Origin of the sequence: Lachnoanaerobaculum orale, assembly GCF_003862485.1 — a bacterium.
GTDB lineage: Bacteria > Bacillota > Clostridia > Lachnospirales > Lachnospiraceae > Lachnoanaerobaculum > Lachnoanaerobaculum orale.
In genome coordinates, this window is sequence record NZ_RRCM01000001.1 from 1621995 (window position 1) to 1679665 (window position 57671).

At 37.1% G+C, this 57671-nt stretch carries 56 protein-coding genes, 1 pseudogene and 1 riboswitch (1 of these 58 only partly in view); of the genes and pseudogenes, 7 read left to right on the forward strand and 50 right to left on the reverse strand.

The window, feature by feature from the left end; genetic code table 11:
• On the forward strand, nt 1–1554 hold a 1554-nt coding region (locus tag EHW90_RS07660; protein ID WP_124952659.1), incomplete at its 5' end, for an IS1634 family transposase.
• A 167-nt stretch (nt 1555–1721) separates the two neighbouring features.
• On the opposite strand, the gene EHW90_RS07665 is transcribed toward EHW90_RS07660, so the two are convergent.
• The 10 genes and pseudogenes from EHW90_RS07665 to EHW90_RS07710 all read right to left on the reverse strand — a co-directional run bounded on the left by EHW90_RS07665 (nt 1722) and on the right by EHW90_RS07710 (nt 7380).
• On the reverse strand, nt 1722–2138 hold the full coding sequence (locus tag EHW90_RS07665) for a DUF523 domain-containing protein (protein WP_124952244.1): 417 nt from the start codon (nt 2136–2138) through the stop codon (nt 1722–1724).
• A 34-nt stretch (nt 2139–2172) separates the two neighbouring features.
• The gene (locus EHW90_RS07670) at nt 2173–2487 is read right to left on the reverse strand and encodes a hypothetical protein (RefSeq protein WP_124952245.1); all 315 of its coding nucleotides are present in this window, start codon (nt 2485–2487) and stop codon (nt 2173–2175) included.
• 34 nt (nt 2488–2521) lie between these two features.
• Nucleotides 2522–3028 (reverse strand): GNAT family N-acetyltransferase, encoded by a 507-nt coding sequence (locus EHW90_RS07675; RefSeq protein ID WP_124952246.1) that lies wholly within the window; start codon nt 3026–3028, stop codon nt 2522–2524.
• Nucleotides 3029–3040: 12 nt separating this feature from the next.
• Nucleotides 3041–3130: pseudogene (locus EHW90_RS13500) on the reverse strand (DUF523 domain-containing protein); the annotation flags it as partial.
• Between the two features lie 31 nt (nt 3131–3161).
• A complete protein-coding gene (locus tag EHW90_RS07685; RefSeq protein WP_060931878.1) occupies nt 3162–3476 on the reverse strand; it encodes a hypothetical protein in 315 nt (104 codons plus the stop codon).
• 143 nt (nt 3477–3619) lie between these two features.
• Entirely contained in the window at nt 3620–4165 is a 546-nt protein-coding gene (locus EHW90_RS07690) for a DUF1697 domain-containing protein (protein ID WP_124952248.1), read from the reverse strand.
• A gap of 25 nt (nt 4166–4190) precedes the next feature.
• The gene (locus tag EHW90_RS07695; RefSeq protein ID WP_124952249.1) at nt 4191–4736 is read right to left on the reverse strand and encodes a DUF6609 family protein; all 546 of its coding nucleotides are present in this window, start codon (nt 4734–4736) and stop codon (nt 4191–4193) included.
• Between the two features lie 38 nt (nt 4737–4774).
• On the reverse strand, nt 4775–5803 hold the full coding sequence (locus EHW90_RS07700) for a S66 family peptidase (RefSeq protein WP_124952250.1): 1029 nt from the start codon (nt 5801–5803) through the stop codon (nt 4775–4777).
• Nucleotides 5804–5872: 69 nt separating this feature from the next.
• Nucleotides 5873–6844 (reverse strand): ComEC/Rec2 family competence protein, encoded by a 972-nt coding sequence (locus tag EHW90_RS07705; protein WP_124952251.1) that lies wholly within the window; start codon nt 6842–6844, stop codon nt 5873–5875.
• Nucleotides 6841–7380, reverse strand: coding sequence for a hypothetical protein (locus EHW90_RS07710; RefSeq protein ID WP_243113940.1), 540 nt, complete (start codon nt 7378–7380; stop codon nt 6841–6843). Before EHW90_RS07710 ends, EHW90_RS07705 begins: the two co-directional genes overlap by 4 nt.
• A gap of 188 nt (nt 7381–7568) precedes the next feature.
• On the opposite strand from EHW90_RS07710, the gene EHW90_RS07715 reads away from it, so the two are divergent.
• Nucleotides 7569–9062: a BCCT family transporter gene (locus EHW90_RS07715; RefSeq protein WP_124952253.1), complete on the forward strand. Its 1494-nt coding sequence runs from the start codon at nt 7569–7571 to the stop codon at nt 9060–9062.
• On the opposite strand, the gene EHW90_RS07720 is transcribed toward EHW90_RS07715, so the two are convergent.
• The 8 genes from EHW90_RS07720 to EHW90_RS07755 all read right to left on the reverse strand — a co-directional run bounded on the left by EHW90_RS07720 (nt 9031) and on the right by EHW90_RS07755 (nt 18805).
• Nucleotides 9031–9276, reverse strand: coding sequence for a helix-turn-helix domain-containing protein (locus tag EHW90_RS07720; protein WP_124952254.1), 246 nt, complete (start codon nt 9274–9276; stop codon nt 9031–9033). The two genes, EHW90_RS07715 and EHW90_RS07720, sit on opposite strands and share 32 nt — an antisense overlap.
• Nucleotides 9277–9359: 83 nt before the next feature.
• The gene (locus EHW90_RS07725) at nt 9360–10298 is read right to left on the reverse strand and encodes a glycosyltransferase family 2 protein (RefSeq protein WP_124952255.1); all 939 of its coding nucleotides are present in this window, start codon (nt 10296–10298) and stop codon (nt 9360–9362) included.
• Nucleotides 10291–11136 carry a LicD family protein gene (locus tag EHW90_RS07730; RefSeq protein ID WP_124952256.1) on the reverse strand — a complete coding sequence of 282 codons (846 nt, stop codon included), beginning with the start codon at nt 11134–11136 and terminating at the stop codon, nt 10291–10293. The genes EHW90_RS07725 and EHW90_RS07730 overlap by 8 nt, the downstream gene beginning before the upstream one ends.
• A gap of 71 nt (nt 11137–11207) precedes the next feature.
• Nucleotides 11208–12572 carry a hypothetical protein gene (locus tag EHW90_RS07735; protein WP_124952257.1) on the reverse strand — a complete coding sequence of 455 codons (1365 nt, stop codon included), beginning with the start codon at nt 12570–12572 and terminating at the stop codon, nt 11208–11210.
• A gap of 10 nt (nt 12573–12582) precedes the next feature.
• Nucleotides 12583–14433 (reverse strand): beta-carotene 15,15'-monooxygenase, encoded by a 1851-nt coding sequence (locus tag EHW90_RS07740; RefSeq protein WP_124952258.1) that lies wholly within the window; start codon nt 14431–14433, stop codon nt 12583–12585.
• Nucleotides 14434–14441: 8 nt separating this feature from the next.
• Complete coding sequence (locus EHW90_RS07745) at nt 14442–15233, reverse strand: glycosyltransferase family A protein (protein ID WP_124952259.1); 792 nt, start codon at nt 15231–15233, stop codon at nt 14442–14444.
• Nucleotides 15234–15368: 135 nt separating this feature from the next.
• The gene (locus EHW90_RS07750) at nt 15369–17033 is read right to left on the reverse strand and encodes a DUF5722 domain-containing protein (RefSeq protein ID WP_124952260.1); all 1665 of its coding nucleotides are present in this window, start codon (nt 17031–17033) and stop codon (nt 15369–15371) included.
• 89 nt (nt 17034–17122) lie between these two features.
• The gene (locus EHW90_RS07755) at nt 17123–18805 is read right to left on the reverse strand and encodes a DUF2142 domain-containing protein (RefSeq protein ID WP_124952261.1); all 1683 of its coding nucleotides are present in this window, start codon (nt 18803–18805) and stop codon (nt 17123–17125) included.
• Nucleotides 18806–18882: 77 nt separating this feature from the next.
• Here EHW90_RS07755 and EHW90_RS07760 point away from each other — a divergent pair, with 77 nt between their 5' ends.
• On the forward strand, nt 18883–19383 hold the full coding sequence (locus EHW90_RS07760) for a hypothetical protein (RefSeq protein ID WP_124952262.1): 501 nt from the start codon (nt 18883–18885) through the stop codon (nt 19381–19383).
• A gap of 32 nt (nt 19384–19415) precedes the next feature.
• Here the strand turns inward: EHW90_RS07760 and EHW90_RS07765 are convergent, their stop codons facing one another.
• The 6 genes from EHW90_RS07765 to EHW90_RS07790 all read right to left on the reverse strand — a co-directional run bounded on the left by EHW90_RS07765 (nt 19416) and on the right by EHW90_RS07790 (nt 25194).
• Nucleotides 19416–20762: a citrate synthase gene (locus EHW90_RS07765; RefSeq protein ID WP_060931753.1), complete on the reverse strand. Its 1347-nt coding sequence runs from the start codon at nt 20760–20762 to the stop codon at nt 19416–19418.
• Nucleotides 20763–21395, reverse strand: coding sequence for a cytidylate kinase-like family protein (locus EHW90_RS07770; RefSeq protein WP_124952263.1), 633 nt, complete (start codon nt 21393–21395; stop codon nt 20763–20765).
• Nucleotides 21396–21413: 18 nt separating this feature from the next.
• Nucleotides 21414–22211 carry an ABC transporter ATP-binding protein gene (locus EHW90_RS07775; RefSeq protein ID WP_060931755.1) on the reverse strand — a complete coding sequence of 266 codons (798 nt, stop codon included), beginning with the start codon at nt 22209–22211 and terminating at the stop codon, nt 21414–21416.
• 1 nt (nt 22212) lies between these two features.
• Nucleotides 22213–23115 carry an ABC transporter permease gene (locus EHW90_RS07780; RefSeq protein ID WP_124952264.1) on the reverse strand — a complete coding sequence of 301 codons (903 nt, stop codon included), beginning with the start codon at nt 23113–23115 and terminating at the stop codon, nt 22213–22215.
• 63 nt (nt 23116–23178) lie between these two features.
• Entirely contained in the window at nt 23179–24186 is a 1008-nt protein-coding gene (locus tag EHW90_RS07785) for an ABC transporter substrate-binding protein (RefSeq protein WP_124952265.1), read from the reverse strand.
• A gap of 141 nt (nt 24187–24327) precedes the next feature.
• Nucleotides 24328–25194 (reverse strand): patatin-like phospholipase family protein, encoded by an 867-nt coding sequence (locus EHW90_RS07790; RefSeq protein WP_124952660.1) that lies wholly within the window; start codon nt 25192–25194, stop codon nt 24328–24330.
• 90 nt (nt 25195–25284) lie between these two features.
• On the opposite strand from EHW90_RS07790, the gene EHW90_RS07795 reads away from it, so the two are divergent.
• Complete coding sequence (locus tag EHW90_RS07795) at nt 25285–25803, forward strand: COG2426 family protein (protein WP_124952266.1); 519 nt, start codon at nt 25285–25287, stop codon at nt 25801–25803.
• A 30-nt stretch (nt 25804–25833) separates the two neighbouring features.
• On the opposite strand, the gene EHW90_RS07800 is transcribed toward EHW90_RS07795, so the two are convergent.
• From EHW90_RS07800 to EHW90_RS07875, 16 genes are all read right to left on the reverse strand, one after another.
• On the reverse strand, nt 25834–27435 hold the full coding sequence (locus EHW90_RS07800) for a potassium/proton antiporter (protein ID WP_124952267.1): 1602 nt from the start codon (nt 27433–27435) through the stop codon (nt 25834–25836).
• Between the two features lie 2 nt (nt 27436–27437).
• Nucleotides 27438–27803, reverse strand: coding sequence for a phosphoribosyl-AMP cyclohydrolase (locus tag EHW90_RS07805; RefSeq protein ID WP_009446293.1), 366 nt, complete (start codon nt 27801–27803; stop codon nt 27438–27440).
• An 11-nt stretch (nt 27804–27814) separates the two neighbouring features.
• A complete protein-coding gene (locus tag EHW90_RS07810; RefSeq protein ID WP_009446292.1) occupies nt 27815–28345 on the reverse strand; it encodes a Holliday junction resolvase RecU in 531 nt (176 codons plus the stop codon).
• Nucleotides 28317–29330 (reverse strand): RluA family pseudouridine synthase, encoded by a 1014-nt coding sequence (locus EHW90_RS07815; protein ID WP_124952268.1) that lies wholly within the window; start codon nt 29328–29330, stop codon nt 28317–28319. Before EHW90_RS07815 ends, EHW90_RS07810 begins: the two co-directional genes overlap by 29 nt.
• Complete coding sequence (locus EHW90_RS07820; protein WP_124952269.1) at nt 29330–29869, reverse strand: hypothetical protein; 540 nt, start codon at nt 29867–29869, stop codon at nt 29330–29332. Before EHW90_RS07820 ends, EHW90_RS07815 begins: the two co-directional genes overlap by 1 nt.
• The gene (locus EHW90_RS07825) at nt 29866–30510 is read right to left on the reverse strand and encodes an HAD family hydrolase (RefSeq protein ID WP_124952270.1); all 645 of its coding nucleotides are present in this window, start codon (nt 30508–30510) and stop codon (nt 29866–29868) included. The genes EHW90_RS07820 and EHW90_RS07825 overlap by 4 nt, the downstream gene beginning before the upstream one ends.
• A gap of 7 nt (nt 30511–30517) precedes the next feature.
• Nucleotides 30518–33631, reverse strand: a complete 3114-nt coding sequence (locus tag EHW90_RS07830; RefSeq protein WP_124952271.1) for a DEAD/DEAH box helicase — start codon at nt 33629–33631, stop codon at nt 30518–30520.
• Entirely contained in the window at nt 33628–34326 is a 699-nt protein-coding gene (locus tag EHW90_RS07835) for a pseudouridine synthase (RefSeq protein ID WP_124952272.1), read from the reverse strand. Before EHW90_RS07835 ends, EHW90_RS07830 begins: the two co-directional genes overlap by 4 nt.
• The gene (locus tag EHW90_RS07840) at nt 34326–35738 is read right to left on the reverse strand and encodes an RsmB/NOP family class I SAM-dependent RNA methyltransferase (RefSeq protein ID WP_124952273.1); all 1413 of its coding nucleotides are present in this window, start codon (nt 35736–35738) and stop codon (nt 34326–34328) included. Before EHW90_RS07840 ends, EHW90_RS07835 begins: the two co-directional genes overlap by 1 nt.
• A gap of 49 nt (nt 35739–35787) precedes the next feature.
• A complete protein-coding gene (locus EHW90_RS07845; RefSeq protein WP_009446284.1) occupies nt 35788–36456 on the reverse strand; it encodes a hypothetical protein in 669 nt (222 codons plus the stop codon).
• Nucleotides 36449–36952: a pantetheine-phosphate adenylyltransferase gene (coaD, locus tag EHW90_RS07850; protein ID WP_009446283.1), complete on the reverse strand. Its 504-nt coding sequence runs from the start codon at nt 36950–36952 to the stop codon at nt 36449–36451. Before coaD ends, EHW90_RS07845 begins: the two co-directional genes overlap by 8 nt.
• A gap of 2 nt (nt 36953–36954) precedes the next feature.
• Nucleotides 36955–37509, reverse strand: a complete 555-nt coding sequence (gene rsmD, locus EHW90_RS07855; RefSeq protein ID WP_124952274.1) for a 16S rRNA (guanine(966)-N(2))-methyltransferase RsmD — start codon at nt 37507–37509, stop codon at nt 36955–36957.
• Nucleotide 37510: 1 nt separating this feature from the next.
• On the reverse strand, nt 37511–39088 hold the full coding sequence (locus EHW90_RS07860; RefSeq protein ID WP_124952275.1) for a L,D-transpeptidase family protein: 1578 nt from the start codon (nt 39086–39088) through the stop codon (nt 37511–37513).
• A 10-nt stretch (nt 39089–39098) separates the two neighbouring features.
• Complete coding sequence (recG, locus tag EHW90_RS07865; RefSeq protein ID WP_124952276.1) at nt 39099–41150, reverse strand: ATP-dependent DNA helicase RecG; 2052 nt, start codon at nt 41148–41150, stop codon at nt 39099–39101.
• A 67-nt stretch (nt 41151–41217) separates the two neighbouring features.
• Nucleotides 41218–42870: a DAK2 domain-containing protein gene (locus EHW90_RS07870; protein ID WP_124952277.1), complete on the reverse strand. Its 1653-nt coding sequence runs from the start codon at nt 42868–42870 to the stop codon at nt 41218–41220.
• Between the two features lie 12 nt (nt 42871–42882).
• A complete protein-coding gene (locus tag EHW90_RS07875; protein WP_060931771.1) occupies nt 42883–43242 on the reverse strand; it encodes an Asp23/Gls24 family envelope stress response protein in 360 nt (119 codons plus the stop codon).
• A gap of 271 nt (nt 43243–43513) precedes the next feature.
• Between EHW90_RS07875 and EHW90_RS07880 the strand changes: the two genes are divergently transcribed.
• Both EHW90_RS07880 and EHW90_RS07885 read left to right on the forward strand, forming a co-directional pair.
• On the forward strand, nt 43514–44236 hold the full coding sequence (locus tag EHW90_RS07880; RefSeq protein WP_124952278.1) for an AzlC family ABC transporter permease: 723 nt from the start codon (nt 43514–43516) through the stop codon (nt 44234–44236).
• A complete protein-coding gene (locus tag EHW90_RS07885; RefSeq protein ID WP_124952279.1) occupies nt 44229–44531 on the forward strand; it encodes an AzlD domain-containing protein in 303 nt (100 codons plus the stop codon). Before EHW90_RS07880 ends, EHW90_RS07885 begins: the two co-directional genes overlap by 8 nt.
• An 18-nt stretch (nt 44532–44549) precedes the next feature.
• Here EHW90_RS07885 and EHW90_RS07890 read toward each other — a convergent pair whose 3' ends face one another.
• From EHW90_RS07890 to EHW90_RS07905, 4 genes are all read right to left on the reverse strand, one after another.
• Nucleotides 44550–45239 (reverse strand): response regulator transcription factor, encoded by a 690-nt coding sequence (locus EHW90_RS07890; RefSeq protein ID WP_124952280.1) that lies wholly within the window; start codon nt 45237–45239, stop codon nt 44550–44552.
• Nucleotides 45240–45249: 10 nt separating this feature from the next.
• Nucleotides 45250–46281 carry a sensor histidine kinase gene (locus tag EHW90_RS07895; protein ID WP_124952281.1) on the reverse strand — a complete coding sequence of 344 codons (1032 nt, stop codon included), beginning with the start codon at nt 46279–46281 and terminating at the stop codon, nt 45250–45252.
• Nucleotides 46281–47465, reverse strand: a complete 1185-nt coding sequence (metK, locus tag EHW90_RS07900; protein ID WP_060931775.1) for a methionine adenosyltransferase — start codon at nt 47463–47465, stop codon at nt 46281–46283. Before metK ends, EHW90_RS07895 begins: the two co-directional genes overlap by 1 nt.
• A gap of 103 nt (nt 47466–47568) precedes the next feature.
• Nucleotides 47569–47664: riboswitch (SAM riboswitch) on the reverse strand.
• Between the two features lie 93 nt (nt 47665–47757).
• Nucleotides 47758–50907, reverse strand: a complete 3150-nt coding sequence (locus EHW90_RS07905) for a type I restriction endonuclease subunit R (protein WP_124952282.1) — start codon at nt 50905–50907, stop codon at nt 47758–47760.
• Nucleotides 50908–51063: 156 nt separating this feature from the next.
• On the opposite strand from EHW90_RS07905, the gene EHW90_RS07910 reads away from it, so the two are divergent.
• Nucleotides 51064–51657, forward strand: coding sequence for a restriction endonuclease subunit S (locus tag EHW90_RS07910; protein ID WP_124952283.1), 594 nt, complete (start codon nt 51064–51066; stop codon nt 51655–51657).
• On the opposite strand, the gene EHW90_RS07915 is transcribed toward EHW90_RS07910, so the two are convergent.
• The 6 genes from EHW90_RS07915 to EHW90_RS07940 form a co-directional block, all read right to left on the reverse strand.
• Complete coding sequence (locus EHW90_RS07915; protein ID WP_124952284.1) at nt 51654–52334, reverse strand: restriction endonuclease subunit S; 681 nt, start codon at nt 52332–52334, stop codon at nt 51654–51656. The two genes, EHW90_RS07910 and EHW90_RS07915, sit on opposite strands and share 4 nt — an antisense overlap.
• A gap of 13 nt (nt 52335–52347) precedes the next feature.
• On the reverse strand, nt 52348–53331 hold the full coding sequence (gene xerA, locus EHW90_RS07920; protein ID WP_124952285.1) for a site-specific tyrosine recombinase/integron integrase: 984 nt from the start codon (nt 53329–53331) through the stop codon (nt 52348–52350).
• Between the two features lie 82 nt (nt 53332–53413).
• On the reverse strand, nt 53414–54019 hold the full coding sequence (fic, locus tag EHW90_RS07925; protein WP_124952286.1) for a protein adenylyltransferase Fic: 606 nt from the start codon (nt 54017–54019) through the stop codon (nt 53414–53416).
• Between the two features lie 138 nt (nt 54020–54157).
• Nucleotides 54158–55279, reverse strand: coding sequence for a restriction endonuclease subunit S (locus EHW90_RS07930; RefSeq protein ID WP_124952287.1), 1122 nt, complete (start codon nt 55277–55279; stop codon nt 54158–54160).
• Complete coding sequence (locus tag EHW90_RS07935) at nt 55269–56801, reverse strand: type I restriction-modification system subunit M (protein ID WP_124952288.1); 1533 nt, start codon at nt 56799–56801, stop codon at nt 55269–55271. Before EHW90_RS07935 ends, EHW90_RS07930 begins: the two co-directional genes overlap by 11 nt.
• 119 nt (nt 56802–56920) lie before the next feature.
• On the reverse strand, nt 56921–57671 hold the 3' portion of the coding sequence (locus tag EHW90_RS07940; RefSeq protein WP_124952289.1) for a DUF4846 domain-containing protein. The gene runs 209 nt beyond the window's last position; 751 of the gene's 960 nt are visible here — the last part of the coding sequence; its start codon lies off the right edge, out of view — the gene reads right to left on this strand; it ends in the stop codon at nt 56921–56923.

The window sequence follows — 57671 nt, forward strand, 5'->3', positions numbered from 1 at the left end:
TGGGCTCGTGCTGAGGCAAGACTTGAAACACAAAAATATAAAGAAGAAAAAACAGTAAATATTTCTTTTAACTCCAATAAAAGACTTCAACCTCAACAACAAGTCTTCTATCGTGGGGGATATCTGTTTTTGCAATACTTTTATTATAAACTTGGCTTGGATAAAGTTTGCAGAAAAATAAGGGATAAATATAGCTTCAAGTTTGATATCAACTCGATATTATCAGATTTGATTTACTCAAGAATACTTGAACCTTCCAGTAAACGCTCAAGTTATAAATGTGCACTGGACTTTTTGGAGCCGCCGTCTTACCAACTACATGACGTGTACCGTTCTTTAAATGTACTTGCTAAAGAATGTGACCTTATACAATCTGAAACTTATAAAAACAGCCACTTATTAGGAAAACGCAATGATAAGATTCTTTTTTATGATTGCACCAATTATTATTTTGAGATTGAAGATGAAGACGGAATTAAGAAATATGGCAAAAGTAAGGAACACAGACCAAACCCTATAGTACAAATGGGGATGTTTATGGATGGTGACAGCATTCCTCTTGCTTTTTCTCTATTTCCGGGTAATGCTAATGAGCAAACTTCTATTAAACCTCTTGAAGAAAAGATTTTAAACGAGTTTGACTGTCAAAAGTTTATTTACTGTAGCGATGCAGGACTCGGTTCGGAAAAAATAAGAAAATACAATCATATGGGCGAAAGAGCCTTTGTCGTTACACAATCTATAAAAAAGCTTAATGCACAAGATAGACAATGGGCTTTAGACACTAAAGGATTTAAACGTTTGTCTGATGATAAAGTAGTAGATTTATCAGAAATATCAAGGGATGATGAGGCTATATATTACAAAGATGCTCCGTATACGCCTAAAGATTTATCTCAGAGACTTATCATCACATATTCACCTAAATATGCCAAATACCAAAAAACTATTAGAGAAAAACAAGTTGACAGAGCTAAGCTAATGCTTGAAAAAGGTAGCATCAAAAAAGAAAGGCGAAATCCTAATGACCCTGCCAGGTTTATTAGCAGCCTTGCAGTGACTGATGATGGAGAAAAGGCAAATGTACATAACTTTCTTAATACAGACAAAATAGATGAAGAAACTAAGTATGACGGTATGTATGCTATCTCAACAGACCTACTTGACGATAATGTAAGTGAAATACTAAGTATAAGTGAAAAGCGATGGCAAATCGAAGAGTGCTTTAGAATTATGAAAACTGAGTTTGATGCAAGGCCTGTGTACTTACAAAGAGTTGACAGAATTACGTCTCACTTCTTAACTTGTTTTTTAGCATTGATTATTTACAGATATCTTGAGAAAGCATTAGAACACAAATATACATGTGAAGAGATTCTAAAAACCTTAAAGGATTTTAATTTTGCATATGTAAAAGAGCAAGGTTTTATACCGCTATATAAAAGAACGGAGCTTACAGATAAGCTACATGAGATTTGTCATTTTAATACAGATTTTGAATTTATAACAAAGAGTCAAATGAGAACAATTAAAAAACAAAGTAAGGGAAAATAAAATACTATTTTTTTAGTTTCAAAACGAAATGGAAATACCCTCCAAAGCCGCTAAAACACAGGGCTTGAAGGGTATTTTATATTTCAAAACTGTCAAAGACAGGATTATACACCATAAGTCAACTTTTGTCAAAATAAACCAAAAAAAATTATTTACCTAAAGCTGTCCTATAAATCCTCAACATCTATCGCCTTTATTCCGTTTTTCCTTAATAAATCGGCGAACACACCCTGCCCTGATATAATTTTCCCTGAAAATGAACCGTCGTATATTGCATTAACTCCACATGACGGACTTCTTGACTGTAAAATAACGATATCGGCATTTTTCTCTTTTACTGTCTCAAGTGCTCTCCTTGCTCCTTCACGAAATTCTTTATCAACAGATGTGCCGTCCTTGAGACTTACTATACCGTTTACTATTTCCGCAGGTTCTCTTGGAATGGGCAGCCCGCCAAGGACTTCCGGACAAACAGGTATTACCTCATGTCCTTTAGTATAAGTTCTTACTTTTTTGCTGTAGTTATTTCCGCCGTTATATTTACAATTTTCTCCAAGTAAACAGGCACTTACCGCTATTTTCATCACAAAGCCTCCCTGACATTTCTCAAATATACTGCTAACCCTGTCTTCTTTTAACATTATTATAAAATAAATGTAGCTGCTCTTTTGTAAGTAAATCTTCTTTTACAAGTTGATCAATGAAGTTTTCTTCATATCTCTCAATATCCTCGGCACAGCCCACATTCTCCGCAAGAAGTATCAGTGCTTTGCCAATAGTATCCGAGTTTTTATTTATTCTAAGTTCTGTCTTAATATATTCGCATAGGCTGTCTAAAACCTCATAATTTTCTTTATCCGCTTTTTCAAAGTCCCCGTCCCAATCTATTGTATACAGTCTATCTTTAAAAAAGTTCAAATCTTTATTGGTCATATTTCTCTATACTATCCTTTTAAATCTGCATTTTTTATCTCAAATCCAAATACATTATATCAAAATCTATATATGAATCTCCGATTTTAAAATATGCCGGAGAGGTCCCGATTTTTCTAAATCCATATTTTTCATAGACATGGATTGCCCTAAAATTATCACTTCTGACTTCAAGATTTATTATCTCAATACCATGTGACTTGGCATACTCTATCGCCATTTCAAGCAGTCTGCTTCCAAGACCTTTATTCCATTCTGATTTCAAAACTGTAATACCAAGTTCTGCCCTGTGATTCATTCGCCTTGGCATTCCGCTTAAGCTTACATCTCCAATGATTTCTCCATCTCTCCATGCAAAAAATGAGCAGGATCTTTCATCTTTCAAAAGAGATTTGATATATTCCGCCTCTCCTTCAACTGAAATCGGAAAGCCCTCCTCTCCAAATGATAAATTATCTGTTTCCGATCCTATCTTTTTTGAATATTCTATTCTTGCTAAAGCATCCTCAGGAGATGCTTCTTTTATAATTATATTATCCACTTATCTTCCCTTCTCAATAATCTTAGCTATCTTTTCAAATAAATTCCCACCATTATATTTACAATTTTCTCCAAGTAAACAGGCACTGACTACTATCTTCATCCTCAATCCCTTCTTCATAAATTATATATCACTATCCTTGTCTTCTGTTCGTATTATTGTAAAATAACTCTGCCAACTCTTTTGTAAGTTTACCTTCTTTTTCAAGTCTACTCACAAAATTTTCTTCGTATCTTTCAAAATCCTCTGCACATCCGACATTCCCTGCAAGGAGTAATAGGGCTTTTGATATCATTTGTGGGCTCTTATTTTCTCTAAGTTCAGATTCTATAAATTCACATAAGCTGTCCAAAACTTCATAATTTTCTTTATCAGCCTTTTCAAAGTTCCCATTCCAATCTATTGAATCAAGCTTTTCTTTAAAATATCTTAAATCTTTACTATCCATACTTCTATAATAAATATACTTCATCTAAAACTATCTTATGTCTTATATGTTAAATCCTAAATTAGTGAAGGGATTTATCCATCATTTCAGCTCTCTTTAATAAAAAAACAATAATATTATCCAAATACTCATCCATCTCTTTTTTAGTTTCCGTTTTCAAATATCTCAGCTATCTTTTCAAATGTATTTCCATTCCTTATTGTTATCTGCTTGTAAAAATCCTGCTTTATCAGCTTTTTGTGATAGGTAGTTTTCAGATATTCCGATTCATCATACTTTCCCCAAAATACAGCATTTTTCCCAATATACACTATCTCATTATGAAATGTGGATTTATCTATAAAGTCTAAGATTTTACTTCTATCCGAATCACAGGAAAAGAATAAAACATCTCTTCTTGCCATTTCTTGATACCACCATTCAGGAAGATTTTCCTTTTCTTTTAAATAATCCTCTTTATTTATTAAAGTAAGAGGGATTGAAAAGTCAAAGTTCGTTTCCAATAAATGTTTTATCTTGGGGATACAACTTTCATAGCTTTCCCCACTGCTAAAGAATAAATTCCCGCTATTAATATAAGAATCAACATCCTCAAATCCCAATTCACTTAACAAAACTTTCAAGTCACTCATAGAGACTTTATTCTTTCCACCAACATTTATACTACGCAATAAAAGTATATATCTCAACTGACTTACCTCTATACACTAAAATTCATTTCTGTTTTGACGGCTTTGAGAAAACCAGCAGGTAAATTCCAAATACTAGTTTAATTGCCGCATCAATATATGCAATTATGGTTATGGGAATCTCAGGAAAAATATACCCTACTGCAACATTCACAGTACAAATAATCCCTAAATAGATCATTGAATTTCCATGTACAAAATAATACATAAAGAAGTGTATTGCAGTCGCCATCAATGCTCCCAACCAAATCAATCTCCAATTCTCATCGGCAAAAAACGGTCCACCAAGTAATGACATTAAAACAAGCAATAAAATGATTGCATATAATGATACTTTTCTTTGAAATTCAGAAGAGCTTCCGTCAGACAGCTTATTTAACACTTTTTTATTCATATTGACTGTAAAAAAGCTGACAATATATCCGATGCAAAATATCTGCATATTTATGATTTGTTTTCCACCTGCAAAAGTAGCCACTAAAATAACTGATGCTACCAAAATTAACCATAAGCCACATGCCCTCTTATAATTGAATTCCAACTTCTCATTTTTATTATATTTTAAAAACATATAACCTCCTTAAGTTATTTTAGCAACGAGCATCCGATTTAGTTATCAAAAGTAATCACCTGCTTATCCACATCTACCTTGGCTTCAACTCCAAAAGGAATAATGCACCTCGGTGTTGCATGGCCCACATTTATATTATAAACAACAGATAAGTCTTTATCTCCGATTTCCTCAAGTAAAATTTGCTTATACTCCTCATAATATACCTCATCTTGAGGTTTTCCGACTAAAACACCTGATAGCACATCAAATATTCCATAATCCTTTAAAGCTCCGATCATTTTTCTATATAGTTTAGGTTCCGGTTTATTCTCACTTGTCTCCAATAATAAAATTTTATTCTTCCACTCCTTAAGACTTGGGAATAGATCATATTTTTTACAAAGAGATACTGTATCCTCAAATCTTGAATTATCAAATATATCATAGATCGTATTAATACAGCCTCCTAAAATCTTCCCTCTAAATACCGGCTTACCACAAAGTAACTCAAATCCGGTATTTTTATATTTTTCCATATCAACTCCGATAGAATTCTCACTGAAGTCTTCTCTTTCCTTATACCAAAACTCACTTGGACGTATTTCTTTAATTTTTCCTGTTGTTATAAGCTCTTCAAAGTATTTTTTTGTATATGGCAACATTTCATTTGAGAGCTCACATATATCAGGTAAAAATGCCTGACCGTAGAATGTTTTGATTCCCACTTTACCTAGCATAAAATGATTTTTAGTGGTATCTGAAAAGCCTAAGAATATTTTTTGTTTGACGTGCCTTTTCAGCTCATTGTTTTCAAACAGATATGGCAAAAGTTTATAGGTATCTACTCCTCCTATTGCACATAAAATCATATCAATGGAGTCATCCTTAAAAGCTTCTATCAAATCTTTAGCTCTACTTTCGGGATGTTCTTTTATAAAGTCCATACCCTTAAGTGCATTAGGCAAAAATTCAACCTCTATACCGTATTTATTTAATCTGTCCACACCTATTTTAAGTTCATGCTTAATAAAGCTCTCTCCTAAAACACCGCTTGATAAACTTACTATTCCTATTTTCTTTACCATAAATATCTCCTTATCAAAAACCCGATACCTCAATTGAATCATCAATTTTGATATCGGGTTAATTTAAAATTATTTCACTGTCTGGTCACCGTCTTTGATAACATAATTGGTCTTTGTACCGATTTCATCCATCCAAGATCTTACCTCAAGCGTTTTATAGTTGCCTGTATTGTAGCCTGAACCGCCGTCATTGTCCCAAAGCCACTCAGGAGCGTTCCACATAGCCACCTTCGGAGCTATTATCTCATATACATCCTTGTTTACACCGTACTGACCGTGGTGAGCCATCTGTACGATATCAGCCTTTAACTCTGAAGCAGGTACATCCGCCTTAAGTCTCTCACCTGCTGCAGGTCCCATATCTCCTAAGAACAACACTCTTGTACCGTTGTCAAAGTCTAATCTGAAAACTACGGATGAATTGTTGATAGAGTTTGACTCTATCCAATAAGGATCATTGAGTACATGTATGGCTACACCGTCTACATAATAAACTTCACCCTTGCTTGTAATATGTGATACACCTGCCGGAAGCTTTGCTATTGAGTTTCTTATAGTATTTACCATATCGGCTCTATACTTTTCGTACTTGTCATACCAAGCCTGCTCTCTGATATTGTAGTAGAAATTGTCGATTTTGATACCTTCAAAGCCGTTTTCTGCAAGCTTTGTAAAAGCACCGCCGTGGTCACTGTGAGGATGTGATAAAATCCATGCGCTTACCTCACCGCCATAGCTCTTTATAGTCTCTACAAGATGAGGCTCATCCTGTGGAAGTCCTCCGTCCACGACTATCAGCTTGCCGTTTTTGGTCTTTATTACATAGCTCATCATCTGGCTTTTTGTTGCCGAATTTAATATATGAATCTCGGCGCCGTTTAAATAAGTTCCGTCATTAGCCTTGGTTGCAGTCTCGCCCATCACTACCTTAGGATAGTTGTTTGAGCTTTTACCTATAACACCTGCAAAAGATGTCATACCGGTATTTACGATCATTGCCGAACAAAGTGAAGTTAACAAAATTTTCTTTAGAAGTTTCATTTATCCCCCTTTTTATTGTTTTGTAGTTGTAAGTTAGTATCAGTCCCTGCCTTTATAACCTGATTCACAATATATTTTGAATCTTCCATTATATCATCCGCTCTGAAAAGCTGGATTTCAAGGTCATACTTATCAAAAAGTCCTCCGTAGGAAGTTTCACTTGACTTCTTTATTGAGAAATCCTGAGTGGCCGCGTAGTCATTTATTGCTCTGATATATTCATTGCCGTATGCAAGCGCCTCATCATCACTTATATCGTCTGACAGTGACCATATAAGCAACACTTTATTCTCATTTTCCTTAAATGCCATATCAATATAGTCACTCATAGGATACAAAGTCTTATCGTTGAACTGTTCTTCCGCATCACTTCTTATCTGAGACCAGTCCAATACTATATTTTTTTGTGTCTCAAATACAGGTTTGTCCGAATCCATGCTTTTATTGACAACTATATCCGAATTCGCACAGGCTCCTGCAGATAAGGCAAATACTATAGAGAGTACCCCTACAATATGCTTTTTAATTTTTATCATAATATAAATACCTTCCATTAGACATTTACTAACTTCACTATTATACCAAAGGGTTTTATTTTTTGTAGTGTTTTTTTGATTATTCCATAATTTTTAAGATTTTTTTATATCTTGTAAAATAAGTTTAAAAGTGTTATTATGTTCAATATCAATATTTTTTATCTTATTTTGAACATAAGGAGGGCATGATGAAAAAATCAGGTATTGATTATTTTGTTACTATAGTACCTTTTTTGCTTGTACTGGCTTTGGTGCTGCTGTTTTTTGTATTTCCTGTACAGGCAACCGATATCCTCGGTGATATCAGGGGGCTTTTAAATAACAGCCTTGGAATTTTTTATCTTATATTCGGACTTTTTATCTTTTTACTGTCACTGTATATGGCATTTTCAAAATACGGCAATATAAAGCTTGGCAGCGGCAAAAAGGAACATTCCGACTTTGCATGGGGAACTATGATGTTTACCGCAGGACTCGCCGCAGATATATTATTTTACTCACTATGTGAATGGATGCTTTATGCCAATCAGGACAGAATACAATCCCTCGGTGATACCACACTTTGGTCCGCCACCTATCCGCTTTTTCACTGGGGACCTATACCTTGGGCATTCTATGTTGTACTTGCATCATGCTTCGGCTTTATGCTCCATGTAAGAAAGAGGACAAAGGCAAAATACTCTGAAGGCCTCAGAGTGCTGCTCGGCTCGCATGTGGACGGAGTAATAGGAAAAATTGTAGATTTGACTGCAGTATTTGCACTTATTGCAGGTACAGCCACCACTTTTTCACTAGCAACACCTTTACTTTCTCAGACTGTAGCAAAACTTTTCGGCATCGGCAACAATAATATACTTACCATAGCTATTTTACTTGTAGTCTGCATCATATATTCAGTCTGTGCTTATTTGGGTATTGACGGAGTGTCAAAGCTTGCATCATGCTGTACATATCTGTTTTTTGCACTTTTACTGTATGTATTCTTCGGCGGAGGACATGGCAAGTTCATACTTGAACTGGGCTTTAAATCCCTTGGAAATCTGACAAACAACTTTTTATCTCTTGCCACCTATATAGACCCTACAGGCAAATCAAGCTTTGCCGAGGACTGGACGGTATTTTACTGGGCATACTGGATGGTATGGTGTGTTGCCACTCCTTTCTTTATAGGCAGTATCTCAAGGGGCAGGACAATAAGAGAAGTTATACTCGGAGGATATATATTCGGTCTTTCAGGTACATTTATATCCTTTATCGTCCTCGGCAATTACGGTATTGCACTGAATGTATTCGGTCAGGTGGATTTGCTTAAGCTATACACAGACAGCAATAATCTCTACACCACTATAGGTGAGATAATATCAAGTTTGCCGCTTCCTTATATAGCTATGATACTTTTGATACTTACAATGATTACATTTTATGCTACAACCTTTGACTCCATTACGCTTGTAGCCGCATCATACTCATATAAGGACCTTGAGGACAAGGAACCTTCAAAGCAGATAAAACTGTACTGGTCAATACTTTTGATTTTACTGCCTATAGGCCTTATCTTTTCAGACAATTCCATGTCAAACCTACAGACAGTATCCATCATTGCCGCTTTTCCTATAGGTATTATAATGATTTTACTGATTATATCGTTTTTTAAGGATGCAAATATGTATCTAAATGAGTAAAAAGCTCATGATTCCAAAACTCGCCTACGGACATTGAAAATCCTGTGGCGAGTTTTTCTATACTTATTACACCGGGATTTTTACTTCGACCTGAGATAATATCTTTTATAGTGGTTTTGGGAACTCCGGACTTTTTTGAAAGCTCATACACCGTCATATCTTTTTCGTAACATAATAACATTACTCTTTTTGAAATCGCTTGTGAAATATTCATACTTACTCCATAGATTATTAGAAATTCAGATATCTTTTATGTAATATTATAGCAAAAAAAGAGCCGTTTTCACAGCTCTTTTATTATTTATCTTCAAAATTTATCTTCTCTTCAACTATATATATAGGTCTGTCCTTTATCTCGGAAAGAATAAGTCCCAGATACTCTCCTATGATACCGACTATAAAGAAAAGCACAGAAAACATAAAGCATATAAGACATATCGTGGTGGCATATCCGCTTGGTGTACCTACCCTTATAAACGACACTATGGTATATATCATCATTATTATTGCCAAAAATGCAGCCATACTGCCTGCATATATACCGAGCTTCAGCGGCAGATTTGAAAAAGTCATTATAGTATTCATGGAGAATCTGAAAAGCTTCTTTATAGAATACTTGCTCTCTCCCGCATATCTCTTTCTTGCTTCATACTCTATATTTACAGTGTTAAAGCCTACATTTTGTACATAGCCTCTTAAAAATCTGGTCTTTTCTCTGTAATTGTTTCTCAATACATCAGCAACTCTCTTTGATATTCCGAAAAAATCAGAGGCATTGCTTACCAAATGTATATCGCTTAATCTGTTGATAACCTTATAAAACATTGATGAGGTTATATTCTTTATAATTCCTGCCGACTTGTTTACGGTTCTGACCATATTTATTATGTCATATCCCGATTCAAACTTTCTCAACATCTCGGGAAGCAATGTAGGAGGATGCTGAAGGTCCGCATCCATGCATACAAGATAATCTCCGCTTGCATTGTCAATACCTGCAATCATCGCGGCCTCATGTCCGAAATTTCTTGAAAAATGTACAACCTTTACATTTTCATCATCTTTTGCAATCTTAAATAAAATACCTCTTGAACCGTCCATACTTCCGTCATTTACAAAAATGATTTCATATGGATTATCTATCAAAAGAAGAACCTTTATTGTCTCTCTATAAAACTCAAATAAAACTTCCTCTTCATTATATACAGATACAATAATTGAAATCTTCTTACTCATAAATCTCTATCTCCGTACTGCCGTGGGTCGGGACTCTGTCAGCCTTTGGAGGAGGCGTCATATAGTCACCGTACACCAGATGCAAAACACTGTCATACTCATCTATTATAGAAAGTGTGGCATCCTCAAACTTTATATTCAAATACTTTTCATACCAATCCTTATTCACCTTTATATCAATATAATCAGGCTGATAATTGCTGTAATACCATGTGGTACTCTTTCTTGACTTATAGAAAAGCTTTGAAAGCCCGTCCTGCAGTTTAAACAATCTCCTCATAGGTATTATTTTACCTAAAATCGAAAAGAACAATACCGCAAGTTTCATGGATCCTTTATATTTTTTCAACTCAAGTTTTTTCCTGTGTCCCATTGAAAACAGGTATATCAGCTTTTGGTTAAATAATACGAATTTTTGCAACAACTTTGATTTCGGCAGCTTATCCAAAATGAATATATCCACCCAAAGGTGATTTAACTTACCCTCATAAGGATCCCTTTTGTCATTATCTTTATGCCTTGCACTTGGCTTATAAATTATCCTCGGAGTAAAATCATAAAATACTTTACCGTTTTTGAACTCATTCGGCATGATGAACTCCAGCTTATCACTCAACTCTCTCTTTACAATCCTTCTAAACGCCTCAAAATTCGCCCTTGTCATCGCAATATCGGCATCATCATCCCAAGGAATAAAACCTCCATGCCTTATCGCACCAAGTAGCGTACCTGAATCCAGAGTATAATTTATTTTATACTTTTTACATATCCTGTCTATTTCCTGCAAAATATATAAGTTTGCCTTTTGCAGGGCAAGCATTCCGTAAGAGTTATCCATTGCTAAGCCTTCCCATCAAAATAATTTAACGACATCATTTTACACTCTTTACAGTGTACAAATCAACAGTATTATTCACTAAAAATGTTCAATTTCTTAGATTTTATCAATCTTAGTGCCTCTCTTGTTTTCTTAGGACTGTGGTATTGTAAAACCGTCTTTAATGTCTCATCACTCTCATACTCAAAATTCTTTGCAACCTTTACCTTTTTTTCAAAACTTTCCATACGATATTTCGCCATTCTCAGCTCATTGCCTGCAGTAAGTAAATTGCCTGCAAACACAAGTATTACAAAAACAAAAACGCCTATATTTGATATAAGAGGAATCTTTATAGGTGCAGGCTTCTTTCTTCCGGGCCCTTTTACCTTTCTCTTAATATAAGCAAATGTCAATATAACTCCTATAAGCCCCGCTCCGAACTGAAGTGAATACCTTGAGCTCATTGCGTACATAGGATCCAAGAAAATCCACCTTGTAAGTATTACCATAGTATGACTGAAAAGTCCCGATACAACCAGCAAAAGCGGAAATATCGTATCCTCATATATCTTATATCTGAAGTTCATATACAGTGCATCCAGATAAAATAATATAATCACGGCACCGAGTATTCCTGTTCCTATTACATTTATCTCAAAGTATTTTACAAGTTCCACACTGACTACATCCGATGCAAATGTATTCAGCCCGAAGTACAAAAAGTAAAGCGGGTCTCTGCCAAATACTGTCACAATACTCTCGCTTGTCGCTCCTGCATTCACATTGTCCGCATTCATATAAGAATACATAAATAAAGCCAATGCCATAACTACAGGTATACACATAAGTACTCCTCTTTTTTTCTTTCTTAAAAAAGCATAGAAAATATAGGCACAAATAAGTGTTGCACCGTAAGCAAGTGAATACGAACCAGCCGCCATTATTATTGTAAATACCGGCAGTAAAATATTTAGCGCAAGTTTAAAACCGCTCTCTTTTTGAATGTATGAATCCAGTATATAAAAATGCAGCGCAAACAAAAAGAATGTAAAAAAATGTACCCAGCCTGTACCGTTTGTGAGCATCTCCCACTGTGAAAGTGAAAACACCACCATCATCACAAGAATGATATATCCTATTTTTAAATTCTTCTTTGCCATAAACAGTCCTATAACAATTCCCATCATCGCTAGGAATATTATTCCAAGGCTCATATCAAACATTGTGGAATAGTTAAAAAACTTTACATTTATCGCTCTTTCAAAAAATGTTATAGGCAATCTTGTCAGTGCATCTTTTCCAAAATAAGGTGCAGGTGAAAACGGATTGCGTAAATAAGTATTTATAATCCTTATATAGTCGGTATAGACCACATCAAGCACCGCACTTCTTATATATGCACTTAAATATATTGCACCTACTATCGGTAGGAAAAATGCTAAAAACTTCTTCATTATACTCCTACTATTCTATCTTTATATTCAAAATAAAGCTAAGTTTCTTATCACCTCTTTGCTCCTTAGCATCAGGCATATAGAAATTGCTCTTCATTTGTATCGGTATCAGAGTATTCGGAGTTGTATCTATCTCATAGTATGTTATATTTGATACCAAATCCAAGGTTTCTTTCTCTCCGTTTGCATCTACCTCGATACTTTCGTTTCCGGTAAGCTCTCCCGGATACATTATTTCAAAATGAATCTGTCCGTGCTCTCCGGACATTACATTAAACTTGGCCTCTTCATCGGTCCAACCGTCCTCATAATGTCCGTAGATATTTTCAACTTTTATATTCCTTAAAAAATCAGTAACATTGACATATTCGTTGTTCTTTTTATCTTCAGTCAGCACTATCATATCTTCATTAACCACTCCTATATCTCTGTAGTTGTCAATAAATGTCACTATATCCTCTCTGATATCAGGATTATATGCTCTGAAGAATTCAAGTGCATCAAAATCACTTAGTTTAAAATCGTTTTTTATAATATAAATCCTTTTATTGCTTAAGTCCTTATCATATTTGTAGTAAGTCTCATTTGCCAGTGAATTGGCCCTGTTTTGCCCCTCAAAGAGATATATTTTATTATAGTAGCCTCTATAATACATATCCCCTATAAGCATACAAAATCCCCAGACCATCACAAGTATTGCGGAAACAAATGAAACATGAAATATTCTGCTGAGTGAAGTCCCTATGACTTTATTCTTTGACTTTCTTACAGTTATCTTTTTATCCACACCGTAGATATATGCTGTAAGCATGAGCAAAAATAAAAAAGGTGCATACAGCCATCTCATCTCCACTCTTATTGTTACGGCGGATGACACTATACTTCCTATAATAAATCCGAGAAACAGTAAGATGTTTTTTATCCAGTCAAATTCAATTTTTTTACTTCTCATCAAAATGGAATATACGGACTTGCAAATAAACATAATAAATGCAAATATTCCAATAATTATCAGAATTTTGACTGCAATATTTACATCCTTGAAGTCAATTCCGTTCAGATGTGTAGGTCCTGTATTTATTCCGCAAAGATATAATATCTCAGTTTTTACAGATGCAAAAAAACTTGACAGTTTGAATGTTTCACTTACCTTTGAGTTACCCGTACCCTCAGGTATAAACGACTTCAAAGCCGCAAATCTTATATAATTTGCCGCAATAAAAGTAATTATTGCTACCGATGCATTTATTATTCTGTATCCCTTTTTCACAATTACTGCAAAGATAAGCATCGGGAAGAGTACTACAAATCTCTCATGTGTAAAACAGTCCAAAAAATAAAATATACAGGCATAATAAAAGTATCTGTTTGCCTGTCCGTTGATATATTTGTAAAGGCATACACAAAGTGCAAATGCAAATATCATCGCCATGGCTTCCATAAGTCCGAGATACTGCCCTATATCATAGTATGAAAATCTTGAGACCAAAAACATGGCGGCAAATAAAAACGCCATCGTCTTTGAACGCGCAAGTCCCTTTGCAAAAAAATAAATTGCAATTGCTATACCTGCACCTATAAGTATATTTATAGGCACAATAAAATCAAGATTGTTTTTTATAATCCCTTGATATATCCAAGTAACTGCCCAGTATACCGGCCTGAACTTTCTCATCTCATGCGGAAATACATATCTGAAAAATCCCGTTCCTCTTCTGGTAGACCACATAAGCAGGTCGTCCATATATAAGCCTTTTATACTGATTCCGGTATTTATAATAAATGCAATACCTATAAGAAGTAATGAAAGCAATATATCCTTCAGATATTCGTATTTTTCTTCAACTTTTACCAGTACCATATCTCCCCCTAAAAATATGCATTATACGAAGTTTGATAGAACTTCTTTATGACAAGTGCCACGGGCCTTGGCAACAGTCTGTCAAACATAATACTTTCTTCTTTTTGCCTTGAGTGATCAAGTATACTCTTTTTTGTGGTCGCACCGTCATGTACTCTATAGCAAATCCCCGGATTTTCACAGAGTACAAACCTGCCCTCCAATTTTGCAAGCTTAAGAAGGCACTCCCAATCCAGCGCAAACTGAAAACTTGATAAAAACAAATCTTTCGGACAGAGTCTCTTATCATAGGCGCAGCTTGGTGCTATTATAGGATTGCCGAAAGTTATAGCAAGTCTTTTTACAAACTCTATATTGTTTAGAGCATTGAAAGTAAGCGGCAGTCTAAGAATTTTCTTTACAAGCTCCACTTTCCCGAACTTCATCTTTCCGTTTTTTATAGTAATGGACGATGTGGTAAAAAGAGTCATATCGGGATATTTATTTTTATACTTTAATAAATCCCTTGTATAGTGTTTAAGATAAATATCATCCTGATGCGCTATCGTTACCAGCTCAGTGGTAGCTATATTGTAGGCAAACTGCCAGTCATTTCCTATATTTGAAATATTATCGGCTTTTTTAATATTGTTGACAAATACATCAATTCCGTATTTGTTTGCAATACTGTAAATATATTCATTAGGTGTAGAGGTTGCAATCTTTATATCAGACTTTACTTCCTGAGCTTTCAAAGATTTTATACAGTCCTCCAAATATTTTGATTCCTTATATGCACAAATAACAAATGTATGTTTCATAACGGCTCCGTCTTTGCTACTTTATTTTGCTTATATACAATGTCTCACATTATACCACGAAAAGCTTATTATTGCATTACCCGCAGCATATGAAAAAATCTATGGAAAGGAACGCCTTCCCATAGATTATAGATATTATCTTCTGTTTTCCTGTGCCGTCCACTTAAAGTTCGGAACTTTTTCCTGCCACTTGCTGATACCTAAGACGCTCTTTGCGAAGTCTGTATTGTCAAGTGTGTACTTTGCCTTGTCAATGTACTTGAATACATTCCAAATCTTTCTCTTTGAAACAGCCTTAATCTCATCGCCCACATTCATATTGCAGGTCCAAAGTCCGAATGAAAGCCCGGATCTTACTTCAAGCGGTGCATCCACCTGACGACTGAGTATATATGCTTCAATATACGGGTTTGAATCTACAAGGTAATACGAGTATGCAAACGCTGCCGCCTGCTCATTTTCTATATTGCCCCTTGTAGGATTTGTGGCTGTAAAGCCCTCCTCTGTAAGCATTATATGTCTTACCACACCGTTTTTCTTGAGTGCATCCTGTGCAAAGTAGTCTGTAAGCTTATTAAGGTTTGCAAAGTTGATTACAGGAGAATCAAAACTGTCCTTGATAAGTCCTGTCTTCTCTGCATCATCCCAGAACTCAGGCTCCGTCATAGGTGCCGGATACGGGTGATATGCAAGACCCCAGTCTATATCTCCGTGCTCCAATACTAAAGAGTTGAAGTTGTCAACCACCTGCTTGCCGCCATACTTGTTCTTGTTGTTGATTTCATTGTTCCAGTTGTAATCAAGTGAGTAAAATACTCTGTCTGTTGATGAATTTGACTTGATTGCATTATAAAAAATTCTGAATGCCTTCTCATATCTTCTTGTATAACTTCTTACATCCATATCTCCGACATAGTTCCACTGCTGGTTGTTTATCTCATTTCCGATAATCCAGTTGGATACTTTACCGTACTTAGGAGTCTTTCCGTTGTATCTTTCCGCAAGGAAGGACGCTATAGCCTCTGTAGTCTCGGCTCCCTCTTTTGAGGATGCATTGAACATATAGTAGAATATACTGTCTCTTCTGGGCATATTCGGGTACATAAGCTCAGGATGTGCTTCGTTGTAACCGTTTAGAATAATGGCCGTAACGGTCATATCCTTTCCTGAGAATGCACTGATAGTCTTGTCATAGTCCTCAACTAAGGCCTTGTTGAAATGGTATGTCTTACCGTTGTAATTGTAGTCGATACCATTACCGAGGATCTGATTGAAGGCAATATTGGTTGATGCGTGCTTTACTCCAAGGTCAAAAGCATCGTCAAGCATCTTTAACTCAATCTGTAATCCCTTCTTTGAGGCCTGTGTCTTATAAGCGGCTGTATTTGCGGCAACCGCCTCAGGATTTGTAATATACTTTTGTGAACTTACAGGAACATACTTGCTTCCGTCATATACAGCCACAACATAGCTGTTATAAAGTCTGCTGTTATCACTTCCCTTATTCAGCTGATATGATTTTGTTACACTTCCGGCACTTAATTTTTCAAGATAGTCGGTTCTGTTTCCGATACCGTCCTCATACGGCTGTAACTCAAAAAGATAGAAGTTACCGTCAGTCCCCGACATATCACCTGAGTTGTTCATAGTAATGTCCACTGTAGTCTTATTTGAACCTATTGTAACGGAATCGATACTTGATGTCGCACCAAGCGCATATGCCTTACTGTGTATGCCAAGTCCCAGCATAGTCACAACCGCAAATGCGGATGCAAGTTTTATTAAATTTCTTCTCTTCATTTCGCCTCCTTATAAAAACTATTATAGCGTATTTCACAAATACTTTTGTTAATTTTTTTTTACAGTTTTGTTATTTACTGAGTAAGGCGTCAGAGTCTTATACATACTGTAGCGAATATCTGCAATAGAGAAAGTCCGTTCACAAAAATAAACAGGAATATCAAAGTTCTTTTCATCTCATTTTTTACAGAAATCTTGTTGTTTTGAAGCACCGAAAGTATAGGAAGCATCACCGGTATAAAGTATCTGCCGCTGACTCCCTCTATAAACTGTGAACTTATAGGAGTCCACGCAATAAGCATTGACAAAAGTATAAGAAATATTATAAAGCCTACACTGACAGTAACAAGAATTTTATCCTTTAAAAGCAGAAGCTTTTCCTTGCCCTCCCCGAATACGGAAAGTATTAAGGCTATATTTAATACCAAAAATCCTATATAAGGTATTCCGATCACAGTGTCGGCATGACCCAAATAAGTTCCCATCATAGTGCCGTGATAGTACTCAAGCTGTAATATGATTGTATTGTAAAACAGCTTTATCGCCTTGGCCTTGTTGTGAATCAAATAACCTATTGTATAGCTTTGCTCACCTGCCCACTCAAGGCTGTCTGTATTGCTTGTGGAATATCCTACCACCGTAGCCCTGTTTACCAGATACATTGCAATTACAAATGACAAAAGTACAGTCACCGCACTTGCAAGGAAAAATGTTATATTTTCTTTTTTTATCTCCCCGTTTACCTTGCCTCTTACACTGAATTTTTGCATAGGTATTAAAAAAAGTATAAGCAGTATAGGGAAATACACCATCTTACAAGGCAAAACAAGTCCTGAAAATAAAGTTACCATTATCAAATCCTTTATATTAAATGAAGTCTTTTCATATGCAAGATAAAATACATATGAAACAAAGAAAATCAAACTTGCAATCATAATCGCATCATATGAATATGAAGCCGCAAGTTCAACAGTGGTGGGAAACAGACCTATAAGGAATATAAATTCTTTAAACTTCGGTAAAATCTTTATTGCAAAAGAAGTAAGCAATACAAAAACAGCCAGATTTGCAAGTCTGCCGAAAATTACAAGATATACACTGCCAAGCCCCAATATCCTTGCTATGCTTATGCCGAGTGCAGCAAAAAAATATACACTCGGTATTGTATTTACAGGTGAATGTAGCGACTGCGCTTTGTCATAAGTCTTTCCATTAAAACTAATCCCGCTATTGCGACTGCGAAGATTCCCCTCTCCATAAAAAACTTTATAAGATGCTTCCTCCAGCTTGCTTGAAACAATTTTACCATGACTCCCTCCTTCCGGTATCAAAACACCCTCTTTTACACTTTTATTTGCATCAAATTTATATTCATTATCAGTATCTTCCAGCCACAAATCTCCGGCTCTGATTATCACATGCCCGTCGGTAACAGTCGCCCTCTCACCAAGCATTATATTTGATATTTTATAAGCCGAGATAAAATGTGCAATCTCATCAGGAGCCGACATTGCCGGAAATACATACATATACGCAAGTCCGAATAATGTCAGCACTATCGGATATATCTTTACAATACTGAATTTTGTCAACTTCAGATATATAAGTGAGGCTAAAACCGTAACAAAAACAGCTGTAGCCAAAACAAAATATCCCTTTTTTAAGAATATATCATTTGTATGTGAAATTCCCATTTTCACATAAGTGTAGCTGATATATACAATTATAATAAATCCTATGATATATCCCAAAAAATATATTGTTTTTTTCATATTCTCTCCAAATAACACTTGTACTTTTTACAAATAGATATTACACTGTAATCACCACAATTGTAAAGGAGGTTATTATGGCAAGTTTCAAAAAGTTATTGTTTTTAGCATCTCTTGCAGGTGCCGCAGCAGCAGGTGTGTCATATGTACTGAAGTATAAAGGATATCAAAAGGAATTGGAGGGTGAGTTCAAAGATTTTGATGATGAACTTGATGAAAATACAGACAATAACCCTTCCGACAGAAAATATACCGAACTGAAGTCATCTACAGATGAGTTCGTTACTGCCGCCAAGGATACCGCAAACAGTGCCAAAGGAATGGCAAGTGCCGCCAAGGAAGTACTTAAAGGCGTTGCAAATATTGTAAGCGACAATGTAGCAGCTGCAACCGATGTTGCAAAGGACAGTGCAAAACCTATATTTGACAAAGCAAAAGATAAGCTTGATAAGGTAACAAAAAAGTCTGAGGATGATGATTCTGAAGTGGAAGTTGACTTTTATGAGATGAATCCTGACGAGGACAAAAAAGACCTTGCTCAGAAAATAGACGATGTCCTTGAAGACGACAAAAAATAACAAACTTAAAGAAGAGGCCTAAGGCCTCTTTTTTATCTGTCTTTAAATGCTGTATATTCGTGTAACTCACCCACATACTTTGTGGCAGGTCTCATTATTCTGCCGTCATAAAGCTTGTTCTCCACATTATGTGCAACCCAACCTATATTTCTTGCCACAACAAACAGCGGTGTATATAAGTCTTCAGGTATTCCAAGCATATTGTAGGCAAATCCTGAATAAAGGTCTACATTTGAAGAAATTGTAGTGCCCTTTCTTTCAAATACAACCTTCTTTACAGTCTTTTCAAACACCTCATAGAAGTGATACTCGTCAAGTCTGTCCTTATCCTTTGCCACAACCTCACAGTACTCTCTTAAAAGCTCGGCTCTAGGGTCTGTAATTGTATAAACCGCATGTCCGAATCCGTATATAAGTCCGCTACAGTCATAGAAATCTTTATCAAGCAATCTGTTTACAACAGTTCTTATCTTCTTTTCATCTGTGGTTATACCTATTTCATCCTTTACAGCCTTCATCATCTGCACAACGGATATATTCGCACCGCCGTGCTTAGGTCCTTTCAGTGAACCGATAGATGCCGCAATTGTAGAGTATATATCTGTACCTGTGGATGAAACCACTACATTTGTAAATGTTGAGTTGTTACCGCCGCCGTGGTCAGCATGAAGTACAAGTATTGTATCAAGCAGTGCCGCCTCGTTCTTTGAAAATTTCTGGTCGACTCTTAACATCTGCAAAATATTCTCAGCCATTGACAGCTTCTCATCAGGATAATGTATTATAAGACTGTCATTGTTGAAATAATGTCTCTTTGCCTGATATGCATAGCACATTATTACAGGTAAAAATGCCGATATTCTGAGTCCTTTTAACAAAGTGGAAAATACATCCACATTGTCAGGCTCGTCATCGTAGTTGTAAAGTGTAAGTACAGCATTTTGAAGCACATTCATCAGATTCTTTCCCGGATTTCTAAGAAGCACACTCTCAAAGAAGCCGTTCGGTAAAGCGTACATACTTCTGAAGACCTTTGAAAAGTTGTCAAGCTCCACCTTATTCGGCAAGAATCCGAAAAGCAGTAAGAACATAACTTCTTCATAACCTCTGACAGATTTGGCACTTCCGTTTACAAGGTCGTTAAGGCTGTAACCTCTGTAGTAGAGCTTACCGTCCACATTTGTCTTCACACCGTCCACTATATCATAGCCGACTACATCCGATACCTTTGTAAGTCCTACTCTTACTCCTGTGCCGTCTTCATTTCTAAGTCCCTTTTTTACATTGAACTCACTGAAAAGCACATTTCTTATCTCATTATAATTTTGGCTCTTACCGAACTCCTGTGCCAAAAAACTGTCAATACAATTATCTCTCATTTATAACTTTCCTCTAATCTTTAAATACTCAAGTATCAATTCCACGCCTTGATCAAGTGTAATCTTTGATGTGTTCAGCGGCAGATCATAATGTGTCATATCATCCCACTCTTCACCTGTGTAGTACTTATAGTACTCTTTTCTGATCCTGTTGTTTCTTTGTACTCGTCTAAGAGCCTCCTTGGCATCCACTCCGTCTACATCCATTACTCTGTCCACTTTTGTAGAGAGGTCCGCATATACAAAGAGTGAAATAAAATCCTCATCTCCTGCTGAACCAAGTACAAAGTCGGAACATCTTCCTATAAGTATACAGGCTTCATTTGCAGCCAACTCTCTTATCACTTCACTTTCAAATCTGAAAAGATTGTCAGGTGAAACAATATCGTCACCTATTGACGGCTTATTATTTGCATTCTTTATTCCGCCTATGATTCTTTGCAAAATATGGTTACCCGGTCTCTCATCATTCATTCTGAAATACTGCTCTCCCACAGCCGAATGTTCGGATGCACGCCTTATTATTTCATCGTCATAATAAGGTATTCCAAGTTTCTCTGAAAGCTTCTGTCCTATTATCCTTCCGCCGCTTCCATATTCTCTGTTTATGGTGATAATAAGTTTCTTATCCATAGTCCCCTCCGTTTTTATCTAGTTTGCCAACATCATTCTGTCATTTGCAAACTCTCCGCCGCTTGCCTCTTCAAACTTTCTTAAAAGATCCTCGACTTTAAGTTTCTTTTTCTCTTCTCCGCTTACATCATAAATCACTCTTCCCGAGTGCATCATAATAAGCCTGTTTCCGATATTCAGCGCATCCTTCATATTGTGAGTAACCATCATTGCGGTAAGATTTTGCTCCGCAACCACCTGCTCCGTAAGGTCAAGTACTCTCTTTGCAGTCTTCGGGTCAAGTGCCGCCGTATGCTCGTCAAGAAGCAAAAGCTTAGGCTTTTTGAGTGTTGCCATCAAAAGTGTAAGCGCCTGTCTTTGACCTCCCGACAGCAGTCCCACCTTTGAAGTCATTCTGGTCTGAAGTCCGAGGTCAAGTTTTGAAAGTATCTCTTTGTACTTTTCCTTCTCGGATTTTTTGATGCCCCAAGCCAGTCCTCTCGACTCACCTCTTCTGAAAGCAAGTGCAAGATTCTCATCTATTTGCATACCTGCACTGGTTCCCATCATAGGGTCCTGAAATACTCTTCCTATATACTTTGCTCTCTTGTACTCAGGCATCCTTGATATGTCTACTCCGTCTATTATAATCCTGCCTCCGTCTATAGGATACACGCCTGCAATCATATTCAACATTGTAGATTTACCTGCACCGTTTCCGCCGATGATTGTCACAAAGTCACCGGGATTAAGATGCAGTGACAGTTTGTTTAAAGCTTTCTTTTCGTTTATTGTACCTTTGTTGAAGGTCTTGCTTACATTTAAAATCTCTAACATCTTACTCTCCCTTTGGTGAATATGCTCTGTTTAATCTTATTTTAGCACTAATTACCGGTACTGCCAATGCCAATGCCACTATTATAGCTGAGAGCATCTTCATATCGTTTGCGTCCATACCCAGCTGCAATACAATACCTCTTATTACAAAATATACTATCGAGCCGACTACCGCAGATGTAAGTTTCATCCAAAACGAAATCACTTTTCCAAGTATTACCTCACCTATAACTATTGCAGCAAGTCCTATTACTATGGCACCTGTACCTGCATTTATATCCGCATACTTTTGACTCTGCACTATAAGTCCGCCTGAAAGCCCTATAAGTCCGTTACTGATTACAAGTGCAAGCAGCTTTGTATGAGCGGTATTTACACCTAGTGCTCTTATCATCGCCTCATTATTTCCCGTAGCTCTGAGTGCCGAACCCAGCTCTGTACCGAAAAACCAGTATAAGATAAGTATTGTAAGTACTATTATTACTCCGCCCAAAATAACACCTGCTATGGAATTGCTGATTCCCGTAGCATCTGTAAGCCATGAAAATATTGTCTTTGTCTTTAAAAGCGGCACATTACTCTTTCCCATAACTCGCAGGTTTATGGACCACAAAGAAATCTGTGTCAAAATACCTGCAAGTATCGCAGGAATCTCAAATATTGTATGCAATGCTCCTGTAATAAATCCGGCTATCATACCTGCAATTGTAGCAAATATAAGCGCCGCCAAAGGATTCATATGGAAATTCACAATCATAACCGCACACACACAACCTCCGAAAGCGAAACTTCCGTCCGCCGTCAAATCCGGAATATCCAATAATTTATAAGTAATATATACTCCAAGAACCATTACACCCCAAAGTATACCCTGTGATACGGCTCCCAAAAGTGCTGTAAACATTTCTACCTCCACAAATTATATTTAATAACAACAAAACCGGCATACACCGGTCTTGAAAATTTCTTATTCCATTGAAATATTTGATGTATCTATTCCAAGTTCCTTTGCAACCTCATCGTTTATAACAAGCTTACATTTGTCCTTAGGTAAATATGCAATCGGAATATCCGCCGGAGACTTGCCGTTTAAAATCTCTACAGCCTGCTCTCCTGCAAGCTTGCCGACCTCAAAATAGTCTATACCGTATGTTGCAAGAGCACCGTTTTCTACATGCGCAGCCTCAGCTCCGATAATAGGAATCTTATGCTCCGTGGTTGCAACCATTGCTACGGTTGTCATACCTGCCGCAATAACATTGTCTGTAGGTACATAGATGGCATCCACCTTGCCTACCATTGACTCAACAACACTTTGTATCTCATTTGAACTTGAAACAGTGTACTCCACACCGTTAAGTCCCTTAGCTTTCAGGGCGTCCATAGCAAGTCCCGCCTGAAGCTTTGAGTTGGCTTCCGCAGTACAGTAAAGAATACCTACATTCTTTGCCTCAGGTAAAATCTTTGTAAGAAGCTCAATCTGATCCGCTACCGGTGTAAGGTCCGAACTTCCGGTAACATTGCCGCCCGGTTTCTCGTTACTGTCTACAAGCCCCGAATCCGCAGGGTCTGTAACTGCAGTTATAACCACAGGAATATCTGATGTGGCACCTGCTACAGCCTGCGCCGCCGGTGTTGCAATAGCAAGAATCAAATCCTTTTTATCGTTTACAAGTTTGTTTGCAATAGTCTGTGCCGCAGACTGCTCACCTCCGGCATTCTCCTGCTCGATATCCACATTCATTCCGGCCTCTTTAAGTGCGGCAACAAATCCTTCATTTGCCTTATCAAGTGCAGGATGCTGTACATACTGCAAAATACCTATCTTTTTCGCATTCGCATCAGCCTGTGATGAAACATCGGTTTTTGCATCGGCGCTTGCAGTACTGTCTGAAGTATCAGCCTTCGAGCCGCATGCCATAAGGCTTGCGCCAAGCAACATAGCCACAGCTATTTTAAATATATTCTTTTTCATATACTGTTCCTTCCATTTACAATAAAACTCTGCAATGGATTATACTATAACTAAATTTTTGCGTCAATACCTTAAGGCTTTAAACCTTAAAAGTTTAAAGTGATAAAGTGACAATAATATAACTTAATCTCAAAGCTGAACTCATGGATTTTGACTTGAAAACTTCTTTATATTCTCAATATTCTTTAAGCCCTCTTCATATCCCTCATTATAAAGACTTTCAAGCTTGGCAACGCTCTTTTCAAGTCTTTGTACAATAACCTTCTTTTGCGGTCTTATTATAAGAAGCCTGCCCTCATTTGCAAGAGCTTCCATCTCTTCCTGCATTGCATTATACCTTTCAGGCACAGTCATAAGCTTATCTACAAGTCTTGGAAGCGGCTTAAAATATCTCTTATATATACTCTCATTCACCTTGTTTACAGGCTTTTTTCTGTATCCCTCTTCTCTTGTAAGTACAACCACGGCCTTTGAATATCCGAGGTCAAAGGCTCTTTTGTATGCAATGGATGTTGACACTCCGCCGTCCAGATACTTTCTTCCCTCAACATCAATCATTTTTGACATCACAGGTATGGATGCCGACGCTTCTACGCCTGCCACAATATCACTGCATTCATCTCTGTCAAAATATGTACTCTCACCGGTTATTACATCTGTTGCAACCGCCTCATACTTTTGTGATTTGTCATTAAATGCTTCCCAATCAAAAGGATCATATTTATTTGAAATATCACCAAATAAAAAATCAAAATTGAATATCTGTCTTGATGTAAACATATTTTTGAAACTTATATACCTCTTATCATGCAGATACTTAAGGTTTATCCTCTTTGACCTGCCTCTCTGTTTTGAAACATAGTTCATTCCGTTCATAGAGCCTGCTGAAACTCCGTTCACATATTCAATATACAAATCATTGTCCAAAAATGCGTCCAACACTCCGGCAGTAAAAAGCCCTCTTAAAGAGCCGCCTTCCAAACACAATGCTCCCTTTAATATATCCATCATTCCACCTCCGTTTTAATATTTTAGCACCTTGATTGTAATTACTCAATCTGTTACAATCTACATTATCGTAAAAATGAGAGGTATTTTATGGCAGAAAAATTAGCGAAATCACTTATCGGGATGATGGGTGGACTTTTATCACTCAGCTTCGGCAAGCAGTTGATAGTATTCATTATATCCATGTTGCCTATATTGGAGCTTAGAGGAGGACTTATAGCCGCGTCACTGCTTAAGCTTCCGCCGCTTGAGAGCTATATTATCGCAATAGTGGGCAATGTTATTCCTGTTCCTTTTATACTCCTTTTAATCAATAAAATTTTAAGGGCAATGGAAAAATCAAGATTCAAACTTTTTAATAAGATTCATTCATTCCTGCATAAAAAGATAATGAAAAACAAGGACTCTATAGAAAAATACGGTTTCTGGGGACTTGTAATCTTTGTAGGTATACCGCTTCCCGGCACAGGTGCATGGACAGGTGCCATCATTGCGGCATTCCTTGAGATGGACAGAAAAAAAGCTTTCCTCGGTATACTGCTTGGCATGCTGATGGCAAGTATTATAATGATGATTATATCCTTCGGGCTTATTTCAAAGGTGGCATAAAAATATCGCAACGGTTTTCGTTGCGATTTTTTATATAGGTCCTTTATTTAATACCAAAACATCCTTCTCACAAAGAACAGTTTCTCCGTTTGGAATGATAAACTCATCTCCTCTTATTATAAGCATTACAAGTCCCTCAAGCTCATCTGAAAGTTTCGCCAAAGTATTGCCCTTTGTAAGTATTTTCTTTGTGACCACCTGCTCCACAATACTGTAGTTCTCCTCAAAATCTATGGATTTTGCCGCAAGCACAACGGTGTCTCCATATTTTAAAACAGTCTGACCGTTCGGTACTATATCCTCTCCGTCCCGCTTTACCAAAACCAGCAATGTATCCGGAGGAAAGTTTATCTCACTTATGCTCTTGTTACACCATCCCTGCTCACCGTTTAAAGTCAACTGTATAAATTCAATAGGTATCTCTTCTCCCGCATAGTCTGAAAAGGTTTTCATAACATCACAGGTCTCATCAATCATATCAAGCTTCTTTGACATAAAGGGCAGAAGGCTTCCCTGTAGTGATATTGAGAACAATACTATAAAGAATACATTATTGAAAACATCATAGTTTGCATTTGTACTTAAAAGTGCGGCAATTGCAAAAACTATGGACGAAGCCCCTCTAAAGCCTGACCATGAAACCAAAAACACCTGATTCCATTTAGACTTAAACGGCTTTAAAATCAAAGCAATTACAAGCGGTCTTACAATAAATGTAATAAAAAGTGCAAGTATAAGTCCTGTGCCCGCAACTCTCAAAAGCTGTGTAGGATATGACAAAAGTCCAAGTAAAAAGAAAATCAAAATCTGCATTATACCTGTAATACCGTCAAAGAAAGGTACAAGTTCTTTCTTGCCTCTGATATCCGAATTTCCAAGTATAATACCCGTGATATATACACTCAAATACCCGTTGCCTCCAAGTACATTAGGCAGTGCATAAGAAAGCAATGCCACCGCAATTATCAGTACCATATTAAAGCCGGGAGTATGAATGATAAATTTGTTTATAAAATATCTGAATATAAGCGCAATTAAAACTCCGCACAAGACCCCTAGAAATAATTGTAAAAACAACATACTAAAGATATCAAAAGGCGTAATACCTCCTGCAATTATCTTTATCACTATCATTGTAATCATATATGCAAAGGGGTCGTTACTTCCGCTCTCCACTTCCAATATGGATGCTGTGTTATCCTTCAGATTCAAATGTCTGTCACGGAGTATTGAAAACACACTTGCAGCATCTGTGGAGGAGATAACGGCTCCTATAAGCATACTGTTTATCCAAGAAAACCTTAGAATATAATGTCCGAATAATGCCACAAAGACCGAGGTCAAAAGCACTCCGACACTTGAAAGCAGTCCCGCCTTCAGTGCAATGGGCTTTGCCTCGTTTATATTGGTTCCGAAGCCGCCGTAAAACATTATAAAAATCAGTGCAAACGAACATATTGTCTCCGCCTGCTTAAAGTCGTCAAATTTAATTTTAAAAATACCGTCGGATCCGAAAACCATTCCAAGCAAAATAAATGCAAGCAGAACAGGTACACCTATTTTGCTGGAAATGATATTTAACATTATACAAAGCAGTATAATGACCGACATCATAAGCAGCATAGTATTCATAACTATATTTCCTCTATATCATTGAAAAAACAACTCTTTTTACCGTCACCGCATATAGGTGCCACAGAGTAGACCTTTACCAAAAGCGCATCCTTTTCCCCGTTCAAAAACAGTTCTCTGACATATTGATAGTTGCCGTACTTTTTACCCTTTACTATTGACCTGTTGTGTATATCTGAAAAATAAGTAAACAGACCTGTAGATAGCGTCTTATTCCATGCATCTTCATTCATATGTGTATATAATAAAACGGAGTTGTCTACAAAGTCCTGAACAATAACAGGGAGCAAACCTTTATGATTGAGCTTTAAGTCTTTCCACTCAAAATTTGTTTTTCCGCTGTAAATTCTGGCATCAATATGTTTCATAAATCTCTCCTTTACCTGTCCAAAAGATATAAACTCAGACTTTCAAGATAATGCACGATAATATCGCCTTTTTTGGGTATCTCATATTCTAAGTTCAACTCTTCAAATTTAAAACTCTTTTTTCCGCCTGCATACATCCTGTCCATAAATACTCTCAAATCACTTAGAGGCACATACATAATCTTATCAAGTGACTTGAAAAATATAATTAAAAAGGCTATACCGCCCTGCTTTTCAAACTCACACATAAATTTAAACTGATGTTCATGTACATTTGCCAAAGAAAAGCTTTCAGCAGCACATTCCTTGGCATCAAAGCATACAGGCAACCCCTGCACCGCTCCGATATAGTCCACAGTTGACTTCTTATCAAAGTATGCCAATGTGATATGCCTTGTACTCTTGTCAATATCAATCGGTGTGATGGGAGTAGGTATCTTTTGAATCAGTGCAAGCCCAGCTTCTCTGTACTTTTCATTGGAGTAGTTTATATACTCTTCAAGCGCGGAGCCTCTAAGACCTCTTGTCTTCCAAGTTCCCATCTCCTATCACCTTTCTGAAATCACTGTTATACTCGGCCACAAAACACTTTCCCTTTAGAGCTTTGAAAGTCTTTGTATCCGATATATCCACATTTTCGTATATGAGTTTATATGAATGCAGCATTTGCCATTTTATTCCGTATTTTTTCTTATAGGCTTCATTTACCGACCTGTTGCCGTACTTGAAATCACCTATTATAGGATGTGATATACTTGCCAGATGCGCCCTTATCTGATGTGTCTTTCCTGTAATCAGCTTTACTGACAGTAAAGTGGCATCATCAAAATATTCTATAGGCTCATACTCTGTCTGTATATAATCCGCTTTTTCAAACTCGACATTTTTTATAATTACCTTATTGGTCTTTTCATCCTTATAAAGCCATCCGGATATTGCACTTTTTTTACTTACTTTCCCCTTTACTAAAGCCAAATAAAACTTTTTTACCGACTTTGTCTTTATCAGTTCATTATTTACTCTAAGTCCTTCCAATGTCTTGCCGCATACCAAAAGTCCTGAGGTGTTCCTGTCAAGTCTGTTGCAAATAGACGGCTTAAAGGTATTCAAAGCTGTCTCATCAAAGTTAAGATATTCCAAAAGCAAATCATTTACAGATACATCATTTGCCTGTGCCTTTTGTGACAACAAACCTGCCGGCTTATTTATAATTACAGTGTTTTCATCTTCATATACTATATATGACTTGAATGTAGCCGCCTTATTATCTGTATTTTCAGCCTTAACCGTCTGTGAAATATTTTTCTTTCCGGTAAGTTTTTCAAAGCTTTCATCTGAAAACCAAAGTTTGATACTTGAACCGGGTACAAGCCTCTCCTTACCGTCAGCTTTCTTATCATCCAGTGTAATATTTTTCTTTCTGAGCATCTTAAAGATAAAGCTTGCATTTGCATTTACAAATATCTTTTCCAACACTCTGTCAAGCCTCTGACCGCTTTCATTCTTTCCTACAATTATCTCAACCATTATACCGACAGGCTTTTTAAGATTGCCCTAATCTCATTTAATTTATTGTTCTCTTCATTCTGTGAGGCTTTTATAAACTTTTTTAATTCATTTATACTTTCACAGACCTTTACATTCACACTTATTCCCCCAAGTTTCATTCTCTCTTTTATAAAGTCTTCGGTTTTTCTTTTGTCCGCCTTATTTGAAAGAACAGAAAATATCTTCTCTCCGTCAATATATATGATATCAAGAGGCATAACCTGTTCCTTCATAGTGAGGATAATGTCAAATAAAAAATGCTTATCCTCCAAATACGGTTTTACAAGGTCGTATTCACATGACCTGTACTTAAACACTACCAAAAAAGGCGATAAAAGATTTGCCATAGGCAGTACCATAAGTATGGATGACACCAAAAGAATCCTCGACATATTTTCTTTAGTATGCTTTGAAGCTATAAAAAGTACCAAAATAACGATAATAAAGAATCCTATCATTATCCCGTTTTTTATCTTGAAGTACTTTCTATATCCGTACTCACCTTTTTTCTTTATCATATCAACTCACTGTAGTCTACTATATAGTAGTCTGACAACTCCTTTTTCTTTTGTCTGACTTCCTTGGTAAAATCATCTTCAATTGCACAAACTTTCATACCTGCCGACTTACCTGATATTATACCTGCCACAACATCTTCAAATACAAGGCAGTTTTTCGGCTCCACATTAAGAAGCTTTGCAGTGGTAAGGTACACATCAGGTGCAGGCTTACCTCTTTTTACTTCATCAGATGTGGTGATTACCTCAAAGAAATCTTTCATATTTAAGGATTCCAAGACCGCATCCACCATTGACCTGTTATTGCTTGTCGCAATCCCCATCCTGATGCCTTTTGACCTTAAATGCTCCAAAAACTTTTTGCAACCGGGCTTTTCCTTAACCTCATACTTATACTTATCATATGCCATATCCTCCCAGTCCTTACATATCTTTTCGACACTGTCCGATATACCGAACTTATTTTTGAAGTATACGGCTGTCTCATGAAAGCTGATACCGTCTATCTCATTTTTTAAATTGTCATCATATTCAATCCCGAATCTGCCAAGATACTCCCTGTCTATGTCGGGCCACATCCACATAGAGTCCACCAAAGTACCGTCCAGATCGAATATGCACGCTTTAATGTTCTTTATCATAATTTACCTAATCCGTTATTTCATCTACCAACTCGGGATGTTCATTACCGTACTCTGTAATAACATTATTTACCTTGGTTATAACATCACTTCCCAAGCTTTTATATAACTTTCTGTCACCAATTATATAAAATTCTTTTTTAGCTCTTGTAGCGGCAACATTCATCATATTTGCCTCATTTACAGCCCAAGTTGCCGCTCCTTTACTGTTTGTATCTGCACCAAGTACCATAAAAACAATAGGCGCTTCCTTACCCTGGAATGTATGTATAGTTCCTATATTTGTTACCTTACCTTTTTCTTTTCTTGTAAAACCTATTTCATTAAGTTTTATTCCAAGCTTATAAGCAACATTTTTAAAAGGTGAAATTATATAAACAGTATCACTTTCATTTTTATCGATTATTTTAGGGTCTTTTTCAATCATTGATTTTATCTTTTTTAAAAGGAAATCCCCCTGCTCCTCGACATACTTGTTTACGGCCTTGCCGGCTATATCATACCACCCTGTTTTGCCATAACCTTCCTTGCCCTGAACCATAAGATTATTATATGAGATTGCATTTGAAATGGTAAACATAGGATATTTACAGCGCCTGTGTACCCAAAGTGGAATACCTATCCATGAATCCTCTTCCTCTTCCCCTTTTGTATAAAAACCGTATTGACTTGCGGCATCCACCAAAGTCTGTACTGAAGCCGATTCTGACAAGTATTTCTCACTTACATTATAGCTTTTTGAAAGCAATGCAAGCAGACCTCCGTCCAAGGTAAGTACAGGCTTTATTTGGAAAGGATCTCCCACTACCATAATATTCTTGCTTCTAAATATTGCACCCACTGCTGCCTGTGGGAGAGCCTGTCCAGCCTCATCTACAAAAGTATGTCCCAGTACATTTTCATCAATGTTTTTTAACATTCTTGAGAAACTGGCAAAGGTTGAACTTATAACCGGAATACACAGATTTATCCAATTCCATGCAATATTTATCAGTTTCTTATTTTTTTCTACAGAGTTTTTCTGATGTTTCCATATATTTATAGCGGCATTGAGATTTTTTCTGTTTTCATACAAAAACTCTTTTCTTACTTGCAATGCCAACACAAAAAGCTTTGACTGTTCAATCCTATAGTTTTTATCAAACCATGGATTTGACATCTGTAAGCTGTCATAATCTTTCTCAAAATCAAGTACTCTGTCAAAAACTCCTTTATCCGATTCAAAAGCTTCTATTATACCGTTATACTTTGCTTTTTGTTTTTCCCTTTGTTGCTTTAAAGATTCATACTTTACAATATCTTCATCCAATCTATGCTTATAGGCGTCAATATCTCTCTTAAGACTGTTAGCTCTGTTTTGAAGTTCAATTTCAGTTTTTCTGAGTATCTCATCTTCATCTACAAGCTTTTGTAATCTGTTTAATAGCTCATTTACTTCATCTTCAACAGCCTTATTTTTATTGCTGTTAAACAGCCTGTCCAAAAATCCTCCCTTTTGACTTCTTTTCAGTTCAACCAACATCTTTTGATTTGAAATACTGTTTGCCAAATCCACCCTCTGAGCCCTTATACTGCCAAGTTTACCTGTAACTTCATCAATATCCGCTCTGTTTTTTTCAACAGCTTTTTCATACTCAAGCTTTTCAGCTTCTATTTTTGCTCTTTCGGCTTTTTCTTTTTCAGATGTATTATTATCAATATTTTGCTTTGCGTTCTTATAGTCTGCATACTTCTTTTGTAAATTCAGGGCATCACTTCGCAAATCGGACACATACTCATATTGCTTTTTAAATTTATTATAAATCTCACTGTCGGACTTATATTCTTCATTCAGATAGTTGAAAATGCATTCTATTTTATTCAATATATTTGTCATATTTTCAGCCTTACCGCCTTCAAGAGAGAAAGTACCCCAAAACCTTTCTTCTTTCATATCTGCATTGGCTATATCTTTGAAATAATCCGCCTTTTCAAGTTCAGACAATATATCATCATCAATTCCCTCCTTTAGCGGAAGTTCATTTACAATATTTTGAACGGCACCGTTATTGGAACTTGCAACCACAATATTATTTTCTGCGATTTTATCTGTCAGTACTCCTATTGAAGCATTTTCGCCATAATATATAGTGTCTTTACTTCCCTTTATATACTTTGATGTTAGTAAGCATATATCATGTGCCTGTTTAACAACCAATTCCGCAAATATATCTTTTAAAAGTGTAGTCTTTCCTGTTCCCGGAGGACCGTTTACACTTCTCATATTGCTGTTGTCATATCCTATTGTCAAGTTTACAGCTACCTGTTGCATAAATGAAAGTGCAAACTCTGTTTTACTTGGGAATCTTCCAAGCGGATAATTTTGCGGCTCCAATATCTTTTCAAACACAGATTGATTATAGTTTGGAGAGTCATTTTTACTGTCCAAATTTATCCTGTCTTTTATATTACCGCCTGTCAAATATCTTTTAAGATTTGTATTATCAATTTCCTTTGCCTTATTGAGGTCTTCAATAAAGAAAGAGTGCAAATTTGTTGCTTCCGTTTCAATATTACTCAGTGTCTTTACACGACAATTCTCTATATCAATGTTGTACTCATTTAACAAAGCATTTAAGGCATTATCAAATTTCTCCGGATCATCCTCACTGTCTTCAAATCTTTTGATTGTCTTTTCCTTGAATTTCTCTTCAAATTCCTGAAAATCAGACTTACTCGGTACATCCTGCAGATATCTCATATATCCGCTACAGGTAAAAAAGATATTATCACTTATAAAATTTATATTTTTATCAAAATACAACGCGATACTGAATTTTTTACCATAATTTATATCACTCTGTGTTTTTGCCACTCCGTATTTCTCTCTGAGAAATTCTACCACCTCACCAAATTCAAAGATATCCAAATACAGTACAAGACCGGAATTTTTATATCTATACTCTACTGAACTTTCCATCAGGGTTTGAAAATATTTTTTATATTTTTTATCAGTCAAATCATTCAGTAATAAAACTTTTCTATCATTTATGTTGATTTCACCCTCTGATAAATGTTCCACCATAATCCAAGCATCTAAAATGTCGTTTGTATTATCAATTGTACCTCTACGCCTTATCATACCAACTTCTCCACCTCTTCCTCAGTTATTTTCCTGCTCTCACCCTTTTTGAGGTTCAAATCGTCAAGGTTCAGCCCTCCGAAGGCAATTCTTTTAAGATATGTCACTTCACCTCCAAGAGCTTTTATCATTCTCTTTACCTGATGATACTTGCCCTCATGTATGGTAAGTTTTACCTCATCACTTGATAGAATTTCAAGCTTTGCAGGCTTTGAAACCTCGCCCTCACCTATATCAAGTCCTTTAGCCGTACACTCTATGGCGTCATCTGCTAAAGTACCGTCAAATTTTGCATAATATATCTTATCCACATGAGATGCAGGCGATACCAGCCTGTGATTTAGCGCCCCGTCATTTGTCAAAATCAAAAGTCCTTCCGTATCAAGGTCAAGTCTGCCCACAGGCACAATGTTTTTCCTGTCTGAATCGATAAGCTCCATAACAGTTTTGTGTACATTGTCCTTAGTCGCACAGACATATCCTGCAGGCTTATACAGTACATAGGTCTCAAACTCTTCCACAACCACCTGCCTGCCTTCAAAATACAGCTTATCTCTTTCACTGTCTATCTTTTCATCAGCCTTTTTTATAACTTTGTCATTTATTCTTATCTTGCCTGCTTTAGCATATTTTTTGATTTCACTGCGGCTGCCGAAGCCAAGCTCTGACATAATCTTATCCACTCTGACAACCATTACATCCATCTCCAGCCCTGATAATACTTATTTTTACAGCTTCTTTTGTTCTGCTTTACAAACCCCAGTGAAAATCCGTCCACGCATACAAGCCTGATTCCGTTGTACTCGTCATCAGCCTCTATAGTCTCACCCTTTAAATATTTTATTACTCTTTCATCATCTGCAGGCAGACTTAGCGGATTTTCCCACTCATCAAACTTTATATTCATAGCTAAAGCCTGAAAAGGTTCAAATCTGTTTTTCTTTATCTCACCCAAAAGCAGACCTGTTCTGATATAGTGAAGGCTCTTGTCAATCAGTGCATCTTTCGGCAGATAGTAGGCGTAGTCCTTGTTGATAAAAACCCTCTCATAGTCCCAATCGCGCTTTATTTTCTTTAAAAATTGTAAAAGCTCCTCAGGTAACTTCGCCGGCTTCTTTCTTTTATTCTTTTCCTTCTTATTGTCTTTACTTACAATCTCCTTTTCACTGCCGCTCTTTTTAAGCCTTGCTACAAAATGTCCCTCTCCTTTAAGCTTATGCGGAAAAAGCCTTACAGTCCCCGGCAGCTGCTTAGACTCTTCAAACCCGAACTCAGGTGTAATCTTGTCTATAGTAAAATCACTGTGATTTTCAAGGAAATTTATAAGACTTCCCTCATCCTCTACACTTGAATATGTACAGGTAGAGTATACCAAGGTGCCTCCCGGCTTTAACATCTTGGCGGCCTCATTCAATATACTAACCTGAATTCCTGTAAAAAACTCGGGTCCTCTTCCAAGATATGCCTTAAACACCGCACTGTCTCTTCTAAACATTCCCTCTCCCGAACAAGGAGCATCCACAATTATCTTATCAAAATACTCAATATATACCTTTGAAAGATTCTTAGGGTCCTCATTGGTGATAAGTACATTGTCAATACCGCTCACTTCTATATTCTTTTGTAAAGCCTTTACTCTGGAAGCTGAAAAATCATTGGTTACAAGTAATCCCTCACCCTGCAAATATGAAGCCGCCTGTGTTGACTTTCCTCCCGGTGCCGCACAAAGATCAAGCACCTTATCACCCGGCTTAATACCTGCCACACTTGCAGGCGTCATGGCTGAAGGTTCCTGTATATAATAAAGGCCTGCAAAGTAATACGGATTTTTTGATATGCTCTTTATCTTTTCATCGTATTTTATTGAAGGAGTACTAAGCACTCCTTTTTCTTCTTCAAAATAAAATCCTTCTTTTACCCATGGTACACTCTTAAAATCTCTGTCAAGAAGCTCCTTTAATCTGTCAGGGGTAAGCTTTAAAAGATTGGTTCTGATACCTACATACGGTTTTTCATACAGTGAGTCTATATAAGCATCATATTCAGCTCCCAAAAGATCTTTCATCGCATCTTTATAGGCTTTCGGAAAATCTTTTTCCTGTATCATATATACCTCTATCTTAATTACGCAAAAAATGGGCTGACAAACAGCCCAATCATTGTTCCTGTGAATTCGGATCTGCAGGAACAATACTGGTTGCAAGCTCCTGTCTATTCTTTCCGATCTCCTCCGTATAATACTGCAGTGAGTTCAAATACTGACTGAATTTGTTTTGGCCGTCCACCAATGCTCCCGAGATAATCTCCTGAATACTCTGCAAAAGTTCATCCGAATATCTTACAGATGATTTTCTAAGTTCATCTGCTTCCGCATTGGCCTCATAAATTATCTTATCGGCATCCATCCTCGCATATGCTATTATCCTGTCGGACTCCGCATACGCCGCCTGCATAATCTGATTCTCATTTACAAGCTGAGACTTAAGCTTATTGGCCTCAAGCATAATAGCCTCGGACTCCTTCCTTGCGCTAAGAATTATAGCATCGGCCTTTCTCTTTGCGTCATCCTTTATGGAGTTGCTTTTCAAATTTGCATCAAGTATTTCCTTTTCAGCCTTATCCTTTGCATCCAGCAATATACTTTCCTTGTTGCTGATAACTTTCTGTGACTGTGTAACTTCCTCAGGTATTTCCTGTCTCAGTTCATTCAACAGTGCAACGAACTCTTCCTTGTTTACCTTTATTATCGAGTTTGACAGTGCAACAGTTTTACATCTGTTTACAAACTCCTCTATCTCTGTTATTACCTGTTCGATTCTACTCATTACTTCTCCTCAGACCTTTTTCCCTCAGCCTTTCCATAATCCTTTTTCTTATATCTTCTCTTACGAAATGACTGATATCTCCATCGTAAACCGCTATCTCCTTAACGATGCTTGAACTTAAATATGAATACTTCAAGTTTGTGCTCAAGAAAACAGTCTCTAAGTTCGGCGCAATTATTTTATTAGTCTGAGCCAATTGCAATTCATATTCAAAATCGGTTATCACTCTAAGTCCCCTGACCAAAATATTACAGTTCTGCTCGCGAGCAAAATCCACCAATAAACCGTCAAATTCCAAAACTTCTATATTCGGTAGATGTCCTACCACACCCTTTATCATATCCACCCTCTCGGACGGTGTGAAAAGAGGATCTTTAGCCGAGTTGATAAGTACTCCGACAATAACCTTGTCAAACATCTTAGCAGCTCTCTCAATTATGTCAATATGTCCATTGGTAATAGGATCAAAACTTCCCGGATAAATAGCTTTAGCCATAGTCACCCTCGCTTATGTATAAAAATATGTTTATTAGACTTATACTCTTTGACTTTAACTATATCCCAATCCTTTTCCAAATGGGCCGTATCAGTCTTAAAATCTTCTTCAATTATAATCAATGTATGCTCATCAATCAATGTGGAATTTAATAAAATATCCAGACATTTATCTTCAAATCCCTTTTTATATGGGGGATCCAAAAAAATAATATCAAATCTTTCTGAAAGACCTTTTATCTTATCAAGATTACTTTCAAAGCTTCCTTTCATTACAACCGCTCTGTCTAAAAGCTTTGTATGTGCCAGATTGTACTTAATACATTCAACAGCCTCTCTGTCAATATCACAAAAGTAAGCCTTCTTTGCTCCTCTGCTTAAAGCTTCAATGCCTATACCGCCACTTCCAGCAAACATATCAAGGAAAGTGGCATCATATAAGTCATTTGCAATCATATTAAAAAGAGTCTCTTTTATCTTATCCGTAGTCGGCCTTGTCAGATTACCTTTCGGAGTCTTTAATATCAAACTCCTTGCAGTTCCTGAAATAACTCTCATACTACTGTTCTATCTCAACCGCTGTCTTTCCACCCTGTGGACTTACATTCTCACTTATAGGTTCCACCGTTTCTTCAGTAGGATTGCTTGCCGTAGTCTCACCTGTACTTGCAGCAGAAGTCTCTGCAGGTGCCGGTGCCGGTGCCGCTTCAGTTAAGTTGTAGCAAAGTACCGGGAATCCCGCATCCACATATTCATATAGCTGCTTTGCAACGGCAGGCGGCAAGTTGACACAACCGTGTGAACCCGAAGTCTTATATATCTGTCCGCCGAATGCACTTCTCCAAGGCGCATCGTGGAAACCTATACCGCCGTTAAAAGGCATCCAGTAATTTACAGGGGTTGAATAACCCTCACCCTTTAATGTTGCATTCCTTGTTCTGTATGTAAGCGGAAATGCTCCCGGAGGTGTGGTCCAGTTCTTTGAAACATTTCCCGATACAAAGTCACTTTCAAGTACCTTTGAACCGTTCTTTATAAGTATCATATGCTGTGCGGTAAGATTTACCTCCACATATGAATTACCATAGTCGTTTTCACCGTGTGAAGCCGCTTTTCTTGAATACTCCGGTTCTCTCTTTGCAGTCTCACCGGCCTCTATAAGTGATCTTATAGCAGCCTTCTCTTTTTCCGTGTCTACCTTCCATCCGTATGAGCCGCCTGTTATTGTAACTGTCGGACCGTATGATGTCTTTAGTGTCTTTGGCTTACCCACCGTATTGTAGGCGCTTGATACCTTCTTTACAAATGAAGCTATTCCGTCATCTGATATACTTACAGATCCGTCACTGTTCGCAGTCAGCCAATTATGTATAGTATCACCGTTTAATACATTAAGCTTATCATACGATATTCTGGCTGAAATATATTTGTTCAAATTCTTGAGTGCCGCATTTAAAGTAGGGTCATCAGACATCTTTGCAGGCTTCTCATACAAATCATTATCCTCATAATCAAGATTTATCTCGTTGTTTAGTGTAATAAGCTGACTCTTTATATACTCCTTGGCCTTTGCAATATCAATTGTATTGCCCTCGGTCTCAGGTATTATAGAGTATCCCGATCCCTGTACAAAGTCGGAAATCTTTGCATCTACAGGCTTTTCAAACTTGGACTCGTCAAGTGCCTTAAGTTTTGATACTGTATTTTCAAATTTGTCAGGATCTACGGTAAACGAAGACTGTATCTTCAAATCCTTTTTGCCGTTCATCTCGGCAATCCATGCCATGCTGTTTTGTTCGTTTAACAAATCCTCCAATGAATTATCCTTGACAAATGCAAGTCCGACATCGCTTCCCTTTATTATCTCATCATTGTTTCCTCTTGACTTTATCGTACTCTCAAAATCGTCAATCTGTTTTGACATCACCTGACGCACTTCATCTACAGTTTTCTCAGATGCATCTATTCCGTTTATGACGGTATGCGGGAAAAATCTTGTTCTATATGTGTTGGCTTTCACAGTGTAAGCACCTACCATCACTACAACACCGGCAACTATAACCCCCAGAGCAACTTTACTTCTTCTCTTTTTCTCTTTTTTACCTCTTTTTCTTGGTTGTTCTTTATTCTCAGACATACTACTCCTATCAAAGTGCTAACTTTTTATAATGTAAATCCATATAGCTGTTTATCTCCCTCTCAAGCTTATCTTTCTCATCATCCCCCATATTGTCACATTGTATCACATTTACGGCCTCTTTTGCCATCTCAAATATATCATTATCGTTATATATATCTGCAACGCCGAAATCAAGTTCGCCGCTCTGTGCCAATCCGAAAAGCTCTCCCGGACCTCGCAAAACCAAATCTTTGGAAGCAATATAAAATCCGTCATTCGAATTTCCTATTATCTCAAGTCTTTGCTTTGCCAGTTTAGAGTTTGAAGTTCTCACAAATATTGCATATGACTGCAATCCGCTTCTTCCGACTCTTCCTCTAAGCTGATGCAAGGTAGCAAGTCCGAATCTCTCGGCATTTTCAATCATAATTACGGTAGCGTTTGGAACATCCACTCCCACCTCGATTACAGTTGTCGAAACCAAGATATCAGTCTCTTTATTTACATACCGAGACATTATATCATCTTTTTCTTTTTGATGCATTCGCCCATGTAACACTTCTACCTTACAATTTTGTGAAAATTTATCGGCTATTTTCTTACCGTAGTCCAATACATTCTCGGCTTCTATATTTTCACTTTCCTCAACCATCGGACATATGATATACGCCTGATGCCCTTTTTTTATCTCAAGTAATATATGTTTGTAAGCTTTTTCTCTGTCATTTTCAGTAATTACGGCATTCTTTATCGGAAGTCTGCCCACAGGTTTTGACTCTATTGTGGAAATATCAAGGTCTCCGTAAAGTATTATGGCAAGTGTCCTAGGTATCGGTGTAGCCGACATTACAAGCACATGCACGTCTTCTCCCTTGTCTGAGAGTGTACTTCTTTGCCTTACTCCGAAACGATGTTGTTCATCAGTCACTACAAGTCCAAGTTTTTTGAACTTTACATTCTCTACAAGCAGTGCATGAGTACCTATAACTATATCAAGTTCACCGCTCTCTATCTTTTCATATGTGAGCAAATGTTCCTTCTTTGTCATAGACCCTGTAAGTATACCTATTTTAGGCGGATTATCAAGCTTATTTAATATATCACACATAGACTTAAAATGCTGTTTTGCCAATACCTCAGTCGGTACCATTACAACACCCTGAAAACCGGATCTTACAGCCATATAAAGGCAAATCAGTGCAACCACTGTCTTTCCGGAACCCACATCGCCCTGTATAAGCCTGTTTGTTACCGTCCCGCTTGACATATCATGTAAAATTTCTTCTATTACATTGTCCTGTGAATCTGTAAGTGTAAAAGGTAACACAGATTTTATTTCATTCAATGTTTCTTTGTCATTTGCTACTATGTTCTTTGTCTTTACTCTAAGCCTCTTATCCTTTAAAAGTCTCATGCCGTATAAAAATCTGAAAAAATCATCAAATGACAGCCTCTTCTTTGCAGCAAAAAGGCTTTCCCTGTTCATAGGATTGTGAATATTTTTTATAGCAACTTCCCTGTCCTCAAGCGAAAATCTTTTCACAATCGGCTGTGGCAGATACTCTTTAAAGTCCATATCGGGGATATATTCAAATGCGGATTTTACAAGCTTTTCCATAGCATTGTTGTTGATACCTGCAGTAAGCGCGTAAACCGGCTTGAAGCTTCCGATTTTTTTCTCGTATTCCTCTACAGTATAGATAGTCGGATGCTCCAAAGTGTTTTTGCTTCTTTTTGACATCTTACCTACAAAGACATAGCTCTCACCTGCTCTTAAAGTCATTCTTAAGTAAGCCGAGTTGTACCAAATCACATCTATTACATCTATATAATCCGTAAGCTTTGCCGTCAGTACCTTTTTATTACTTCCTGCAAATGTCGGAGTCTTTGTAAGCGTTGCTTTGATTACAACATCCTCATCTTTATTTATATCTCCAATTTTTGTGGGAGGCTTATACTCCAAATATCTTACAGGATAGTGCTTCAAAAGGTCATTTACAGTCCTTATGCAAAGCTTATCCAAATACTGTGTTGTCTTTGCTCCCACACCTTTTATGTTTTTTACAGATATATCCGGCATGCATCTCCTAACAAAGTTTTAACTAGGTCATCAAATCAAAGACTTGATAAACCTAGTTATTAAGTAATTATTCTACAGATATAAAATAATAATAAACCGGCTGTCCGCCGTTATGTAACTCAAATTCAAGCTTAGGATACTTACCTACAAGCTCGTCACAAAGCTTCGTAGCATCCTCCTCACTGACATCGGCACCGTAGTAAAGACTTACAAGCTCGCTTGAATCATCTATCATGCTTGAAACAGCCTTATCTACAGCAGAGTCTATACTCTTATCCACGCCTATAATACCGTTATCTCCAAGTGCCATAACATCGTTTTCATGTATCTCCACATCGTCAATAGTGGTATTTCGTACAGCATAGGTAATCTGTGCCGACTTCACATTGGCAATCTCTTCCTTGGCGTTTTCAAGATTCTCCTCGGCGCTCCTGTCCTCAGAAAGACTTATCATTGCGGTAATACCCTGCGGTATGGTCTTTGTAGGTATTACAACAACCTTTTTATTCTCTTCCAATTTTGCCGCCTGCTCAGCCGCCAAAATTATATTCTTATTGTTAGGTAAGATATACACTGTCTCGGCATTTAACTTGTCAATTGCCTCTATGATATCCTCCGTACTCGGATTCATAGTCTGACCGCCTTCAACCACTATATCCACACCTATTTCTTTGAAAATAGAGGTAAGTCCGCTACCTGCGCTTACACTGATAACCCCCATTTTCTTTTTGTGGTTCTGCTTTTTTAAGATCTTATCCACACCCTTTATTACTCTTTCCCTATGCTCTTCACGCATATTGTCAATCTTTAAGTTGGTAAGCTCACCGAATGTGAGTCCCCTTTGAATGGCAAGTCCCGGATCGTTAGTATGTACATGCACCTTAACCACTTCATCGTCGGCAACACATACCAAAGAATCTCCGATAGATGTCAGGAATTTTTTGAACTCTTCCTCATCCTCATCTGTAAACTCTTTTTTCAAATTCACTATAAACTCGGTACAGTAGCCGAACTTGATATCCGCAGTATCGATATCGTCTCTTGCGGCACCGCTGACTGCTGACGACTTGCCGGAAAGTACAACATCTCCAAGCTCTATTATATTACCCTTAAGTCCTTCAAGGATACCGTGGAGTATAACCATAAGTCCCTGACCGCCGGAGTCCACAACTCCCGCCTTCTTAAGTACAGGCAACATCTCAGGTGTCTGCTTTAGAGTTTCATCGCCGCATTTTAATACTTCCTCTAAAAACGGGATAATATCATCAAAATTGTCATATATTTCAAGTGCCTTCTCTCCCATAGCCTTGGCTACTGTAAGGATTGTACCCTCTTTCGGCTTCATTACCGCCTTATATGCTGTCTCACTTGCCTTATCAAAAGCAAGTGCAAGTTCAAACACATCTATAGTCTGCGATTCTTTTAAAATCTTTGCCGCTCCTCGAAAAAGCTGTGAAAGTATAACGCCTGAGTTTCCTCTGGCTCCGCGAAGTGAACCCTGCGCTATGGCCTTACAAAGTGTAGCTATATCATCACTCTGTTCAGCCGCCAGATTCTTTGCCGCCGACATTATAGTCATTGTCATATTTGTACCGGTATCTCCGTCAGGAACCGGAAAAACATTCAATTCGTTTATCCACTCCTTTTTAGCCTCCAAGCTTTTGGCTCCTGTTATAAAAGCACTTCTCAGTGATTGTGCATCAATCTGCTCTAGACTCACAAAAAATCCTCCTTAGTCTATTATTCGTACACCTTCTACGAATATATTTATTTTCTTTACTTCCATTCCTGTGAAATTTTCAGCTTTATATTTTATAGTTTCTATCAGATTCTGAGTTATTGCACTGATACTTAGACCATATGCAACTATGATATGAAAATCCAAAACAAGCTTGTTGTCCTCTATTTTTATACTGATGCCCTTTGTCATACTCTCTCTCTTAAGGAGCCTTGCAATACCGTCTGTCACGGAAACTGCCGCCATACCTACTATACCGAAGCACTCAACAGCCTGCATTCCGACATAGAATGCTATAACATCCGGATTTATACTTATTTGACCAAGATTTGTATTGATTTGCCCTTTATTCATATAACCCTCCAATCATATTTGTCAAAAGACCTTTATTTTTGCGGCACTGCCACCTAACTATGAAAGAATAAATATTTCGTAGTTTATATATAACCCAAAGTCCGAAAACCGCCTACATAAGACATATCTCGGATACTTAATCATACCATTTTTTTATGATAAAGACAATGCAAGCTTTTAGCTTGGTAAACTGCCGGATGTTTTGAAATTTTTATCCCGTAATATATTTTTTGTAGTACAATAGAAATATCATTTTTATAGAAGGTTGTTTATGGAATACAAGTTTGGTAAAAATAAAAATATTTTCTTTCTCGGTGTAAGAGACGGCATACCAATCGCTTTAGGGTACTTTGCAGTATCGTTTTCACTGGGCATAATGGCTACCAAATCGGGACTTTCCCCGCTTCAAGCGCTTGTCGCAAGCTTTTTAAACAATGCTTCGGCAGGAGAATATGCCGGATTTTCAATGATTGCCATATCATCATCCTATATAGAGATTGCCGTTATCACACTGATAGCGAATGCAAGATACCTCTTGATGAGTATTGCACTCAGTCAAAGAATACGAAAAGACACACCGCTTCATCATATTCTGATAATTGCACATCTTTTGACAGATGAAATATTTGCAGTGTCCATTGCAAGACCCGGAGATGTCAACCCCTACTACACATTCGGAGTAATACTTACAGCTTCACCGGCATGGGCTTTCGGAACCTTCTTCGGTGCGGTTGCAGGCAATATCCTTCCGATAAGACTTGTCTCGGCTTTCAGCGTTGCACTCTACGGAATGTTTATTGCAATTATTATACCTGCAGCCAAGTCCGACAAGGTAATACTTTCACTTGTCATTGTAAGCTTTTTACTAAGCTATATATTTTCCTTTGACTTTTTTAGAATATCCGAAGGAATAAAGACGATTTTACTTACAGTTGTAATATCAGCCCTCGGAGCAATATTTTTCCCGCTGAAGAATGGAGACAGTAATGAATAAATGGATATATATCTTTATAATGTTTGTCGTAACTTATCTTATCAGGGTACTTCCGCTCACACTTATAAGAAAAAAATTGAAAAACACCTTTATCAGGTCATTTTTATACTATGTACCTTATGTTACGCTTTCCGTGATGACCTTCCCTGCCATATTGCATGCAACCATGTCAAAGACTTCAGGTATTATAAGTTTTATTGTGGGAATCATTGCCGCATGGTTTGGAGCCAACCTTTTCAAAGTGGCACTGATATGCTGCACATTGGTATTTGTAATCGAATATTTTATTGTATGAAAAAGCTGACACAAAGTGTCAGCCTCTGAATCTGTATCCTACACCCCAGATTGTCTCTATAAATTGAGGTTTGGAACTGTCAAGTTCTATCTTCTCTCTTATATTTTTGATATGTACGGTAACTGTAGAAATGTCACCCATCGACTCAAGTCCCCAAACTTCTCTAAAAAGATCTTCCTTTGAATATACCTTGTTCGGATGCTCAGCCAAGAATCTGAGTATATCAAATTCCTTTGCGGTCAATGTCCTTTCCTTATCGTAGCACCAAACTCTTCTTGAGCTTGAATCTATCTTAAGTTCTCTGATTTCTATAATATCTCTGTTGGCGGCCGCAACACCTGCCAGCCTGTCATATCTTGTTATATGCGCCTTCACTCTGGCTACAAGCTCACTTGGTGAAAAAGGCTTAGTCATATAGTCGTCGGCACCAAGTCCCAAACCTCTTATCTTATCAATATCGTTTTTCTTAGCACTGACCATCACGATAGGTATTTCCTTGGTTGCCCTTATACGCCTGCATATCTCGTATCCGTCTAATCCGGGCAACATCAAATCCAATAGTACCAAATCATAATCTTCACTCAATGCTTTATCAAGTCCTTCTTTTCCGTCAGTTGAAATATCCACCTCAAAGCCGGAAATCTCCAGATAATCTCTCTCCAGCTCAGCTATGCTTACTTCATCTTCAATTATAAGAACTTTGCCCATTTTATATCTCCTACTTTTTTAAAACTATATCTATATCCGTTCCTACTCCGGATTTTGACATAGCAACAACACTACCTTCATGATTCTCTATCACCTTTTTCACGATAGATAAACCTATACCGCTGCCACCAAGCTTGGTATTCCTTGATGCATCACTTCTGTAAAACCTCTCAAATATATGAGGCAGATCCTTTTCATCTATACCTCTTCCGTTATCTGAAATTCTTATATTTATAGCATCCATAGTCTCTTTGACTCTGAAGTGAATTTCAGGATCTTCCTTATCCATATACTTCACCGCATTGGCCACTATATTATTCAAAGCTCTTTTTATCTGTTCCCTGTCAATATCTATCATAGTATCGGCATCGACATTGGCACTATATGAAAAATTTATTCTGATGGTATCCAGTTCAAGATACAGATCCTTCACATAGTCATCAAAAAACTCTTTGACATTTGTCTTTTCAAAGTTGTATGAAAACTCATTTCCTGAAACCCTTGAATAATAAAGCAATTCATCAATCAACTTAGTCATATCGTTTGTCTTATTGTATATAGTGGTCAAGTAATCTCTGACCTTTTGCGGTGAGGAGGCGACTCCGTCAAGTATCCCTTCCACATAACCTCTGATAGCCGTAAGCGGTGTCTTCAAATCATGTGAAATATTGCTCACAAGCTCTCTTGACGCATTTTCAGAAAGAATCTTCTCCTCCTCATTTTCCTTTAATTTGATTCGCATTTTTTCAAAATCATTGTACAAAAAAGGAATTTCCACAAAATCTTTCTCATCCAATTCATAATCAAAATTACCGTCTGCAATCTTTTTGGTAGCTATACGCATCTTATCAAGCGGTACCAAAATTCTTTTATAGATCCAGAACCACATTACAATTGCAATAACATCTATGACACATGCAAGGATTGTAAGCCAGAGGTCTACATCCCTTGCAGTTTCATAGTTTATACTATATATCAAAAGTATCGACGGTACAACTATTACCAGACAAACTACCGAAAATAAACCGGAGCCGATTTTCATTAGATACCCTTCTTAAGTTCCTCTACCTTGTCAAGTCTCTCCCATGGAAGATTAAGGTCGTCTCTTCCGAAATGTCCATAGGCTGCAGTCTGCTTAAATATCGGCTTTCTAAGGTCAAGCATCTTTATTATTCCTGTAGGTCTTAAATCAAAATGCTTTCTGATAAGCTCAACTATAGCACTGTCGCTTATCTTACCTGTACCGAATGTATCTACAGATATTGATGTAGGATGTGCTACACCGATAGCATAAGACAACTGAATCTCACATTTCTTTGCAAGCCCTGCAGCTACTATATTCTTTGCAACATATCTTGCCGCATAAGCTGCAGATCTGTCCACCTTTGTGCTGTCCTTTCCTGAGAAAGCACCGCCGCCATGTCTTGCATAGCCTCCATAGGTGTCAACTATTATCTTTCTTCCTGTTAGACCCGAATCTCCGTGAGGTCCGCCTATAACGAATCTTCCTGTAGGATTGATAAAGTACTTTGTATTCTCATCCACCATATCCTGAGGAATAATCTCGTCAAATACATATTTCTTTATATCCTTATGTATCTGCTCCTGTGTCACATCCTCATCATGCTGTGTGGAAAGCACTACAGTATCTATTCTTACAGGCTTGCCTTCCTCATCGTACTCTACAGTAACCTGTGTCTTACCGTCAGGTCTGAGATACTTAAGTGTACCGTCTTTTCTTACCTGTGTAAGTCTCTTTGCAAGGTTGTGAGCAAGGTATATAGGATAAGGCATATATTCCTTTGTTTCGTCTGTAGCATATCCGAACATAAGTCCCTGATCGCCTGCACCGTTGTCCTCATCTTCTTTGTCGATGAACTCTCTTGACTCTAATGCCTTGTCTACGCCCATCGCAATATCCTTTGACTGTTCGTCAAGTGCTACTAGCACACTGCAGGTGTCACAGTCAAAGCCGTACTTTGCTCTGTCATAGCCTATCTCTCTTACCGTCTCTCTTACTATCTTTTGGATATCTACAGTAGCCTTTGATGAGATTTCTCCCATTACAAGCACCATTCCTGTAGTTGTAGCCGTCTCACAAGCCACTCTTGAATCCGGGTCCGCACCCAAATATGCATCCAATATTGCATCCGATATCTGATCGCACATCTTGTCAGGATGTCCTTCTGTAACTGATTCTGAAGTAAAAAGTCTTCTCTCTTCCATCTTTCTCCTATCTTTTTACACTTATATAAACCTTAGAATATAAACTAAACAATTAAGTATATCTAGTATTAAAAAAGTCCACCAAACGGTGGACTAAGGCTTCCACTCATTGCTCGATTTCTCGCTCAGGTTGGCACCTTCCTAAAAGGGGTTGCCGTGACATCACAGATCCTTAACTCTCCGTCACTCTTAATAAGTGTATATAATACCCATAAGGGCAAATTTATTTTGTTGCTCCAATAGTATAGCATTTTAGTATAGTTATGTAAATATGAAATTTTCATGCTAATACTTAAAAACTGTATTTTGTCTTTTCTTCCGCCACCATTGGTAACGTATCATCTGTATTATCGGAGTAGCTGTAAATATTGTGATTTTCTTCAAAGCTGTTATTGTCCGTCCAAAGCTCACACTGTGTCATAACAGTCTGAACGGCATCTTCCATTCCCTCAGGTGGATATTTGTGTTTCTTTAAAAGCTTTTTAATGAGCATACGCATTTTTGCTCTTGCGGATTCTCGCTTCTGCCAGTCAATTGTCTTATTTTTTCTAAGCGTTTCCGTCAGCTCTTTTGTTATTGCAATCAGCTCTTCATTTTCATAGAAATCCTTAATTGCCTGCGGTTTTGTCAATGCATCATAAAATGCAAGCTCGTCAGCATTCAGACCAAGTTTGTTACCTTCTTTTTGGTCAGCCGCTATCTGTTTTGCAAGTTTGAGCATTTCCTCTATAACCTCTTCATTAGACAGCATTCCGTTTAGATAAGAGTTGATAGCCCTTTGCATAATATCGCTGAATTTCTCCGACTTAACCACATTTGTTCTACGATAAACAGAGACCTGCTCTGCAATCAACTTCTTCAGCAACTCTACTGCAAGATTTTTCTCTTTCATATTAGCTACTTCCTGAAGAAACTTCGGATCAAACAAAGAAAACTCCTCTTTAATATCCGAGAACAGATTTATCACACCGTCGCTTTTAATACTCTGCTTAAGTAGCTCATTTATCCTTGCATTCATTTCAGGTAATGATATCTTTTTTCCTACACCGGTAACGGTAAGTCTGATAACAAGCACTCTGACCGCCTCAAAGAAAGCCGCTTCAAATCTACTTTCTTCATCAATCAAGGATGAACAAAGTGACAGTGCTTGATGAAGCATAAGAGCTTCCTTTACAAATGAGTCTTTATCATCAACCTTTTCTCTACCGATAATAAAATTTACAGCACCGCTGATAGCTTTTGCTCTTTCAAGATCTGTACCGTTCTTAAATTTTGAATAATCATATCCATGAAATTTATCACGGCACACTGCAAGCTTCTCCATAAACTTAGGATATGCAACCTTTGCTACATCTGTATCTCCGTAATTCTTTTTATCTCTGGATGTATAATCATTCATCGCCCGTTTCAATGCGGTAGCAATACCTACATAATCGACAACAAGACCACCTTCCTTGTCACGGAAAACACGGTTTACACGTGCAATCGCCTGCATCAAATTGTGTCCTGCCATAGGTTTGTATACATACATAGTAGCAAGAGAAGGCACATCAAATCCTGTCAGCCACATATCAACAACTATGGCAATCTTCATAGGGCTGTTGTTATCTTTGAACTTCTTTGCAAGTTCATCCCTGTGATGCTTGTTTCCGATAATCTGTCTCCATTCCTCCGGATCATTATTTCCGGAAGTCATAACAACTCCTACCTTCTCAGTCCAATCAGGGTGTAATTCCAGAATCCGCTTATAAATCTTCATAGCAATAGGACGTGAATATGCTACAATCATAGCCTTTCCTGTAAGAAGATTTTCTCGATTATTCTCATAATGTTCAAGGATATCACAAACAAGTGAATCTATTGTATTGTCATTTCCAAGTACCGCTTCCATCTGACCAAGCTCTCGCTTGCTCTTCTCAATTACTTCTTCATCTGCATTAAGAGCCATCAAATCATACTCTGCATCAATCTTATCCAATATCTCTTGATCCAGGTTCAACTTTATAACACGGCTCTCATAATACACCGGTCTGGTTGCGCCGTCTTCAACAGCCTGTGTCATATCGTATATATCTATGTAATCACCAAAAACCTCACGGGTACTTCTGTCTTTAGAAGAAATAGGTGTACCTGTAAATCCTATATACGTAGCATTAGGCAGTGAATTTCGAATAATTCTTGCTGTGCCGATAACTCGCTTTGCCTCTTCCTTACCGGCATCGTTCTTTACAATCTTAATTTTCTCTGCAAGTCCATACTGACCCCTATGTGCCTCATCTGCCATAACTATAATATTATTACGTTCAGAAAGCGGCTCATCAGACTCCTCAAATTTCTGCATGGTAGTAAAGATAATACCGTTTGCCTGCCTTCCGGCAAGCAAAGTTTTTAAATTTTCCCTACTTTCTGCCTGCATAGGAGCTTGTCTCAAAAAGTCTTTACACTTTGCAAACTGCCCATAGAGCTGATCATCCAAGTCATTTCTATCTGTAAGCACAACAATTGTCGGGCTATCCAACGCTTCCTGCAATAAATGAGCATAAAACACCATTGAAAGTGATTTCCCACTTCCCTGTGTATGCCAAAAAACACCACCTTTTCCGTCAGTTATAGTAGCCTTCTTTGTTGACTCAACAGCTTTTCTTACCGCAAAATACTGATGGTATCCTGCCAATATTTTAAAACTGCTAACACCCTCATTTGAAAAACATATAAAGTTTTTTATAATATCAAGTAGTCTTTCTTTTTGAAAAATCCCCTCAAAGAAAGTATCAAACTGTGCATATTGGGTGTTTTCATAATCTCCATCTTTGGTTTTCCATTCCATAAAACGGTCTTCCCCTGAAGTGATTGTACCTGCTTTGGAAGTCAGCTGATCACTCATAACACATATAGCGTTATAAACAAACATGGAAGGAATCTCTTGCATGTAGTTGCGTAGCTGTCTATAAGCTTCGGAAGCATCAGTTTCTTCACGTGACGGAGACTTAAGTTCAACTAATACGACCGGCAGACCGTTCAAAAACAGAATAATGTCCGGACGTTTGTTACTGTTCTCAATAAAAGTCCACTGATTAGCTATTATAAATGAATTGTTTTCTACATTTTTATAATCAACAAGGTATACAATCGCAGAGCGATCTTCTCCATCTGCAAAATACCTTACAGATATACCGTTTTGTAAATAGTCCATAAAAACAGCATTTTTTTGAACCAACTCACCGTTTTCAATATTTTTCAGTTTATATATTGCTTCCACAATAGCGTCCTCAGGTAAATCCCTGTTCAAATTGCGCAGTGAATCTATCAAAACATCCTCATATAACGGACTGTAGAAATCTCTTTCAATATCAGGACCATATATATATTCATATCTCAAGGTGTTTTGAAACAATTCTATTATTGAGTTTTCGTAGTCAGCTTCGGTGTATAATCCGGACATAAAACTCTCCTTTAATTTCATAATATATAAAATAATAATTGAGCAAGTCGCAGACTTGCGATACTTATTGACCGCAGATCAATAAGATAATTTACATTCATACATAATATGTAAAACAATAATTTAGAGCAGCAAGCTCAGTCTATATATAAGCAAATGTTTATTGATAATGCAAGTTCAGACTGGACGGAAGGCATATTGAGTGACATAGCTGATATTACAATGGGACAGTCTCCAAGCAGCAGTAGCTATAACGAAGATAGAAATGGTATAATTTTCTTCCAAGGTCGTGCCGAATTTGGATTCAGATTTCCGACTGTGCGACTTTATACAACTGAACCAAAGCGAATGGCTTGTACAAATGACACATTAATGAGTGTTCGAGCGCCTGTTGGAGACTTAAATGTTGCTCATACAGATTGCTGTATTGGGCGAGGACTTGCAGCTATTCATTCAAAGGATAATCATCAAGCTTTTGTACTATACACAATGTTTTCCCTCAAAAAGCAGTTAGATGTTTTTAATGGAGAAGGCACTGTATTTGGATCAATTAACAGAATTTCGCTAAATAAAATGCCTCTCCTCATACCATCAAGTGAAAAGCTTGATGAATTTGAAGCGTTAGTTTCTCCAATAGATGCTGCTATTCGCAATAATTACGATGAAATCTGTTATTTAAAGCAGCTTCGTGATTCATTATTACCCAAACTTATGTCCGGCGAACTTGATGTCTCCAACATCGACTTTTAAGCGGCTAATAGACTCGAAAACTGCTCCGCAGTTTCCTCGTTACCGCCTCTGTCAGACACCTTGCCGTCCGTATGCAAGCATTCGTCCGTCTTCGGTGTCTGCCTACGCTGCTTCGCAGCTATCCGTGCATAACACGGATGAGGCGGTAAATTATTGTTTATCACTAAATTATTATCAATTTTTTTTTCAATACTTGATAAAACACTTACAATTCTCTTTTGTGTTTCTCTATCTGGTAAAAAAACTCTCATTGAAGCAAGTTCAGATGAAAATGTTATTTGCGGAAATGTTCCAGAACGGGTTTCTGCCAAGTGTTGTAATTCATCAATTACACAATTAGATTTCAGCAAAGCGAAAAGGTATTCAGGCAATACTGTATCGTTATGTCGTAAGACCATAAGTTTGGTTGACGCTATATAATTTGAGGTGTTTTCAAAGTCAACAAAAGCAAATCTTTTATTAGCCGGTCTTATTTCAGAATACAGAATATCATCTTTCTTAAATGTCTTTTTAAACTGACCTTTCAGATTTTTATTGGCAACCGTTTCATGATTCATAACTTTCCCTTCCAAAACATCTGATGTGTTAATAAGAACAACATATTCATCTTTTCCTTTGTAGGTATCTGAAATCGTATTACACAAATCTCCAATTGTACACTCAACCCATTCAGCCATAAACTTTTCCTCCCTATCCAATATATTTCCTATGAGCAATTTTTACATTGCTTTGTTTTACCATTGCGTACTGCAAGGTCGTATCTATCTTTCTATGCCCTAAAAGCTGCTGAAGTTGCTCAATGGGCATTCCTTTATCTATCGCCATAGTTGCAAGGGTACGCCTGAATTTGTGCGGATGTACCTTTTGCAACCCTAATTTCTTCCCATATTCCCTTAATCTTACTTCAACTCCACCTATTTCCAGCCTTTTATGAGGCTCTTTCAATGATACAAACAGAGCCGGGTTATCATCTATTCTACTGTTAAGATAATTCTGCAAGTGAATCTTTGTTCTTGCATCAAAATAAACAACTCTCTCTTTACTGCCTTTGCCGAACACAATACATTCTCTCTCGTTGAAATCAATATCATTTCTGTTAAGCAACACCATTTCACCTACACGCATACCGGTTGATGCAAGAATATCTATTATTGCTAAATCTCTTAGTTCTGTGCAATTATCACGCATAAGTTCTAAAGCTTCATCTGAATAGGTCTCTTTTATGTTTGTACCGGTTTTAACTTTATGTATACGTCTTACCGGACTTTTCAGTATGTAGTCCTCATCCTCCAACCAAGCAAAGAAACTTGAAAGAATACGGCGGATATTGTCTATTGTAACTTTACTTGATTTTTTCTTTTCCTGATATTCTGTCAGGTATCCCCTAATGTCGTCTGTAACTATATGTTTGACATCTTTTTGTAGTTCATCAAGCATAGCTTCAATCGTAGCCTTGTAGTATTTAAGAGACTTTTCGGAACAACCCTCTATGCGTTTTGCCGATAAGAACAGTTCTACAAAGTTTTGCTTTGAAACTTTCCCTTGTTTTTGCTTTTCTCTTATCTCATAGTCTGCAAAGACATATTGCAAAACCTCCTGCAACTTTTCGTTTTGTGCGTTGTTCAAATATGGCAACATTCCTTGAACAATATCATTTATTAAGTTTTGTTTCATCGTCATTTCTCCTTTTTTATTGAGAACTGACAAGCAACGGCTGTTCTTTAAATTGACTTCTGCCGCTGATAGAAGTTTTTAGTTACAAATCACTTGTCTTAAATGTAAAATAGTCTTCGTAATAATAGCTGTGGTCAATACCTTTCATATAAATCTCACGGTCATTGATTTTTTCTGTCAGTGCTTGCTTTAATATATATTTGATTTCAATAGTTTTAACGGGACTGCGTTCCATAGCAGAAAGGTAATCCTCCTTATCTACAAGACTCCAATCAACAACTTGACCTAACTCTTTTTTCAAAATCAAATCAAGCCAAATTCTTGTACTTCTGCCATTTCCCTCACGAAAAGGGTGTGCAACATTCATTTCTACATATTTTTCTATAATTTCATCATATGTTGACTGTGGCATTTTTTCGATATTTTCAAGAGATGCTCTCAAATACATAAGCGGAGCAAAACGGAAATTACCTTTTGCAATATTAACAGTTCTTATTTGTCCGGCGAAATCATAAATCTGATCAAATAAATATTTGTGTATTTCAGCTAGTGATTTAAAAGTTCCATGTTCAAGATTATCCAAGTATCCGCTTTCAAAGAGTTCTATTGCTCTTTTTTTACTAATTTTTTCTTCAGCTTTAGCTAATTCTACCGAATCAGTAATGCCAAGTTTATTCTCTAATGTCATAGCAACTTCCCTTTCTATATTTTTATGATAGTTATGATATACAATAATTGAGCAAGTCGTAGACTTGCGACGCTTATTGACCGCAGGGCAATAAGATAGTTTAGACTCTGAACAGCAGGTAAACAATAATTTAGTGGCTTAAAGGTCAATGTCTGATATATCAAGTTCACCGGACATCAATTTAGGTAAAAGAGTATCTCGTATTGTTGCAAGTCTGTCATTTTCAGCTCTTAGTATTCGTATCTGAGAGAAGATAGGCTGAATTATTGAATCAAAAGATTGAATTTCAGTTGTTGATGGTATTACTACAGGTAATTTATTGAGATTAGCTTGACTAATCTTTGGTTGAACTGCACCAGTGACAATTGACTGCACATTTGTCATGCTGAAAAGTAAATATAATATTTCTACAGAGTATCCATTTTTCCCAGTAATAATGTGAGCGTGATTGTTTACCCAGAACTTTCCCTCAACATATTGTAATACTGGAAAGCCCTTATTATCTATCACTGTGCCATCTTCACCAATCAGAAGATATACTCCATCAAATAAGTATCTATCAACGTAATCCATTACAGAAGTAGCACCATAATATGGATATATTTTTTCTAAGTAAGTACGCTCACGACTTGATAGTGGGACTCTCTTAGAATCATGGAATTTTATGATTTCAGACACTGTTCCCACATGCCATTCGTTAGGCATAATGCCATCAAAAGTCGTCATGTCTATAAAGCGATTTTTGTACATAAGTCGTGCATGCTCTAATAAATTATTGTTTATCGCAGTATTGAGTTCAATCTTATCGTCTATCATTTCCAAATATCTAGCAATTCTCTTTTGTTCTTCTACATCTTCCGGAATATCAACTTCCAAGCTGTTAATATCATTTCTGTTCACTGAGCCAAATACTGTACCACTCTCTTTTTTTAGCAAATGTGAAACATAATATTTCATCATATAGAACAAAAAACTTTGATTTCCATTCTTCATTCTCAATGAACAAACACCACGACCTAAACACATATCCACTGGAGTAATATTAAGTGCTCCAACAGGTGCTCTAACACTCATTATCACATCTCCGGCTTTAGCAAATTTCGTCACTACCGTTGTGTAAGTATCAAAAGTAGGATATTTAAATCCAAATGTTCTATTTCCTTGCAAAAAAGGGTACCCATTCTTTTCTGTGTTATAGTATTCAGATTTAGGCGATTGTCCCATTGTTACATCTACAATTTCTTCTAACCTATATTTCATACCCAATCGCCCCCAATTTCTTTCTTATCTCTTCTTCCAATTCATGGGACTTTTTAAACATATCAGAAAGCTCAGATGTTAATCTTGCCATTTTTTCCTCAAACGGCTCTCCATCATCTTCCTGCTCTTCAATACCTACATATCGACCCGGTGTTAATATATAATCTTGCTTTGCTATATCTTCTATTGAAGCTATAGCACAAAATCCTTTCTTTTCCTCCAATACTCCATTTTGAAAATCCTCAAATGTTTTTGCTAATAAATCAATATCTCCAAGGCTACCGCCTTCCTGAACTCCTTCTGTGAAATCTCTATGTTTTCTATCAACCATATAACCCATTTTTCTGGCATCAATAAATAGAGTCTTTCCTTTTTGCTTTTTATTCTTAGTGATAAACCACAATGTTACAGGAATAGTCACACTATAAAAAAGCTGTGTAGGTAAAGCTACAATACCCTCGACTAAATCATCTTCTATGATTTTCCTTCTTATTTCTCCTTCTCCTGAGGTTTGAGATGATAAAGCACCGTTCGCAAGTACCAAACCTATTTTACCGTTCGGTGCTAAGTGATGGATCATATGTTGTATCCATGCATAGTTTGCATTTCCTGCCGGCGGCATTCCATACTTCCATCTGACATCGTCCTTCAATTTATCGGCTCCCCAATTTGACAAATTAAATGGCGGATTTGCCATAATAAAATCCGATTTTAATGTCTTATGAAGATCATTAAAAAATGTATCTGCATGGTAAGCACCGAAGTTTGCATCAATTCCTCTTATTGCCATATTCATTTTTGCCATTTTCCATGTATCTGCATTGGACTCCTGACCATAAACAGAAATATTTCCTCTGTTATCACTATGAGCCTGTACAAATTTTTCACTCTGTACGAACATACCGCCACTTCCCATACATGGATCATATACTCGACAATTATCAAAAGGCTTCAAAATTGCAACAATTGTTTTTACAATACTTGAAGGTGTATAAAACTCTCCGCCCTTTGTTCCCTCGTATGCTGCAAACTGAGCAATACAATACTCATAAGTCCTACCAAGTAAATCCTTGCCGGCCTCTGTACCGTCCATTTTTATTTCATTGGTAAACAGATCTACAACTTCTCCAAGTACTCTTTTATCTAAATCGGGATTTGCATAGTTTTTAGGTAAAACATTCTTAAGTGTCGTATTCTCTTTTTCAATAGCTCTCATAGCATCATCAATTACTGTGCCTATTTCAGGTGTATGAGCTTCCGATGCAATTTTACTCCATCTAGCCTCTTCAGGCACAAAGAAAATGTTTTCTTCTGCATATGCATCCCTATCATCTTCAAAGCCGTCACCTTCTTTTACCAATTCATCATAACGTCTTTCGAATGCACTTGATATATAGCGAAGAAAAATAAGGCCTACGATAACTTTTCTATATTCTGCTGCAGGAATATGTCCCCATAGAACACAAGCAGCATCCCAAATTTGCTTTTCAAAACCAATGTTTGTATTATTTTTTCCGGCCATTATTTATTCTCCATCCCATTTAAATTCTATCATATTGTTTAAACTCTTAATTAACATATTCTATCATATTCGTGAGCATTAAAATAGTGTATATTATAAATGTATACAAACTCCTACTGCTAATCTAAATAATTTAATCTCCTTAAGCTTCCTTCATCAAAAGTATAATTCTGTGTTCTGAAAGGATACTTAACCTCACTTTGATAATACCACGGGTCTTCACTGTGAGCAGGATTTTTGATTATATGAAAGCTTTGTGCCGGCATAAATCCCTGTGCAAGTAAAAATGCCTTTTCTCCGGACTCATTTTCACAGATATCCGCTACCATCACCACATGCCCGGGACTTCCTCCCTTTATAAAAATATCTCCCACCTTAAGTTGTGATATATCTATCGGTCTTGCTTCTTTTTCCATAGAAAGTGTAGATGAATACGCAAATACAATTCTTAGATACTTTTTAAATGTCTCTTCACTGTTATTGGCATCAGTCTTCTTTTCCCAATATGGCTTGTCATCTGAAAACTTCACTCTGTACCCCTGTTTCCAATGATTATAATCACATACAAAGCCGTCTACAAACTTAAAACTTATTTTATCCTCATTTCCGCTCTTATACAGATATTCGGCATATATTCTCATAATACTGTCTGCACACTGCTGCAAATCCTCTTCTCCTACTTCCATAGAAAATACTGCGGCGTGACCGTCTCCGCTCTTTTCTCTCTTATCAAAGTAATACACAGGAGTACCGTCAGGCTCAAGCGGATAATTCCCTATAAAATCTGCAAAGCTTCCCTCAGACGCTTCCACTCTTTTATATCCCTCCGGCGTAATAAAACGGGTAAAAAGCGTATTCCCCTCAGGATTT

Excerpts from the sequence above, each read along its gene's own strand:
- EHW90_RS07750 (WP_124952260.1), bottom strand. The coding sequence starts at position 17,033 with ATGAAGAGAAGAAATTTAATAAAACTTGCATCCGCATTTGCGGTTGTG.
- EHW90_RS07835 (WP_124952272.1), bottom strand. The coding sequence starts at position 34,326 with ATGGTTGTCAGAGTGGATAAGATTATGTCAGAGCTTGGCTTCGGCAGC.
- EHW90_RS07740 (WP_124952258.1), bottom strand. The coding sequence starts at position 14,433 with ATGGTACTGGTAAAAGTTGAAGAAAAATACGAATATCTGAAGGATATA.
- EHW90_RS07735 (WP_124952257.1), bottom strand. The coding sequence starts at position 12,572 with ATGAAGAAGTTTTTAGCATTTTTCCTACCGATAGTAGGTGCAATATAT.
- EHW90_RS07930 (WP_124952287.1), bottom strand. The coding sequence starts at position 55,279 with ATGAAATATAGGTTAGAAGAAATTGTAGATGTAACAATGGGACAATCG.
- EHW90_RS07915 (WP_124952284.1), bottom strand. The coding sequence starts at position 52,334 with ATGGCTGAATGGGTTGAGTGTACAATTGGAGATTTGTGTAATACGATT.
- EHW90_RS07710 (WP_243113940.1), bottom strand. The coding sequence starts at position 7,380 with ATGATAAAAATTAAAAAGCATATTGTAGGGGTACTCTCTATAGTATTT.
- EHW90_RS07895 (WP_124952281.1), bottom strand. The coding sequence starts at position 46,281 with ATGAAAATCGGCTCCGGTTTATTTTCGGTAGTTTGTCTGGTAATAGTT.
- EHW90_RS07670 (WP_124952245.1), bottom strand. The coding sequence starts at position 2,487 with ATGACCAATAAAGATTTGAACTTTTTTAAAGATAGACTGTATACAATA.
- fic (WP_124952286.1), bottom strand. The coding sequence starts at position 54,019 with ATGACATTAGAGAATAAACTTGGCATTACTGATTCGGTAGAATTAGCT.
- EHW90_RS07905 (WP_124952282.1), bottom strand. The coding sequence starts at position 50,907 with ATGTCCGGATTATACACCGAAGCTGACTACGAAAACTCAATAATAGAA.
- EHW90_RS07875 (WP_060931771.1), bottom strand. The coding sequence starts at position 43,242 with ATGAATAAAGGGCAAATCAATACAAATCTTGGTCAAATAAGTATAAAT.
- rsmD (WP_124952274.1), bottom strand. The coding sequence starts at position 37,509 with ATGAGAGTTATTTCAGGAACTGCAAGGAGTTTGATATTAAAGACTCCG.
- EHW90_RS07725 (WP_124952255.1), bottom strand. The coding sequence starts at position 10,298 with ATGAGTAAGAAGATTTCAATTATTGTATCTGTATATAATGAAGAGGAA.
- EHW90_RS07840 (WP_124952273.1), bottom strand. The coding sequence starts at position 35,738 with ATGATACAGGAAAAAGATTTTCCGAAAGCCTATAAAGATGCGATGAAA.
- EHW90_RS07760 (WP_124952262.1), top strand. The coding sequence starts at position 18,883 with ATGGCAAGTTTCAAAAAGTTATTGTTTTTAGCATCTCTTGCAGGTGCC.
- EHW90_RS07785 (WP_124952265.1), bottom strand. The coding sequence starts at position 24,186 with ATGAAAAAGAATATATTTAAAATAGCTGTGGCTATGTTGCTTGGCGCA.
- EHW90_RS07705 (WP_124952251.1), bottom strand. The coding sequence starts at position 6,844 with ATGAAACTTCTAAAGAAAATTTTGTTAACTTCACTTTGTTCGGCAATG.
- EHW90_RS07880 (WP_124952278.1), top strand. The coding sequence starts at position 43,514 with ATGGAATACAAGTTTGGTAAAAATAAAAATATTTTCTTTCTCGGTGTA.
- EHW90_RS07695 (WP_124952249.1), bottom strand. The coding sequence starts at position 4,736 with ATGTTTTTAAAATATAATAAAAATGAGAAGTTGGAATTCAATTATAAG.
- EHW90_RS07765 (WP_060931753.1), bottom strand. The coding sequence starts at position 20,762 with ATGAGAGATAATTGTATTGACAGTTTTTTGGCACAGGAGTTCGGTAAG.
- EHW90_RS07860 (WP_124952275.1), bottom strand. The coding sequence starts at position 39,088 with ATGTCTGAGAATAAAGAACAACCAAGAAAAAGAGGTAAAAAAGAGAAA.
- EHW90_RS07720 (WP_124952254.1), bottom strand. The coding sequence starts at position 9,276 with ATGAATATTTCACAAGCGATTTCAAAAAGAGTAATGTTATTATGTTAC.
- EHW90_RS07770 (WP_124952263.1), bottom strand. The coding sequence starts at position 21,395 with ATGGATAAGAAACTTATTATCACCATAAACAGAGAATATGGAAGCGGC.
- EHW90_RS07745 (WP_124952259.1), bottom strand. The coding sequence starts at position 15,233 with ATGAAACATACATTTGTTATTTGTGCATATAAGGAATCAAAATATTTG.
- EHW90_RS07805 (WP_009446293.1), bottom strand. The coding sequence starts at position 27,803 with ATGAAACATATTGATGCCAGAATTTACAGCGGAAAAACAAATTTTGAG.
- metK (WP_060931775.1), bottom strand. The coding sequence starts at position 47,465 with ATGGAAGAGAGAAGACTTTTTACTTCAGAATCAGTTACAGAAGGACAT.
- EHW90_RS07755 (WP_124952261.1), bottom strand. The coding sequence starts at position 18,805 with ATGAAAAAAACAATATATTTTTTGGGATATATCATAGGATTTATTATA.
- EHW90_RS07885 (WP_124952279.1), top strand. The coding sequence starts at position 44,229 with ATGAATAAATGGATATATATCTTTATAATGTTTGTCGTAACTTATCTT.
- coaD (WP_009446283.1), bottom strand. The coding sequence starts at position 36,952 with ATGGCTAAAGCTATTTATCCGGGAAGTTTTGATCCTATTACCAATGGA.
- EHW90_RS07665 (WP_124952244.1), bottom strand. The coding sequence starts at position 2,138 with ATGAAAATAGCGGTAAGTGCCTGTTTACTTGGAGAAAATTGTAAATAT.
- EHW90_RS07935 (WP_124952288.1), bottom strand. The coding sequence starts at position 56,801 with ATGGCCGGAAAAAATAATACAAACATTGGTTTTGAAAAGCAAATTTGG.
- EHW90_RS07845 (WP_009446284.1), bottom strand. The coding sequence starts at position 36,456 with ATGAGTAGAATCGAACAGGTAATAACAGAGATAGAGGAGTTTGTAAAC.
- EHW90_RS07790 (WP_124952660.1), bottom strand. The coding sequence starts at position 25,194 with ATGGATATATTAAAGGGAGCATTGTGTTTGGAAGGCGGCTCTTTAAGA.
- EHW90_RS07810 (WP_009446292.1), bottom strand. The coding sequence starts at position 28,345 with ATGGGAACTTGGAAGACAAGAGGTCTTAGAGGCTCCGCGCTTGAAGAG.
- EHW90_RS07780 (WP_124952264.1), bottom strand. The coding sequence starts at position 23,115 with ATGTTTACAGCACTTTTGGGAGCCGTATCACAGGGTATACTTTGGGGT.
- EHW90_RS07815 (WP_124952268.1), bottom strand. The coding sequence starts at position 29,330 with ATGGTTGAGATAATTGTAGGAAAGAATGAAAGCGGTCAGAGGCTTGAC.
- recG (WP_124952276.1), bottom strand. The coding sequence starts at position 41,150 with ATGCCGGATATATCTGTAAAAAACATAAAAGGTGTGGGAGCAAAGACA.
- EHW90_RS07890 (WP_124952280.1), bottom strand. The coding sequence starts at position 45,239 with ATGGGCAAAGTTCTTATAATTGAAGATGAAGTAAGCATAGCTGAGCTG.
- EHW90_RS07715 (WP_124952253.1), top strand. The coding sequence starts at position 7,569 with ATGAAAAAATCAGGTATTGATTATTTTGTTACTATAGTACCTTTTTTG.
- EHW90_RS07830 (WP_124952271.1), bottom strand. The coding sequence starts at position 33,631 with ATGATAAGGCGTAGAGGTACAATTGATAATACAAACGACATTTTAGAT.
- EHW90_RS07910 (WP_124952283.1), top strand. The coding sequence starts at position 51,064 with ATGTTTATTGATAATGCAAGTTCAGACTGGACGGAAGGCATATTGAGT.
- EHW90_RS07775 (WP_060931755.1), bottom strand. The coding sequence starts at position 22,211 with ATGTTAGAGATTTTAAATGTAAGCAAGACCTTCAACAAAGGTACAATA.
- EHW90_RS07730 (WP_124952256.1), bottom strand. The coding sequence starts at position 11,136 with ATGGATAACTCTTACGGAATGCTTGCCCTGCAAAAGGCAAACTTATAT.
- EHW90_RS07795 (WP_124952266.1), top strand. The coding sequence starts at position 25,285 with ATGGCAGAAAAATTAGCGAAATCACTTATCGGGATGATGGGTGGACTT.
- EHW90_RS07700 (WP_124952250.1), bottom strand. The coding sequence starts at position 5,803 with ATGGTAAAGAAAATAGGAATAGTAAGTTTATCAAGCGGTGTTTTAGGA.
- EHW90_RS07800 (WP_124952267.1), bottom strand. The coding sequence starts at position 27,435 with ATGAATACTATGCTGCTTATGATGTCGGTCATTATACTGCTTTGTATA.
- EHW90_RS07825 (WP_124952270.1), bottom strand. The coding sequence starts at position 30,510 with ATGATAAAGAACATTAAAGCGTGCATATTCGATCTGGACGGTACTTTG.
- EHW90_RS07820 (WP_124952269.1), bottom strand. The coding sequence starts at position 29,869 with ATGATAAAGAAAAAAGGTGAGTACGGATATAGAAAGTACTTCAAGATA.
- EHW90_RS07685 (WP_060931878.1), bottom strand. The coding sequence starts at position 3,476 with ATGGATAGTAAAGATTTAAGATATTTTAAAGAAAAGCTTGATTCAATA.
- xerA (WP_124952285.1), bottom strand. The coding sequence starts at position 53,331 with ATGAAACAAAACTTAATAAATGATATTGTTCAAGGAATGTTGCCATAT.